Annotated in this window: 57 protein-coding genes (1 of these 57 running past the window's edge); 24 read left to right on the top strand and 33 right to left on the bottom strand. The window is 42.5% G+C overall.

Translation table 11 applies throughout. The features are described from left to right. Positions 1–210, bottom strand: the 5' end (the start) of a protein-coding gene (locus DLM75_RS11525; protein ID WP_118969154.1) for a YceI family protein. It extends 378 nt beyond the left edge of the window; 210 of the gene's 588 nt are visible here — the first part of the coding sequence; the start codon lies at positions 208–210; its stop codon lies beyond the left edge, outside the window. Between the two features lie 282 nt (positions 211–492). Here DLM75_RS11525 and DLM75_RS11520 point away from each other — a divergent pair, with 282 nt between their 5' ends. Then, the gene (locus DLM75_RS11520) at positions 493–1,350 is read left to right on the top strand and encodes a hypothetical protein (protein WP_158586468.1); all 858 of its coding nucleotides are present in this window, start codon (positions 493–495) and stop codon (positions 1,348–1,350) included. A 124-nt stretch (positions 1,351–1,474) separates the two neighbouring features. On the opposite strand, the gene DLM75_RS11515 is transcribed toward DLM75_RS11520, so the two are convergent. After that, positions 1,475–2,098 (bottom strand): TetR/AcrR family transcriptional regulator, encoded by a 624-nt coding sequence (locus DLM75_RS11515; RefSeq protein ID WP_118968670.1) that lies wholly within the window; start codon positions 2,096–2,098, stop codon positions 1,475–1,477. A 136-nt stretch (positions 2,099–2,234) separates the two neighbouring features. On the opposite strand from DLM75_RS11515, the gene DLM75_RS11510 reads away from it, so the two are divergent. Further along, positions 2,235–3,590, top strand: coding sequence for an alpha/beta hydrolase family protein (locus DLM75_RS11510; RefSeq protein ID WP_241547911.1), 1,356 nt, complete (start codon positions 2,235–2,237; stop codon positions 3,588–3,590). Between the two features lie 290 nt (positions 3,591–3,880). Then, a complete protein-coding gene (locus DLM75_RS11500) occupies positions 3,881–4,240 on the top strand; it encodes a hypothetical protein (RefSeq protein WP_147456627.1) in 360 nt (119 codons plus the stop codon). 510 nt (positions 4,241–4,750) lie between these two features. Here DLM75_RS11500 and DLM75_RS11495 read toward each other — a convergent pair. Continuing rightward, a complete protein-coding gene (locus tag DLM75_RS11495) occupies positions 4,751–6,070 on the bottom strand; it encodes a radical SAM protein (protein ID WP_118968667.1) in 1,320 nt (439 codons plus the stop codon). 178 nt (positions 6,071–6,248) lie between these two features. Here DLM75_RS11495 and DLM75_RS11490 point away from each other — a divergent pair, with 178 nt between their 5' ends. Continuing rightward, positions 6,249–7,451 (top strand): PQQ-dependent sugar dehydrogenase, encoded by a 1,203-nt coding sequence (locus tag DLM75_RS11490; protein ID WP_118968666.1) that lies wholly within the window; start codon positions 6,249–6,251, stop codon positions 7,449–7,451. Positions 7,452–7,550: 99 nt separating this feature from the next. Beyond that, positions 7,551–8,729, top strand: coding sequence for a lipoprotein LipL45 (locus DLM75_RS11485; RefSeq protein ID WP_118968665.1), 1,179 nt, complete (start codon positions 7,551–7,553; stop codon positions 8,727–8,729). 279 nt (positions 8,730–9,008) lie between these two features. Here the strand turns inward: DLM75_RS11485 and DLM75_RS11480 are convergent, their stop codons facing one another. Beyond that, positions 9,009–9,305 carry a hypothetical protein gene (locus tag DLM75_RS11480; protein ID WP_118968664.1) on the bottom strand — a complete coding sequence of 99 codons (297 nt, stop codon included), beginning with the start codon at positions 9,303–9,305 and terminating at the stop codon, positions 9,009–9,011. Further along, complete coding sequence (gene lipA / locus DLM75_RS11475) at positions 9,293–10,198, bottom strand: lipoyl synthase (protein ID WP_118968663.1); 906 nt, start codon at positions 10,196–10,198, stop codon at positions 9,293–9,295. Before lipA ends, DLM75_RS11480 begins: the two co-directional genes overlap by 13 nt. 115 nt (positions 10,199–10,313) lie before the next feature. On the opposite strand from lipA, the gene DLM75_RS11470 reads away from it, so the two are divergent. Genes DLM75_RS11470 through DLM75_RS11460 form a run of 3 tightly spaced genes read left to right on the top strand, consistent with a single transcriptional unit; the run spans position 10,314 to position 13,509 of the window. Further along, positions 10,314–11,051, top strand: a complete 738-nt coding sequence (locus DLM75_RS11470) for a pseudouridine synthase (RefSeq protein ID WP_118969151.1) — start codon at positions 10,314–10,316, stop codon at positions 11,049–11,051. Then, complete coding sequence (locus DLM75_RS11465) at positions 11,048–12,466, top strand: MBOAT family O-acyltransferase (RefSeq protein ID WP_118969152.1); 1,419 nt, start codon at positions 11,048–11,050, stop codon at positions 12,464–12,466. The genes DLM75_RS11470 and DLM75_RS11465 overlap by 4 nt, the downstream gene beginning before the upstream one ends. 8 nt (positions 12,467–12,474) lie before the next feature. Beyond that, a complete protein-coding gene (locus DLM75_RS11460; protein WP_118968662.1) occupies positions 12,475–13,509 on the top strand; it encodes a DUF1574 domain-containing protein in 1,035 nt (344 codons plus the stop codon). A 436-nt stretch (positions 13,510–13,945) separates the two neighbouring features. On the opposite strand, the gene fsa is transcribed toward DLM75_RS11460, so the two are convergent. The 6 genes from fsa to purN all read right to left on the bottom strand — a co-directional run bounded on the left by fsa (position 13,946) and on the right by purN (position 18,583). Continuing rightward, positions 13,946–14,590 (bottom strand): fructose-6-phosphate aldolase, encoded by a 645-nt coding sequence (gene fsa / locus DLM75_RS11455; RefSeq protein WP_118968661.1) that lies wholly within the window; start codon positions 14,588–14,590, stop codon positions 13,946–13,948. A gap of 140 nt (positions 14,591–14,730) precedes the next feature. After that, complete coding sequence (locus DLM75_RS11450; RefSeq protein WP_118968660.1) at positions 14,731–14,964, bottom strand: hypothetical protein; 234 nt, start codon at positions 14,962–14,964, stop codon at positions 14,731–14,733. 65 nt (positions 14,965–15,029) lie between these two features. Next, positions 15,030–15,758: a hypothetical protein gene (locus DLM75_RS11445; protein WP_118968659.1), complete on the bottom strand. Its 729-nt coding sequence runs from the start codon at positions 15,756–15,758 to the stop codon at positions 15,030–15,032. Positions 15,759–15,788: 30 nt separating this feature from the next. Continuing rightward, a complete protein-coding gene (locus DLM75_RS11440; protein ID WP_118968658.1) occupies positions 15,789–16,415 on the bottom strand; it encodes a hypothetical protein in 627 nt (208 codons plus the stop codon). Between the two features lies 1 nt (position 16,416). Then, positions 16,417–17,952, bottom strand: a complete 1,536-nt coding sequence (gene purH / locus DLM75_RS11435; protein ID WP_118968657.1) for a bifunctional phosphoribosylaminoimidazolecarboxamide formyltransferase/IMP cyclohydrolase — start codon at positions 17,950–17,952, stop codon at positions 16,417–16,419. Between the two features lie 4 nt (positions 17,953–17,956). Then, entirely contained in the window at positions 17,957–18,583 is a 627-nt protein-coding gene (purN, locus tag DLM75_RS11430) for a phosphoribosylglycinamide formyltransferase (RefSeq protein ID WP_118968656.1), read from the bottom strand. A gap of 313 nt (positions 18,584–18,896) precedes the next feature. Here purN and fliS point away from each other — a divergent pair, with 313 nt between their 5' ends. Genes fliS through DLM75_RS11415 form a run of 3 tightly spaced genes read left to right on the top strand, consistent with a single transcriptional unit; the run spans position 18,897 to position 20,257 of the window. Further along, positions 18,897–19,346 carry a flagellar export chaperone FliS gene (fliS, locus tag DLM75_RS11425; protein ID WP_069607446.1) on the top strand — a complete coding sequence of 150 codons (450 nt, stop codon included), beginning with the start codon at positions 18,897–18,899 and terminating at the stop codon, positions 19,344–19,346. A 3-nt stretch (positions 19,347–19,349) separates the two neighbouring features. Further along, the gene (locus DLM75_RS11420) at positions 19,350–19,775 is read left to right on the top strand and encodes a hypothetical protein (RefSeq protein ID WP_118968655.1); all 426 of its coding nucleotides are present in this window, start codon (positions 19,350–19,352) and stop codon (positions 19,773–19,775) included. Continuing rightward, positions 19,769–20,257 carry a DnaJ domain-containing protein gene (locus DLM75_RS11415; protein WP_118969150.1) on the top strand — a complete coding sequence of 163 codons (489 nt, stop codon included), beginning with the start codon at positions 19,769–19,771 and terminating at the stop codon, positions 20,255–20,257. Before DLM75_RS11420 ends, DLM75_RS11415 begins: the two co-directional genes overlap by 7 nt. On the opposite strand, the gene DLM75_RS11410 is transcribed toward DLM75_RS11415, so the two are convergent. From DLM75_RS11410 to DLM75_RS11400, 3 genes are read right to left on the bottom strand one after another with little or no spacing between them, the layout of a single operon-like run. Beyond that, complete coding sequence (locus tag DLM75_RS11410) at positions 20,244–20,741, bottom strand: LIC11661 family lipoprotein (RefSeq protein ID WP_118968654.1); 498 nt, start codon at positions 20,739–20,741, stop codon at positions 20,244–20,246. The genes DLM75_RS11415 and DLM75_RS11410 overlap by 14 nt on opposite strands. Next, positions 20,738–21,292, bottom strand: coding sequence for an HNH endonuclease (locus DLM75_RS11405; protein WP_118968653.1), 555 nt, complete (start codon positions 21,290–21,292; stop codon positions 20,738–20,740). Before DLM75_RS11405 ends, DLM75_RS11410 begins: the two co-directional genes overlap by 4 nt. Before the next feature lie 45 nt (positions 21,293–21,337). Continuing rightward, complete coding sequence (locus DLM75_RS11400; protein WP_118968652.1) at positions 21,338–21,952, bottom strand: DedA family protein; 615 nt, start codon at positions 21,950–21,952, stop codon at positions 21,338–21,340. A 123-nt stretch (positions 21,953–22,075) separates the two neighbouring features. On the opposite strand from DLM75_RS11400, the gene DLM75_RS11395 reads away from it, so the two are divergent. Next, positions 22,076–23,221, top strand: coding sequence for a deoxyguanosinetriphosphate triphosphohydrolase (locus DLM75_RS11395; protein ID WP_167731756.1), 1,146 nt, complete (start codon positions 22,076–22,078; stop codon positions 23,219–23,221). A 336-nt stretch (positions 23,222–23,557) separates the two neighbouring features. On the opposite strand, the gene DLM75_RS11390 is transcribed toward DLM75_RS11395, so the two are convergent. The 4 genes from DLM75_RS11390 to DLM75_RS11375 all read right to left on the bottom strand — a co-directional run bounded on the left by DLM75_RS11390 (position 23,558) and on the right by DLM75_RS11375 (position 27,714). Next, positions 23,558–24,268 (bottom strand): LA_2272/LA_2273 family lipoprotein, encoded by a 711-nt coding sequence (locus DLM75_RS11390; RefSeq protein WP_118968651.1) that lies wholly within the window; start codon positions 24,266–24,268, stop codon positions 23,558–23,560. Between the two features lie 2 nt (positions 24,269–24,270). After that, entirely contained in the window at positions 24,271–24,978 is a 708-nt protein-coding gene (locus tag DLM75_RS11385; protein WP_118968650.1) for an LA_2272/LA_2273 family lipoprotein, read from the bottom strand. A gap of 338 nt (positions 24,979–25,316) precedes the next feature. Then, positions 25,317–26,447 (bottom strand): cysteine desulfurase family protein, encoded by a 1,131-nt coding sequence (locus tag DLM75_RS11380; RefSeq protein ID WP_118968649.1) that lies wholly within the window; start codon positions 26,445–26,447, stop codon positions 25,317–25,319. Further along, the gene (locus tag DLM75_RS11375; protein ID WP_118968648.1) at positions 26,422–27,714 is read right to left on the bottom strand and encodes a hypothetical protein; all 1,293 of its coding nucleotides are present in this window, start codon (positions 27,712–27,714) and stop codon (positions 26,422–26,424) included. The genes DLM75_RS11380 and DLM75_RS11375 overlap by 26 nt, the downstream gene beginning before the upstream one ends. A gap of 134 nt (positions 27,715–27,848) precedes the next feature. Here DLM75_RS11375 and DLM75_RS11370 point away from each other — a divergent pair, with 134 nt between their 5' ends. The 3 genes from DLM75_RS11370 (at position 27,849) to DLM75_RS11360 (ending at position 31,573) form a co-directional block, all read left to right on the top strand. Continuing rightward, positions 27,849–29,870 (top strand): tetratricopeptide repeat protein, encoded by a 2,022-nt coding sequence (locus tag DLM75_RS11370; RefSeq protein WP_118968647.1) that lies wholly within the window; start codon positions 27,849–27,851, stop codon positions 29,868–29,870. 15 nt (positions 29,871–29,885) lie between these two features. Next, entirely contained in the window at positions 29,886–30,674 is a 789-nt protein-coding gene (locus DLM75_RS11365) for a LolA family protein (protein ID WP_118968646.1), read from the top strand. 131 nt (positions 30,675–30,805) lie between these two features. Next, entirely contained in the window at positions 30,806–31,573 is a 768-nt protein-coding gene (locus DLM75_RS11360; protein ID WP_118968645.1) for an enoyl-CoA hydratase/isomerase family protein, read from the top strand. 498 nt (positions 31,574–32,071) lie between these two features. Here the strand turns inward: DLM75_RS11360 and DLM75_RS11350 are convergent, their stop codons facing one another. Continuing rightward, entirely contained in the window at positions 32,072–33,763 is a 1,692-nt protein-coding gene (locus DLM75_RS11350; protein ID WP_118968643.1) for an FAD-binding oxidoreductase, read from the bottom strand. A gap of 89 nt (positions 33,764–33,852) precedes the next feature. Further along, positions 33,853–35,823, bottom strand: coding sequence for a PP2C family protein-serine/threonine phosphatase (locus DLM75_RS11345; RefSeq protein ID WP_118968642.1), 1,971 nt, complete (start codon positions 35,821–35,823; stop codon positions 33,853–33,855). 147 nt (positions 35,824–35,970) lie between these two features. Between DLM75_RS11345 and DLM75_RS11340 the strand changes: the two genes are divergently transcribed. Then, positions 35,971–37,623, top strand: coding sequence for a glycerol-3-phosphate dehydrogenase/oxidase (locus tag DLM75_RS11340; RefSeq protein WP_118968641.1), 1,653 nt, complete (start codon positions 35,971–35,973; stop codon positions 37,621–37,623). Between the two features lie 2 nt (positions 37,624–37,625). On the opposite strand, the gene DLM75_RS11335 is transcribed toward DLM75_RS11340, so the two are convergent. From DLM75_RS11335 to DLM75_RS11320, 4 genes are all read right to left on the bottom strand, one after another. Continuing rightward, positions 37,626–38,204 carry a TetR/AcrR family transcriptional regulator gene (locus tag DLM75_RS11335; protein WP_118969148.1) on the bottom strand — a complete coding sequence of 193 codons (579 nt, stop codon included), beginning with the start codon at positions 38,202–38,204 and terminating at the stop codon, positions 37,626–37,628. Positions 38,205–38,318: 114 nt separating this feature from the next. Further along, a complete protein-coding gene (locus DLM75_RS11330; protein ID WP_118968640.1) occupies positions 38,319–38,810 on the bottom strand; it encodes an Mpo1 family 2-hydroxy fatty acid dioxygenase in 492 nt (163 codons plus the stop codon). Positions 38,811–38,872: 62 nt separating this feature from the next. Then, positions 38,873–39,796: a patatin-like phospholipase family protein gene (locus DLM75_RS11325; protein WP_118968639.1), complete on the bottom strand. Its 924-nt coding sequence runs from the start codon at positions 39,794–39,796 to the stop codon at positions 38,873–38,875. A 14-nt stretch (positions 39,797–39,810) separates the two neighbouring features. Next, positions 39,811–40,701, bottom strand: a complete 891-nt coding sequence (locus DLM75_RS11320; protein ID WP_118968638.1) for a hypothetical protein — start codon at positions 40,699–40,701, stop codon at positions 39,811–39,813. A 72-nt stretch (positions 40,702–40,773) separates the two neighbouring features. On the opposite strand from DLM75_RS11320, the gene DLM75_RS11315 reads away from it, so the two are divergent. The 4 genes from DLM75_RS11315 (at position 40,774) to DLM75_RS11300 (ending at position 44,554) form a co-directional block, all read left to right on the top strand. Next, entirely contained in the window at positions 40,774–41,277 is a 504-nt protein-coding gene (locus DLM75_RS11315; protein WP_118968637.1) for an NYN domain-containing protein, read from the top strand. Between the two features lie 3 nt (positions 41,278–41,280). Then, on the top strand, positions 41,281–42,768 hold the full coding sequence (locus tag DLM75_RS11310) for an MBOAT family O-acyltransferase (protein WP_118968636.1): 1,488 nt from the start codon (positions 41,281–41,283) through the stop codon (positions 42,766–42,768). A 9-nt stretch (positions 42,769–42,777) separates the two neighbouring features. After that, positions 42,778–43,848 carry a DUF1574 domain-containing protein gene (locus DLM75_RS11305; protein WP_118968635.1) on the top strand — a complete coding sequence of 357 codons (1,071 nt, stop codon included), beginning with the start codon at positions 42,778–42,780 and terminating at the stop codon, positions 43,846–43,848. Between the two features lie 76 nt (positions 43,849–43,924). Continuing rightward, a complete protein-coding gene (locus DLM75_RS11300; protein WP_241547910.1) occupies positions 43,925–44,554 on the top strand; it encodes a glutathione S-transferase family protein in 630 nt (209 codons plus the stop codon). Positions 44,555–44,622: 68 nt separating this feature from the next. Here the strand turns inward: DLM75_RS11300 and DLM75_RS11295 are convergent, their stop codons facing one another. The 4 genes from DLM75_RS11295 to DLM75_RS11280 form a co-directional block, all read right to left on the bottom strand. Beyond that, on the bottom strand, positions 44,623–45,279 hold the full coding sequence (locus DLM75_RS11295) for a suppressor of fused domain protein (protein WP_118968634.1): 657 nt from the start codon (positions 45,277–45,279) through the stop codon (positions 44,623–44,625). A 204-nt stretch (positions 45,280–45,483) separates the two neighbouring features. Next, positions 45,484–46,215 (bottom strand): SIR2 family NAD-dependent protein deacylase, encoded by a 732-nt coding sequence (locus DLM75_RS11290; protein WP_118968633.1) that lies wholly within the window; start codon positions 46,213–46,215, stop codon positions 45,484–45,486. After that, positions 46,212–46,757 (bottom strand): DJ-1 family glyoxalase III, encoded by a 546-nt coding sequence (locus DLM75_RS11285; RefSeq protein ID WP_118968632.1) that lies wholly within the window; start codon positions 46,755–46,757, stop codon positions 46,212–46,214. Before DLM75_RS11285 ends, DLM75_RS11290 begins: the two co-directional genes overlap by 4 nt. Positions 46,758–46,766: 9 nt before the next feature. Further along, complete coding sequence (locus DLM75_RS11280; protein WP_118968631.1) at positions 46,767–47,933, bottom strand: glycosyltransferase; 1,167 nt, start codon at positions 47,931–47,933, stop codon at positions 46,767–46,769. 242 nt (positions 47,934–48,175) lie between these two features. Between DLM75_RS11280 and DLM75_RS11275 the strand changes: the two genes are divergently transcribed. Next, positions 48,176–49,303, top strand: a complete 1,128-nt coding sequence (locus tag DLM75_RS11275) for a CehA/McbA family metallohydrolase domain-containing protein (protein WP_118968630.1) — start codon at positions 48,176–48,178, stop codon at positions 49,301–49,303. An 859-nt stretch (positions 49,304–50,162) separates the two neighbouring features. Continuing rightward, positions 50,163–50,657, top strand: coding sequence for a hypothetical protein (locus DLM75_RS11265; protein ID WP_118968628.1), 495 nt, complete (start codon positions 50,163–50,165; stop codon positions 50,655–50,657). A gap of 666 nt (positions 50,658–51,323) precedes the next feature. Here DLM75_RS11265 and DLM75_RS11255 read toward each other — a convergent pair. After that, complete coding sequence (locus DLM75_RS11255; RefSeq protein WP_118968626.1) at positions 51,324–51,608, bottom strand: hypothetical protein; 285 nt, start codon at positions 51,606–51,608, stop codon at positions 51,324–51,326. 141 nt (positions 51,609–51,749) lie between these two features. Between DLM75_RS11255 and DLM75_RS11250 the strand changes: the two genes are divergently transcribed. Together DLM75_RS11250 and DLM75_RS11245 are read left to right on the top strand one after the other, a co-directional pair. Then, complete coding sequence (locus DLM75_RS11250; protein ID WP_118968625.1) at positions 51,750–52,592, top strand: FecR family protein; 843 nt, start codon at positions 51,750–51,752, stop codon at positions 52,590–52,592. Next, positions 52,589–53,746 carry an Ig-like domain-containing protein gene (locus tag DLM75_RS11245; RefSeq protein ID WP_118968624.1) on the top strand — a complete coding sequence of 386 codons (1,158 nt, stop codon included), beginning with the start codon at positions 52,589–52,591 and terminating at the stop codon, positions 53,744–53,746. Before DLM75_RS11250 ends, DLM75_RS11245 begins: the two co-directional genes overlap by 4 nt. Before the next feature lie 58 nt (positions 53,747–53,804). Here DLM75_RS11245 and DLM75_RS11240 read toward each other — a convergent pair whose 3' ends face one another. The 4 genes from DLM75_RS11240 to DLM75_RS11230 form a co-directional block, all read right to left on the bottom strand. Beyond that, a complete protein-coding gene (locus DLM75_RS11240; protein ID WP_118968623.1) occupies positions 53,805–55,403 on the bottom strand; it encodes a methyl-accepting chemotaxis protein in 1,599 nt (532 codons plus the stop codon). Between the two features lie 147 nt (positions 55,404–55,550). Next, entirely contained in the window at positions 55,551–56,504 is a 954-nt protein-coding gene (locus tag DLM75_RS11235; protein WP_118968622.1) for an ankyrin repeat domain-containing protein, read from the bottom strand. Between the two features lie 53 nt (positions 56,505–56,557). Next, positions 56,558–56,680: a hypothetical protein gene (locus DLM75_RS24820; RefSeq protein ID WP_277738612.1), complete on the bottom strand. Its 123-nt coding sequence runs from the start codon at positions 56,678–56,680 to the stop codon at positions 56,558–56,560. A gap of 8 nt (positions 56,681–56,688) precedes the next feature. Beyond that, positions 56,689–57,318 (bottom strand): hypothetical protein, encoded by a 630-nt coding sequence (locus tag DLM75_RS11230; protein ID WP_118968621.1) that lies wholly within the window; start codon positions 57,316–57,318, stop codon positions 56,689–56,691. Positions 57,319–57,671 lie beyond the last annotated feature (353 nt).

The following is a 57,671-nucleotide window of genomic DNA, read 5'->3' as shown; positions in this document are numbered from 1 at the left end:
GTCCAAACCGGAGAGTGCGCCGGTTTTTTCATCAAAGCTAAACTTACCTTGGAATTCTTTGAAAGAACCCGGAACATTGCTTAGACCGAGATGTTTGATCTTAAAGCCAACGGAAGTGTGCGTGGGATCCAGTTTAAAATTCCCAGCTTGCAATCCAGTCAGTGAGATGAGGATGAAGAGAAACGCAAAAGAAATTCTTCTCAAGTTCATTAATAAGCTCCTTACCCGAATTCGGATACTTACGACAAAGAATCTTTCTTCGTCTTTGGATTTCAATATATTTTCTAAAAATTCTATATAACAGAATAAGGAACAAGATTTTGGCAAAGAAGAGTAATTCCATATCCATTTTTAGTTCAAAAGCTAAGTTGGGTGGACGTGAAAACCGATTCCTTTTTCAAGGCAGAAAGCGCTTGGAAGTCGACTGTTCTTATTTGTCATTCTTAGATTTTCAATTTCTATGTTTTCCTTTGAAAAATTCGGATCGATTTCTTGAATTTTGTCGGTTGTGGATCTAAGGAAAGAACGTTGGGTTATTATACGCAAAACATCATTACCATCTTTGAGTCTGAAACGGATGAAGATATCATCGCTGAGTTGAAAACGTTTTTTCCGCTCGCAAAGGTGAAAGAATTCAATTCTGACTTTCACGGAATCGTCGCTCAAGTGGAAAGAAGCCGATTGATAAGGGATAGCGCGATCGATGATATGCAAGAGTTAGAAGAAGAACTCGCCATTATAGATGAGAGAATGATAGAATTTACGAAACGGTTTCCTGAAAGAATTTTCGTTTCTATCGACGTCAATTGTTTCGGGGGAATTTGTTCTTATGAAGGATTCAGTGCGAGAAACGGAATTATAATTCTTGCACAAGAATCGACCGAAGACGGGCACATCACTCTATTAAAAAGTATTTTTCCAAAGTATGAAAGAATTTATTTCGAACCGTTTACCAGAGATTTTTTTGTCCGAAAGGGAAAAATCGATGGGGTTATTCAGGACTTTTCACTCGGCGGACTTTTTATCGGATTCAATTCCGAATATACTGATACTTCTTTGTACCGAATCGAATCGAGTTCCAATTTTCTTTTTTTTGAAAGAAAGGAAGAATACTATTTGCTCTTCGAGTCAGAGGAAAAAACGGACGATATAAAAGTTTCGGGAGTCATCTATAACGACGATAAGGAGATCTTACGGGAAATCGAAGATCATATCCTGAGCACATTTTCCGTTATGACGCATTCGATCGCTATTTATATGGAAGGGATTTTAGAGCCGAGACGATTTGCAAATAAAGTAGAACATCCAATTAGAAAACGAAAATCCTTTTGGCTAAGATGGATCGGTTGAGGGAAGAAGAGGGACATAGAGTTTGTTTTCTTTTCTTCATAATCCGAATCGGAAATATTTCAATTCGACGCACAACCGCTGAACGCTCGATTCGATTCCCGAGACAAGTCCGGGAGTTCGCTTCCTATTTTCGCAACAGATAAGAACTGATCATCAGTGCCGTCTCTCGAAGAATCGTTTCCGAATCCACGTCAAAGCCTTGGAGAACCATATAACTGATGATATCATCCATCGCTCTTTGTGCGATCAAAAGGCTCGTCGGTTCCGAACGCAATTGCACTTTACTGGCGAAGTATTGAAACAATTTGGAAGCTTCCGTTTGGATTCTTTCCCTCTCGATCTTTTTTACCGCGGCCGCGATCTTTTCATCCGTAAGAGAGAGAATTGCGAGTTCGCGATGAAGTTTCGGATTTTTTAAAGCGGAGTTTTTCATTCGGAGAAGAATTTCATAAAGAATCGCACTGAGATCGGATTCACCTTTGAGAGAATCAATCGTGTCTCCGGCGAGACTGCCGTAGAATTCTTCGCTGTATTTTCGAAGGATCTCGAGCGCGATATCGTTCTTATCTCGATAGTAAGAATAGAAGGTTCCGATCGAAACGCCGGCGGCTTCGACGATATCTCGGATCCCAGTTTCCGCATAACCCCTTTGTTTCACGAGTTTGTAGGCCGCTTCTATGATATTTTCCTTTCGTTCAATAGAACGGCTCTGGACCGGACTTCGGACTTGTTTCTTCTTTGCGTTCATTCTTACGTTTCTACATTTCCTCGGAATCCATTACCCAGTATTTAAAAATATGAACAAAGTTCAAATTTTTTATTTACATGAATGCTAAGAACGAATAAATATGAACAATGTTCATATTTAAGAATCGGAGGGATGTATGAAACAAGGAAAAAAAACGGCAACCGGAAATGAGAATTCGACTCCGAAGAATGGAACCCTTTCCTTCGGGAAAGAGGGTTTGGCGAGAATGTTTACATCGATCGGATTTTTGTTTGTATTAATCGTTTGCGTATTTTTATCGCTCCAATGCGGAACGGTCGGGCAATCTCGTTTTTTCAAAGATCAGGCATATCACTTTCAAACCTTACGCGCGTTAAACGATATTCGAACGGACGGGGCTGATACCGGAGAAGTTTTGGAAACGATTCGTCAGATTCGCGAAGGCGATTCGGAAAATTGGTTTTTATCTTGGGAAAAATTGGCGATGCGAGTGTTGGAAAGAGCCGAAAAAATTCAGGATCCTTTGAGTCGAGGTTACGCTTATCTTCGCGCGCACAACTATATACGGACCGCCGAATTCTTTCTTTCCCCCGAAGACGAAAGAAGGCTTCCATCCTTTCAGAAAGGAGTCAATCTTTTCTACAAAGGATTGGATATTCTCGAAGTTCGTTATGAACGTATCAAAGTTTCCTATGAAGACAAACAACTCAATGCCGTTTATTATCCGGGTCCGATCGGTTCTGAAAAAAAGCCTTTGATCGTCCTTGTAGGAGGTTTTGATTCTACTCTCGAAGAATTGTACTTTGTTTTAGTGAAAAGCGCTTATGATCGAGGTTACAGTGTTCTAACGTATGAAGGACCGGGACAGGGCTCTGTGATAAGAACACAAGACTTAGGTTTTACTCCGGAATGGGAAAAGCCTACGAAGAATGTAATTGATACCTTTCTTTCTAAGCATCCGAAACCGAAAGCGATGATTCTTATGGGAATGAGTCTGGGTGGATATTTCGCGCCGCGGGCCGCCGCGTTTGACGATCGGTTTGAAGGAGTTGTATCGTACGACGTTCTTTACGATTTTGGAGAAGTAGCAGAAAGAACGGTTCCTAACTTTGTTCTCTGGTTAAAGGAGCGTAAGTATGACGGACTGATTGAACTTTTAGTTTCGATCAAATCGTATTTTTCTCCAAGTTTCGATTGGGGAGTTAAGAACGGAAGATGGACGATGAAAACCGCGAACGCGAGAGAAACGTTAGACGCTTTCTCGGCATATTCCTTGGAATCGATCGCCCCCAAAATCAAACAGGATGTTTTGATTCTCGCAGGAACCGAGGATCATTTTATCCCATTAAAACAAGTGGAAGACTTTCGATCAAAGTTAAAGAACGCAAGAAGTGTAACCACCGTGATCTATGATCGCGCGTCGGGCGGCGCAGAACACTGTCAATTTGGAGCGCAGGCTCTTTGGCAGGCAGATTTTTTTGACTGGATGATGAGATTTAAGAATCAGAAATAATGCCGGAGTTTCTTACAACGATTCGGCTTTGGACAAGGCCGAATTATTTTTTTGGAATTTCTTCCTATGAGAACTCCTTGTTGCAACGGAAAAGAAGGGAAAAGGAGAAAACAGGAATCTTGAAAGAGACAAGAAGCTTGGATTCGATTCCTTCTTGGAAATGTACGGCTATTCTTAGAAGGATTGAAACCGGAAATCTTTCCAAAAAGAAGAATCGTAAATCGCGGAAGATTTAGGTAGTTTCCGCAATACGGTGATTCCCTATAGACGAAACTTTTTTTAGGAGTAGAATGGTCTTCGTCATGCGCTCTCATGACAAGGGAGGCGTTCCTTTGAAAGCGAACTTAAAAAAACTTTTTTCAATCTTTGGGATCATTGGTTTTCTCATCTTTTTCGGAATGAGTTGCCAGCCGTATCTGTATCGAAATTACAACGACTGCGGGGGAAACTATTCCGGGAATTGCGATGGATATCGAGGTTACTCTTCCTACGGTTATCAAAATCGCGGGGCTTATCCGAATTATTACCGGAATCCTTCCTATGGAAACTTCGGGACCGGAAACACAGGCGGCGGATTTCGTCACAACCCGATGCACGTTCCATCCGGGAGATTTCACAATCTTGGTCGTCCGAGTCACTGGAAACTGTAGAGGAATCCGGATTTAGATCTGCCGGGAATTTTGGGAGAGTTCCCATGTTTACAAATCCTGACAAAATTTGAATTCAGGAAAAAGTTTCGTTCTTGTCCGTGCTTCCTATACAACGCTATTTACAAGTGGAAAAGAAGTGTAATAAGAACCGTCTTACAAAATGAGCTTTGTAAGAGGTCCTACACTATTAATTCTTGCTTGCAAAATTAGAATTTTGTGATATAGGAAATTCTCCGAATTTTTTCCGCCACCCACCCCTCCACCCGAAATTTGGGTGGGGCACATCGCTTTCACGGTGGAGTGTCGGAGCTCCGACAGATTCTTTCTGAAGATCCAGACAACTTGTGAGCAAGAAGAATCTGCTCTTACAAGAGTTGGTTTCCTAAAAAAGGTTTTGATTGCTTCATATGTCCCTAGGTGAGAGAATTTCGAAAAATTCTTCCTCCTTACAATTCAACGAATTCTAAAAAGTCAGATCATTGTCTTGAAACAATGCGACAAAAAGTTTTTTTAGTTCCTTCCCGCGTAACCGATTACATCCATAAACGCAGAAACCGAAAACACAGCCTTTCCGGGGCCGGGTTCGCCGTATCCGGGGGGAACCGGTAAATTATACTTTTCGAATGTAGCTTTCCAGACGGTTAAGAGTTCACAGAAATATTCGAGAGGAGGGCCGGCCTGGGTTCCTAAGGTCGTGTAGGGTTCGGGACACCAAGCTGTAAAACGAGGCATGATTCCCTTGGACATAAAAAAATCGAGACCTTCTCCTGTGGAAGCGATCGCTTCGGCAACCGTATCAAACCCATACGGTTTCGAAAGTTCCACGCCACCCACAAAGTTGGGAATCACATAGGAAGGACCAAAGACTTCCGCAGAATCCACAACTCTTCGGATCCAATTGTCTCTTCCTATATAAGCTTCTTTTCCCGGGCAAATTTTTTGAAAGAGATTCTTATCCCAGACTTCGTAGTTTGGATGATAGACTTGAATGCCTGCGTCCTTAAATTTTTTACAGTCTTCGATTTCCCAGGCTTGAGAAACGATCTTTCCCATCCATCTTCCTGGAAATCTGGATTCGATCGCTTGTGCATAGTCCAAGTAAAAATCGATCTCGTTTTTCTTTTTTAAAGAAGTGATCACACTTCCGCCGGTGATCGTATAAACTTTTGCGGTTTTGTCTTCCGCGTCGATCCAGGATAAAACTTCTAAGATGTCTTCGATGTCCTTTACACCCGTGTAAGGTCTTCCTGCGTTCTTCTGTTGGCGATAGTTATGATTGATATCGCAATAAGCGCATTCTTCTTCCTTACCAAAATACTGACAGTTTCTAAAAACGGTGAGGTAGATAAGATATCCCCATTCGATCACGGGGGCGATTTCCCCGGGAAGTTTTCCGTTTTGAGTTTTGTGACGATACCAAGCGGGAAGTGGAGGAAATTCCACGTTTCCTAAAAAAGTTTCACCGAGATAGAGGCTTGGTTTTCCATCAGGTGATTTTTTGACTTTATAAGGAGAATTCGGATTGTTCCTCGTAGAAATAACAGTGGGAAGAAGATTGAAATGACCGCCGGAAACCTTAATCTCTTCGGGAGCTTTTACATCCGCTCCTTCACTCAATTCAGAAAGTGGAATATGATCAAAGGAGAATATAAAATAATCTTTTGTCTTGTATTCTCCGTTCCCTTCGAAGGCTTCCTTGAGAAAGTGAATTCCCTGTCTCAGGATATCCTGTTTTACGATGGCTTCCATCGGAATCGATTTGTATTTCCTCTCCATTTCTTCCAGGAGAGGAATCGTAGAACTTTGGCGGATTGAATCTGTAACTTCCATCTTTAATTAGACAATCTTCCCGGAGGAACCGAAATTACACGCAGTTTTTTGGGAAGAAACGCTCCGTTTTTATTCGATTTGAACCAAACGGCGACTGAAAGGAAGAATCCCGAACAAGAAACAAGTCTCGGAGAATATTAAATGTTGACCAAGGAACGGATAACCGTAGGAAAGAAGCATGTTTTTGAAATGTCTTTCTACCGTCTTTCCGTTCGGCATCGTATTCTTTTTGTCTTTTTTAAGTTTCTCCATTTTCGCAAAAGACCGAATCTCCGTTCCGAAAAAAAATTCGAAAGAATCCAAACTTCCCTCCGTTCCCTGGTATTCTTCCGTCGCCGGAGGATTTCAAGAACCAACGGACATCCAATTCTTTCCCGGCGATTCAAACCGAATGATCGTCTTGGAAAAACGAGGAAAGTTGATCGAATTCGATCTCGTCAAAAAACAAAGAACCATTCGCGCCGACTTCACAGGTCAGGTGGAAATCCTTTCGGAAGAGGGACTTCTCGGACTTGCATTTTCTCCGGACTTTGCAACGGATTCTCGATTTTTTGTTCACGTCGTCGTAAAGGAAAACGGGAAAGATCATTCTAAAATTTTAGAATTTGAATGGAAACCAGATTCCATCCAAAGGATCGAAGATGCAAAAAGAACCCTCCTGAAGGTGGAACAACCGTATTCCAATCACAACGGCGGTCAGATCGCTTTCGGACCCGATAAAAAACTCTATATCGGTTTTGGAGACGGTGGAGGTGCAAATGATCCTTATAAGAACGGACAAAAACCGGGAACTTTCTTGGGAAAACTTCTCCGTATTGCCCCGAATCCTAAACCTGTAGGAGCTCCTTACAAGGTTCCGGAAGACAATCCGTTTCTCAATCGCCCCGGATTCTTACCCGAAATCTGGGCCTATGGTCTTCGAAATCCCTGGAGATTCTCCTTTGATTCCCTTTCCGGCGAACTGTATTTAGCCGATGTCGGGCAAAATTCCTTCGAAGAGATCGACTTGATTCAAAAAGGCGGGAACTATGGCTGGAATATCAAAGAAGGATTTCATTGTTTTAAGTCCAATCCTGGGTGTTCGTTACCCGGAATCTCGGACCCAATCCATGAATATCCCCGTGACGACGGACATTCCATCACTGGAGGCTATGTTTACCGAGGCAAAGACCTACCGAAACTAGTGGGTTCTTACGTTTACGGAGACTTTGTTACGGGTAGAATCTGGGTTTTGAGGCAGAAAAGTGGAAAAAAAATCGCCAATGACCTTCTCTTTCAGGTTCCGTTCCAAATCAGCACCTTTGGCCAAGACGGAAATGGCGAAATTTATTTTGCCGATTTTGGGTCAGGAAATATCTTGCGTTTCGTAAAAAAAAATTGAAAGAATTGGAAAAACCGATTATGTTGCCTGTTGAGTAACATAGATAGAGGCTGCCACCACCGCAGTCCTGTTATCAATCCAATCTTAAGGAAAATGGGTATGAAGAAGCTATTAATCGTTTCCTCCATCGCTTTGACCGCCGGAATTCTGGTGTTCAGCGCATGTAAGAAACCTACCGAAAATTCCCAGGCAGCCACTACTGGTAAAGAAAACAGTCCCTCGGCTGTAGTTGTTTTCAGCGTCGGAGAAGCTAAAATTCTTCACACTGACTTAACGGAAGAAAAAGCGACTTTGGGTGCGAGTTTAAAGACTGGCGACAAAGTAACTACAAAAGAAAAATCGAAAGTTGATATTCAATTTGCAGACGGATCCGCGATTCGTATCTCTGAGAATTCCGTAATCGATTTCGACGCGCTTTCGATCAATTCGAAAGGAAACTCCGATACAAGACTCGCTCTTGTTTCCGGAAAAGTTTTTGCAAAAGTGAACAAAGCTTCCAAAGAAGATCAGTTTTCCGTGGTTACTCCGACCGCGATCGCTGGTGTGCGCGGAACTTCCTTCATCGTAGAGAGATCTAAATCCGACAAAGCGACTGTTAAAGTGTTAGACGGTTCTGTTGCAGTGGCACCTCGTGTTGCGGCTCTGGAAGGATTGAGCGACGAAGAAATTTCTAAGAGCGAAGATTTGAAAAAGATTCAACAATCCGTTGCGTCTTCCGAAATCGTTCTTGAGAAAAATCAAGCTTCCGTAATGAAAGCGGACGACAAATCTCTGGAAATCAAAGATACTTCTAAAATCGCGGCGAACGTTGAGAAAAATATCTCAGGCGTCGTAAAGAAATTGGACAATTCTGGAATCTCCAAAAAAGAAGAAGAAGAATTGAGAACGATCGTAACCGTAGACAAAGAAACTTCGGATAAGATGGTTCGCATCAATGAAGAATCTTCCGGAAAAGTGGACGAACAAAAAGCGGCCGCTCTCGAGTCTGAAAGAAAGAAACTTGAAAGTGAAGTAGCGGCTCGTCAAGAAGATGAAGCAAAGAAATTCAAACAAGTTTTGATTTCCGCTCCAAAAGAACTGAAGTCCAGCAAGGATATCGTAAACTACTACGAAAGAATCGAAAAGATCATCATGACTGACGGATCTTCTTTAATCGGTGCAATCGTTGATCAACAAGGATCCACTATGATCGTTCATACCGAACAAGGTATTAAGAAGATCAACCAAGCGGATGTACAAGAAGTGATCTACGACTTCCAAACGAAAGCTAAATTCTGATAACAGAGACTGAACCTGAAATCAGGTGGAAAAAACCCGGGTGTAAAAACTCGGGTTTTTCTTTGTACGGACAATTGTTTACGCAAACTTGATTTTGTCGAAAAAGACCTTCTTGCGGACTTCAAATCCGTCCTGAGCTAAAATCGCAGAAGATTCCGAGTTTTACATAGGTTCTTCAAGATACACTTTGTAGGAAAGGAAGAAAGAATAGATTCTTTTCCGATGATTTGGGATCTTTTCCCTTTCTAAATTTCTTTTTGAGAAAACGGAGGCCAAAAGTTATTCGAACTTTTGGTTCCAGAGAGAAAGAATCGATTCTAAAATTTCTTCCATATCCAAGAGCATCACTTGCTCCTTCCAATGAAGAATCATCTTATTCTTTCCAAATCGATTGATTTCCGCCCAGTGCGCTTCTACCTTCGGAATCAAATTGATCGTTTTTTCTAGGAGATCCTTAACTTCGGATCGACTGACGGGACCTTCTTTTCCTGAAAGAAACTGAATGATCGAATGATATAAGATTTTCTTAATCTCTTCCGGCGGTGGGTGAGGAGTAGGATCTTCTACAGAGTCCATGAGACTTGCTCGTCTGCGTGGTAAGAACTTCTTACCAACGGACCGGAGAACACACCTTTGAATCCGATAGATTTTCCGTAAATTCTCAATTCCTTAAATACATCCGGAGATACGTATTCTTTTACGGGAAGATGGGTTGGGGTGGGTTGAAGATATTGTCCTAATGTGAGCAAGGAAACTCCTACCTGCACGAGATCTCGCATACATTCTTTGACTTCTTCCACGGTTTCTCCCATTCCCAAAATCAATCCGCTCTTCGTGAGGAAGCCGCGTTCTCCGGCGATCCTTAACACTTCCAAGGAGCGATCGTATTTTTTTTGAGGAGCCACTTCAGGAAAAAGTCTTTGGACGGTTTCGACGTTGTGATTGAAGACATCGGGATTGGATTGAAAGATGATTTCTAACGATTCTAACTTTGCTTTGAGATCGGGAACTAAAAATTCGATCTTACATTCGGGAAGACCCTCCCGGATTCTTACCAAGGTTTCCGCAAAATGCGCGGCTCCTCCGTCCTCTAAGTCGTCCCGATTGACCGCTGTGATCACAACGTGCTTGAGTCCGAGTGCGATCGCCGATTCTGCGACTCTTTGCGGTTCTCCTTTGTCGAGAGGTTTCGGTTTTCCAGAGGCCACGTCACAATAGGAACAACGTCTCGTACAAATGTCTCCTCCCAGCATATACGTCGCTGTTTTTCGGGACCAACAGTGATTGAGATTGGGACAAGAGGCGCTTTCACAGACCGTGTTGAGTTTTTTATCTTCGAGGGATTCTCTCACGATCTCGACCGCATTGTTTTGTGGATCGGGAAAGGTAAGTTTTACTTTGAGCCATTCCGGTTTTTCCGGCGCTTCTTGAATCGAATGAGTGCGGGGCTTTTTTTTCAGGGGATTCATCGTAACTTAGACCAGATTGTGCCGAACTTTCACTTCTATCCTGGCTCGGGGAAGACTAAGGTCAACGAAGTTTTAGGTAGAAGATTTTTGGAATCTTTCTGAAATGGATGAATCGATGAAGTCTCAGGACGATTTATCCCCGAAGGAAGGAATCCGTATCAATCGTTATCTCGCCGATTGTGGCCTCGGGTCCCGGAGGAAAGCAGAAGAATGGATCCTCAAAGGAGAAATCGAGATCAACGGAAAAAAAGTGACCGATCTCGCAGAAAGAGTTTTGCCTGAGACAGATGTAGTTTCTTTTCGTGGAAAGGTATTGCGTTCCGATCGGGAACCGAAGCAACTTTTGCTCCTGAATAAACCGGCTGGGTATCTTTGCTCTCATCAGGACCGATTTCACGAAAAAACCGTCTTTTCCCTACTTCCGGAAAAATTTAAGAATTATAAGATCGCAGGCAGACTGGACTTGAATTCTCGCGGACTTCTTCTTCTGACAAATGACGGTGAGCTTGCCCAAAAGATTTCCCATCCTTCCAACGGTTCGGAGAAAGAATATCTGGTTTGGCTGAAATTCGATCCGGGAGAAAAGGAGATTCAGACCGCTTTCCAGAAAGGGATTTTAGATGCAGGAGAAATTCTACGTGCGAAGATGGTTAAACTTGTTCCCGGGAAAGACTGCGTCTATCGTGTGATTCTCGGAGAGGGAAAGAAAAGACAAATCAGAAGAATGTTCCATTCTTTGGGAACGCACGTGTTGGATCTTCAGAGGATTCGAGTTGGATCGATTCAATTAGAAAAACTAAATCTTCCGGAAGGTAAATATCTTCTGAAAGACGCCGTTGGGGTTTGGGAATGAATTTTTTAAGTATAGAATTTCTTTTATTTTTTTTAGTCTTCTACTTGGTCTATTGGAACATTCCGGAAAAGGGAAGAAAGTATCTTCTCGTCGTCGGATCCGCATTCTTTTATTCCGTCTTCAGTCTTAATTTTCTTCTGCATCTCGTTCTGGTCGTTTTCGTCAACTGGCTCTTGTTTCATTTTGCGAAAGAAAAGTCCTGGTATGTAAAAGCGGCTGTAACCCTCAACTTACTCAACTTGGGTTTATTCAAATATTTTTATTTACTCATGGAGTTCGTCGGCTTTGTTCTTTCGATACCGGCTCTTCAGGAAAAAACGCTCCTGGATGAAAAATTGTCATCCGTTTTCGGTTTGACCGGCTTTGAAGTCGTTCTTCCCGCAACGATCAGTTATTACACCTTCCAATTGATTTCATTAGCGGTGGATTCAAGGCGAGATGGTTCTCAAAAGAACGTTACTCTTTCCGGAATGTTTTCCTATATCTTCTTCTTTCCCGTGATGATAGCGGGGCCGATTCTCCGATACGATCAGGTCTGCGACCAATTTGTAGCCCCTTCTATGAACCCGTCCAAACTTACGGAAGGACTCTGGTTGTTTTTGAGAGGAATCGTAAAAAAAGGACTTTTGTCCGCGGCGGTCGTACCTTTGATCACACCCGCCTTTCTTTCTCCGAAGGATTATTCGGGTCTTGCGCTTTTGCTGACTTGTTTTCTTTTTGCGATGAATCTCTACTTCGACTTTTCGGGATTAACGGATATGGCGAGGGGACTAGGAAAACTGATGGGCTTCGATCTCCCGGAAAACTTCAAGGCTCCTTTTTTCTTTCAGAGTTTTGGTGACCTTTGGAGAAGATGGCATCTAACGTTCTCTTATTGGATCCGGGATTATATCTATATTCCTCTCGGGGGTTCTCGAAAGGGAGAATTTAGAACCTCCGTAAATTTTATCATCACCTTTATGTTAGGCGGACTTTGGCACGGGGCAAGTCTGAATTTCTTATTTTGGGGACTTCTCACGGGAATTTATCTTTCTCTGGAGAGACTTTTCGAAGTTCAGAAATGGAGAATTCTTCCGGAGATTCCTTACGTAAAACCGACGCTTCGTTATCTTTTTGTGTTACTCGTTTACTCGATCTCGTGGACTTTCTTTTTTACGCCTGATTTTAATTCCGCGATCTCTTCGATCGGAAGAATTTTGACATTTCAAAAAGGTCAGGGATTGAGCGGATTGGAAAGCGGAATTTATATGTTGATTTTTGTTTTTCTTTTCCATGCATCCGAAGAATGGCCGGAGAAATTTTCCGTTCCGGAAAAATGGCGTGTACGATTGTTGCCGATCTTGGGACTCGTAATCCTATTCATCATGGTCGGAATGAACGCGGGCAACGCAGACTTTTTTTACTCTAAGTTTTGAGCGGTACTATGAAACGAATGTATATCTATTATCCGGTGATCTTTTTAGTTTTCGTATTTTGTTTAGATAAAATTTTTACGATCGAATACTTTCAGAAGAATTTTATTCAAGCGGGCAATACGGTCTATTATACACAACGGAAAGCCTTATTTGAAAAAATGAGGCAAGACAAGGATCTAAAGGATCATTCTCTCGCACTGGCTTTTGGAGATTCCAGGGCCTATCCGTACTCGGTCATCGGGATGGATAAGAAATTTCAAAAAGATTGGCTTCTTTATAATTTTTCCGGCCCGCAGGCGGTTCCGGCATACGGCTATTATTGGTTTGAAAAAATTCTGAAGGAAGGCATCAAACCAAAGTTGGTTTTTTATGTCGTAAGTCCGGAAGGATTTGATGATACAAAAGGAATGTATTACGATCCGTTTTTAAAATTCGGAGCCGATGACGAATTCATTCTGAAGTATTTGGATCAGATCTCAATGGAAGATCGAAAGAAGTTGTTTTTAGATCGTCTTTTTGCGGTTCGACGAATCAATCCCGATCTAAAGTTATTCTATCGAAGAATGCAGGAAGGGAAACTTTCCGAATACAATCCGGCACTAAATACGGATTACATTGTTCTTAATTTATATCGCGGAGAGCAGTTCGCTTATACGACCTTCCTCAACGATCCGGATCGTTTGGAAAAGGACGCGGCTCGAATTCGGAATTTGTATCTTTCGACTTTCACACAAGGACAAACTCAATTCTACTTTGTGGAGGAGTTTCTCAAATTGGCAAAGGAGAATGACGTAAAGGTGTATCTGATTTGGCCGAAAGTATACGAAACGTATCGCAAAAGATATTACGAACTCGGTATGGAAAAAAACTGGTGGCCCAAAATCCAAAGCCTTACCAAAGAATACGGCGCCGTTTCCGTGGATCTAAATACGCAGACTTCTTGCGATTTATTTTATGACGCGTCCCATCAGTCGATCATGTGTTTCTTGGAATCGATGAAACTGATGATGGATGACTATTACGGATTCAAAAAAATACCATAAACCAATTCGAAGATTCTAACTTTCTTTTTGAAGAAAGACGTTTCGAGTGATTGTCTCGTTTTGCATGGGGAGGGTCCTTTTGACACTCTTACAAATTGCGATGTAATAAATCTTGAACCAAGGTTTTCTTTCCGACGGTCACGGTTGCACTCTCGAATTTTGCGGTTCCTTAGGATCAGTATCTAAAGAAACGGATTTCCCATTTCAGTTCTGCCACGTGGCCGAAATCGCCGCATGACTTCTTATGAGTTCTTTGCTTCTATCCAAACTGAGCACTTGGGGAATTTTTGAAAAAGGGATGATGTTGAAATAGAATTCGAAGTCCTGCGTTTCGTTTTGTCCTTTGAAACGATCGTCGCATTCAAAGGAAAGAAAGTTAAAGGAGCCTTCTATTCATTTCAAAGCCCTCAAGATCCGAGGGCTTTGAAAAAAGAAATTACCACTTTAGTTTTTTTGCGTCTTCTAAGAATTTTTCCAAACCGATATCGGTGAGAGGATGTTTGAAAAGTTGCAAGAATGCGGAGTGAGGCATCGTCGCACAATCGGCCCCTCGGAGTGCGGATTCTTTTAAGTGCATTGGCCCACGGATCGAAGCGGCAAGAATTCTTGTGTCATATCCGTAATTGTCATAGATCTCTCTGATTTCGGTAATGAGTTCCATTCCGTCCCAGCTCGTATCGTCGACCCTTCCGATAAAAGGAGAAATAAAAGTGGCGCCGGCTTTCGCGGCCAACAACGCCTGTGGGGCTGAGAAACAAAGGGTTACATTGGTAGGAATGTTTCTTTTGGTAAGTTCCACTACGGTTTTGAGTCCTTCCGGAATCAAAGGAACTTTTACCACTACGTTTTCTGCGATTTCTACGAGTTCGAGCGCTTCCTTCAACATTCCGTCGAACTTTGTGGAAAGTACTTCCGCGCTTACAGGGCCTGGAACGATCGCACAAATTTCTTTGATGACTTCTTTAAAATTTCTTCCGGACTTGGCGATGATGGAAGGATTGGTCGTGACTCCGTCCACAAGACCGTAGGACGCGATCTCTTTGATTTCGTCAATGTTGGCTGTATCCAGGTATAATTCCACTGATAGAACTCCTCAAAAATATGTGCTTAGAGCATGGTTGGAAAGCGAGGCCAAGGTCAATAGAATTTTGGAAGAATCCTATTCTTTTGGAAAGAGGGAAATGATTCGAAAAGGAGGCTTCGAATTGGTTTCGAATCATGTCAATCGACAACTCGAGTGGTTTGTATCGGTTGGTCGATTTCGGTTTTGTTTTCGACCTCGTTTCTTGCGTGCGCTGGAATCCAGTTTGCGACAATGCGGGAAACCGAATGTTTCAAAGCCTGGTTTTTTTCTGAAACGGGAAACCCGATTCTTTTTCCGTACTTTCGGAACGTTCGTTTCCAATCGAACTTAAGATTTTGAATCCTGGAAAAACTTTCTCCAGTGAATCTCATTCTTAAAATTCGGTTCGTATCAAAGTGACGGTAGAAAAAAAACGTGGAACTTTTGATTCGTATGTTTATGGAATCAAATCACGAAGTGTTTTGATTTCTTCGGCGCTGAAGAATTCTTTGTATTCTTTTTCGATTTGGAATTTGATCGAAGAACTGAAATAATCGACTCTTCTCGTAAAAGGCATTTTTTTATAGGATTCTTTCCACTGAACGATATAGCCGCCCTTCGGAGGGGATTGTTTTTCATCCGTTTTTTCCCAAAGGACCGCGCCGCCGATTTTGTTTTCTGCTAAGGCTTCCTTCTTCGGCTTTCCGTACTTCTGTTCCAATTTTTGTTGAACTTCTTTTCCGGGAAGATAACGAAACAAAACTCCAACGGAAAATAAAACTCCCGGAGCGGAATGATTCCCATCATCCATTTCCGATTTGTTTTCCGCAGTCGGTGTAGTCGCGGTTTGACCCTTGGGTCTCGAATCCAAAACGATTTTCGGCGTAGAATAAAAACGATACGAATAAAGAATTCCGTTTCTTCGAATCAGAAGTGTTTTTTCCTTATCTTCAAAAACGATCTCCACCTTCTCGTCGTTCTGCGGGTTTGTGGAAAGAGATAAGAATTTCTCACGAAGGTTCGCGTAACTTTCTCCCCAAGAAGATTCAGCAAAACCTTCCAAAAGGTTGAGAGCCTCTTGTTGGGTATTGTTCGGTTGTCTTCGATTCGGACCTTCGTCCGGCAACTGCGCGAATAGGGACGCAGGAAAGATGATCAACGTGAGGAGAAGAACGAGAATTCTCATATTCTAACTATCGGCAATTTTTTTAGAAACTTATTCAGATTCTTCCTCATAGGAAGTCTTTTTCGGACCGGAGAAATGAATTCCTCCGATCTTCACCTTTCCGTTCCAACGCAAAACGAGCAATACACCGATGATTCCAACGTTCGGAAGTACGAATAAGAATGGGATTTCATGAAAAAGGCCGTACACCGCAAGATTGGACGCTATGACCGAAATCGAACAACCGCTGAGAACCGGAACTTCCTGTTCAAAAAAACGAACCAAAAAGTGATTGGGACTCGTGGACGGAAGGTCTTTCAAAATCAAATCCACCAAAACTCCGTATGTCGTAAAAAGAGTCACCGGAAGTAAAAAAGAAAGAAAGAAATAATTTCCAAATGCGTCCGCGTAATGAGGAGCTCCGATGATTCCTCCCATCAAAGTCCAAAGATACGAAATGAAAGCGGAGATGGAGAATGCGATCGCCCCGTACTGAAGACTTCCCCCGGATTCCAAAAGTTTGAGCAATTCTTCCGGAAGAATTCGGATCCAGTCCACGAGTTCGGGTCTTTCAAAGGAATCTCTTCCGGAAAGAAACAGAAGTTTGAAGTAATAGCTCACAAGAACCAAAACACTCGTAACGAATCCGAAGAAGATGAGATAGAGTAGGAATTCCATATCAGTGTCTGAAGTGCCTCATACCTGTAAAAACCATAATCAATCCGTGTTCGTCCGCGGCCTGGATCACTTCCGGATCTCGCACGGAGCCTCCGGGTTGAATGATCGCCTTGGCTCCCGCTTTTGCGAGTGCATCGATTCCATCTCGAAACGGAAAGAATGCGTCGCTGGCAACATAAGAACCCACGACGGAAAGTCCAACGTTTAACGCTTTGTTGGCGCCTAACTGGACCGAGTCGACTCTCGACATCTGACCCGCTCCGATTCCAAGGGTCGCATTTTCTTCCGTATAAACGATCGCATTGGATTTGATAAATCGAACGCAGGACCAGGCAAACATCAAACCTCGTATGTCTTCCGGAGTCGGTTGTTTTTTACTTACGATTTTTAAATCTTTTTCGGTGATCGTTGTATAATCCCTATCTTGAATCAGAAGTCCGTGATGAATCGGTCTGAGATCCAATTCGTCCAATGCTTCTTTGAAGTCTTCGATCTCGATGAGACGAATGTTCGGCTTCTTGGAAAAAATCTCAAGAGCTTCCGGAGTAAACTTCTGAGCAATCACGCCTTCCACAAAGTTTTCAGTGATTACGGTCGCGAGTTCCCCGTTTACGAGTCCCTTGATTCCGATCACGCCGCCGAACGCAGAGATCGGATCCGTTCTTCTCGCGAGTTGATAGGCTTCCAAAGGATCGTCCGCATACGCGATCCCACAAGGGTTGAGGTGTTTGATGATACAAACGGTGTTTTCCGGAAGAAGACTTGAAATGTGAAACGCCGCGTCGAAGTCCAACATATTGTTAAACGACAACTCCTTTCCTTGTAAAGGGGAGAAATCGCTCTTTGTAAACAGAGGTTCGTAAAAGGCTGCGGCTTGGTGCGGATTTTCTCCGTATCTGAGTTTTTGTTTTTTTAAGAAAGAAAGATTGAGAACGTCCGGGAAAGTGTCTCCGGCTTGTTTGTTAAACCAGGAAGAGATCGCGGTGTCATACATCGCGGTATGAGAGAACGCCTTTCTCATAAACTTCGCAGACACTTCTTCGGAAATTCCTCCGGAAGAAATCAAGGACTGGGCTTCCGCATAGTCGTTCGGATCCGTGAGAACCAACGTATGTTTGTAATTCTTCGCGCCGCTACGAATCATCGAGGGCCCGCCGATATCGATATTTTCGATCGTTTCTTCCAAAAGAACACCCGGCTTGGAAACGGTTTTTAAGAAGGGATATAAATTCACGACGACAAGATCGATCTTCGGAATTTTCAACTCGTCCATCTTTTGTTTGTGTGCCGGATTCGAGATCACTCCTAAAAGTCCTCCGTGAACTTTCGGATGTAAGGTTTTGACTCTCCCGTCTAAGATCTCCGGAAAACCCGTATAGTCGTCGATGGCAATCGCGTTGATTCCTTTTTCTTTGAGAAGTTTGAGCGTTCCGCCTGTGGAAATAATTTCCACTCCGTTTTGATTTAAGAATTGTGCGAACTCGACTAAACCGGATTTATCGCTGACCGAAATCAGGGCTCTTTTGATTTGTATCATTTGTTTATTGAATGCTGACCTTTCTATTTTGGATCTGAAGTCGACCCTCGCAAAAATACTGAACCGCGAGTGGCAGGATTTTATGTTCCTCTTTAAGAATCTCTAGAGTCAAATCTCTTTCCGACATTCCTTCCTTGATTTTCACCACTCCCTGCAAAATCACGGGACCGGAATCGACTCCCTCGTCCACAAAATGAGCCGTACATCCGGCGATTTTGACTCCGTATTCAAAGGCTTGTTTTTGGGCGCTCAGTCCGGGAAACGCGGGTAAAAGAGAAGGATGAATATTGATGATCCGATTCGTAAAGGCACGGATGATTTCGGGTTTAAGAATCTTCATATATCCGGCAGTGACGATGAGATCGGGTTGGAGTTCCAAGAGTCGATCGAGAAGGGCTTTGTGATAGGCCGATTTGTCTGTAAAGGATTTAAAATCCAGAACTTGAGAGGGAAGACCGAATTCTTTTGAAACTTCCAAGGCCTTACATGCAGGATTGTCCGTGAGAAGGGATATTCCCGTTCCCGCGATCTTTCCTTTCTTCAAATTCTCGAGAACGGCCTTCAAATTGGAGCCTCTTCCGGACGCTAAAAATACGATCTTTTTTTTGGGTTTTGTAAACAGACTTGCCAAGGAAATTCTATCCGGGTAAAATCAGAGTTGTTCGTCTTTTCACCCTTTGGTAGGGCATTGACTTTGGGTTCTTCAAAATCCAAAAAAGAATTCCTTGTTACCAAGGTCTTGTCCGAAGAGAGTCAAACCTCTCGGATTTGACCGGTGATCGGACATAGCTCGGCAAAAGGCCTAGTTGGAGTTCGAATTCGAAAATTCGGACGGTTTGAAAGTCTCAAAAATGCACGAAAGTTTTGGGAGAAACCGTAAGAATGTTCTGACCCAGCATTAAGGAGGCAACCGTTTTTGTCGAAGAGTATTTCAGGAGAGATACATGTCACTTGCCAGAAAATCCACAGCGACCGTTGAACAATATAAATCCAACGAAATCTCGACTGTCAGCCAGGGAAAACTCATCGTCATGCTTTATGACGGGGCGATCCGTTTTCTCAATATCGCTCTGGAGAACAACACTCCTAGAAAATACGATGTGGTTAACAATCATATCCTCAAAGCGGGGGAAATCGTAACCGAACTCATGCTTGCTCTCAATTTGGAACAAGGCGGGGAAGTGGCGAACAACCTTTTAGGAATCTACGTTTACATCAAAAAACGTCTGCTCGAAGCGAACATGAAAAAAGATTCCGAGATCATTCAAGAAATTATCAAGTATATGGAAGATCTAAAATCGGCTTGGGAAGAAATCGAGAAAAAAGAAAAGTCCAACGTAGTTTCCGCACCTTTCCAGGGAAGCCGCGGAAGCGGATTGTCCATCCAGGGATAGAATTTGTCTTCAGTCGATCGGAAACAAAACGCACCGAACCTTGTCGTCCTCATTGAAGAAAAAATTCTTCTTTTGGACGAGCTGATTCGAAATCAAAAACGCCAAATCGAAGTTTTCGGCTTTGGAGACGGCGAGGCGGGCGCAAAGATCGAAGACTCCAATCTCAAACTCGTGGACAAACTCTGTTCCATCGATCGTAAGATTGAAAAACTGGAAGAGGGCGTTCCGCAGAATTTAGAGCTCATCGAAATAACGGAAACCCTGTTTCAGAAATTGGAAGAATCCAGACTTCTCCATTCTCAAGTGGAAGAAAGAATGAAGAATATTCTAAAAGAATATCAGAAAGAATTGAACGTAGCTCAGGTTCAAATCCAACTCAAACGTCACCTCCATCTCAGACAAGACTTTTGGAAAACGGGGACCTGTTAGAACGAGCCCTGGAGTTTTTGGGTTTGGACCCGGGGTTTACGGAAGAAGAACTCAAAAGTCGTTTTTATCTCCTCTCGAAAAAATACCATCCCGATACGGGCGAATTTTCAAGCGATTCTCTATTCAAGGAGTTGATCGAATATAGGGACGTTCTCTATTCTTATCTCGAAAAAGAAACATTCCAAAAGGAGAATATAATTTCCCGAGCTTCTCATTCGCATCTTCAAAAAACGGATTATGACCTTTACAAACTCGCACGGGAAAATTACGATTCCGCAATTCACGAGTATTATAAGACGACCGACGGCAATCCCATCTACTTAAAGGGTGAGGAGAATCCGGCGCTACGGAAATTAAGGAATTCCTTGTTAAGCGCAAAGAACGGGTTTGAAAAATTGATTCAGTCGTTTCCGGAAAGTATCTGGATTGCGGACGCAAAAGATACTTTGCAAAAGATAGAGATTTGGTTTAAGGAACCTTGAGGGAGTTGGATGGCATCGAAAATACGAACCCGGAAGTGCTTCCATTCGTAATGCTGATCACAAGAACCTGAGAACGCAACGTTAGATATTGTCCCGAAGTCACGGTCACGTTCATTTTGCAGATTCGATTTGCGTTTTCCCCCGTTGCGGGCGTCGCAAGAGGACCACTGTTCGGGCTGAGTTCAATGGAATACTCCAGAGGTTGGTTCGGTATCAGATTTAAAACTCCGCCGACGCAGTCAATCCCTGCATTCAAATCCGCCGGAAATCGAGATTCGTTTTCCGTGTTTCCCACAAAAAGGCGATAGCCGCTAAAGAGAAGTTCCGGGTTTCCCGCTCTCATTCTGAGTTCGTATCCGGTTGCGATCGGAACGATACTGATCAGAGTCGGAGGTGTGGAAATCAATCTAGTCGTGGAATAGTGAGGACATCCGAAAAGAAAAGAAATTACTGGAAGAAGAAATAGAATAGAAAGACGTTTCAAAAAGAAATATACTCCCGCCAGCCGAACTTCTCCGCCTGCTGATCCGATATTGAGAAGAGTGGAAAGCGTAGCTTGGGTGTCACCCGATTTTCTTCCGGCAAGTTCCACTTCAATTCGGAGAGAAGTTTATTTCCTTTTCGAGTGTTGCAGTGTTTACAAGCGGCCACCAGATTCTCCCAAGAATTAAAATCCTTCGGCTTCTCTTTTTTGGGAACTCCGTCCCAGCGACTTCTCGGAATCACGTGGTCCAGGGTCAGCTTCGAGCTAGGAAATTTTTTTCCACAATAGACACAGTGATAGTTGTCTCTTTGAAAGATATTTTCCCGGGAAACTCGGTCCTTTCTGGGTGGAACTTTGAAATAATCTCTGAGAAGAATGATTCGAGGCGCCGTGAATTTGAGTTTTTCGGAACGAATGAGAAGACTTTCATCGTCCTTGATCAGCTGGGCTTTTTCAAGAATGATAAGGATGAGGGCGTCCTTGACCGACCGGATCCCGATGGGGACGTAACCGGCATTCAGCACAAGCACCGGCTGCGCAAGAATGTCCATAACTGGTCAAACAATAGCCGAATGCAAAAAGATGTAAAGAAATTCTTATAGAGCCGATGATCGTTTCTTTCGAATCCAATATGTGGTTCCAAAGATGAGGATGGCCGCTCCCAAAAGTCCGAAGACCGTTAGTTGACCTTGGTGAACCCAGGAAAGAAGGGTGTCGAAGTTGTGAGCCCCGAAATAACCAAGATAGACCCAGACCGGAACCGAAATGATCGCGGCCATAAAATCGAGCGCGACAAAACGATAAAAGGAGATTCGATCCGAGGTTCCCGCAGTGAGATAAATCGGCATTCGAAGCCCAGGCATAAAACGAGCCATAAACGTGACCCAATTTCCGTATTTTCCGATCTTGTCCTGGACTTTGGCGAACCGCTCCGGTGTTACGATTCTTGAAATCATAGGAATCTGTAAAACTCGAATTCCGTAGATTCTTCCGAGTAAAAAAACGGATGCGTCTCCGATGAGAACTCCCGCCATTCCAACCAAAAACATAAAGTGTGGATCCGCTTTTCCGAGTCCCGCGATGACACCGCCGGAAACCAAGGAAATATCTTCCGGAACCGGAAGTCCGAAACCGCAGAGGATGAGTACTAAAAAAACGGCGATGTATCCGTATTCGGAGAAGATATGAACGAGAAGATTTAAGAATTCCATTCCTACTTGTAACGCCTTGGGTTAGGATTTCAGAGACAGTAAAATCTGGCTCCTTTAAAATAGCAGTAAACAAACAAAAAAAGTAAGGAGACTTTTGAGAAAAGTTCCCGATTTTGGGGATTAGTGTATTATTCCAGAAACGAATTGATTCAAAAAGAAGAAACGGGTCTCGCTCCGTATGCGGTTTCCAGCGCCAAAAACGGAGGAAGAATCTACGAGGAAGAAGAACATTCCTACCGACTTCCGTTCCAGAGAGACCGAGATCGGGTCCTTCACTCCAGCGCCTTCAAACGTCTCCAATACAAAACCCAGGTTTTTATCTTTTCGGTGGGAGAAAATTATAGAAATCGAATGACTCATACTTTGGAAGTGGCGGGTCTTTCTCGTACGATCGCTTCCGCCTTGGGTCTCAATTCTCATCTTTCCGAAACGATCGCGCTCGCTCACGATCTCGGTCATACTCCGTTTGGACACGCAGGTCAAGACGTCCTTTCCGGTTTGATGAAAGACCACGGAGGATTCGAACACAACAAACAGTCCTTACGGATCGTAACGGGCATTGAAAAAAAATATCCCGGCTTTCCCGGTTTGAATCTTTGTAGAGAAACGTTGAAAGGACTTATGAAACACGGAGCGGAATACGAAACTTCCGGAATGCTCTTGTCCAGACAGGAAGACGGACCTTCTCTCGAAGGGATGATCGCAGATCTTTCCGATGAAATCGCATATACGAGTCACGATATCGAAGACGGTTGGGAGATGGGTTATCTCCATCTCGGAGACTTATCCGAAAATCCATTTTGGAACGAGGTCTATCAAGACTGTAAAACACGTTATCCGGAAGCGGCCGAAAAAATCCTCATCCGAACTTCGATTCGAAATCTAACGAACGCGATGGTATCGGATCTCATTCGAAATATATCCTCTCAATTGGAAACGAATCAGGTTCGCTCCAGAGAAGATCTAGGAAAAATTTGGAAACAAGGTGTGAGAATCGCTAATTTTTCCGAAGACGTCGATGCGAAGTTCCGGGAACTCAAATCCTTTTTGTATGAAAGATTGTATCGTCACGAGGATCTCGTAAGAATGAGCGATTACGGAAAAAAAGTGATCGAATCCTTATTTGATTATTTTCTCAAACATCCCGAAAAAATTCCGGAGACATACAAGGAAAGAATCGAGGAAGAATCCTTATATCGTGTGATCAGCGACTACGTCGCGGGAATGACCGACCGATACGCTGAAAAAATCTACCAGTCATTACCTTAGAATTTCCATTTAGAATTTTCTGTTATTGCTCCACTGAAGTCTCTGTTTCCGTTTTAGGAGGCATTTTTACCGTCAGCCTATAGATCAAAACAACCCCGCGATTGACAAACGATAAAGAAATGAGAAAGGAATAAACAGTCTCGGATAAAAACGAGATTCACATTGGGATTGGATTTGAATCCGGAGAGAGAATCAGATCGAGACGATCCATGAAGAGGGAAGGGAAGAAAATTATTTCTTTCCGAGAAAGGTTTAAAAAGGAAAACCTCGCCGGAAAGAAATCAGAATTCTTTTCATATTCAAAAATTTGAATCTGTCATTTTCTCTTTTAGACGGTTATTGGATCGGGGTCGTCTTGGCCTCGGCTTTTTCTTGGACCGGCGTCGATGATTTAATACAATAGTTGATTCCGATCATGATCGGAAATGGTCCGTCCGAACAGAAATTCAAAACTCCGATCTGAAAATTTCCGTCTTCGCCCACGTTGATCGCGCCGATGCTCAAACCCTTTCCGGAGTTGATGAGTCCGAGGTTGACACCATATCCGTAATTAAAACCGCCTACGTTGATGCCCAATCCTTCGTTGTTGATCAGACCGATCGTCGCTCCGCTACTTCCTTTGTTGTAAATGCCCGCCGTAAGATAAACTCCGCTGTTCGAGGCGGCGTTATAAAGTCCGACCTGGAGTCCCGCACCGGTGTTTTCGACTTTATTCACCCCGCCTGCCTGTACTGTGAAACCTCCGTTTTTCGCCTCGTTGTAGAGGGAAAGTTGAGCGCCATATGTTTTTCCGTCGGAAAAATTGACCCCACCGACTTGAACACCGATTAGGCGATCTTTGACCGAGTTGATTATGCCGAGGTTTACTCCGTATAGATTTTTCACTTCTCCATAAAGAAGATTGACCCTTACCAGTTCCGTTTCCGTTTTTACCGGAGCTCTTACAAAGGATTTTTCGCCGCGCAATCCGCCAACTCCACAGTTAAGAGTGAAAGTGAAAGCGAAAGAAAGAATAGAAAAGTATTTTAGAGAGTTCTTATGTTTCATAGTTATTTACAATAGTTGAATCCGATCATGACCGGAAAACGTCCCTTACCGCAAAAATTAAGAAGACCGAATTGCATCGTAGGCGGCTCGGTTTCGTCTTCTCCGGCCGAGTTGAAAAGGCCGATATGAACTCCCGAACCTCCGTTAAAAACTCCGATGCTGACACCGCTACCTTGGATATTCAAAACTCCCAAGTTGACTCCACTCGAATTTTCGTTCAAGGCGCCGAGATTGATTCCTTGTGAGGAAAGATTCGTGACTCCGATCATAAGACCGCTCGTCTTATAATTTCCGACCCCGATCGTAAGGTCATAACCTCGTTTGTCACTTCCTAAGTTGATAATACCGGCTTGGATTCCTTTAGAATCTCCGTTAGTTGAATTTATGAGTCCTGCCTGAATCCCGAATCCTTTGTTCTTTGCCGCGTTGACGACCGCGACTTGAAAACCGTATGTCTTTCCATCGGAAAAGTTAACGATTCCGAGTTGGGCGCCGTAGAGATTCTCTTGAACTTCGTTTAACAATCCTAAGTTGATTCCTGCGAGGGTCTTTACTTCGCCATAAATCAGATTGAGTCGAAAAACTTCGGTCTCCGTCTTCGGTGGTATTTTGGTTGTTATGCGGGGTGTGAGCGCGAGGCCGCAGTTCGATGCGCCAAACCACGAAAAAAGAATGAATAGGTAGGAGAGACGTTTGAATTTGATTTTCATAGTTTACACTGATTGTGTGAGTGGCAATTAGAAGTCGGGAAAATCGATTGTCAATATTTATTCGTATAGAAAATCAATAGTGGTCAGTCAAAAAATTTCTTTTTTCCACTTAGGAGGGACTGGGTCGCAATTTCTTTCGACCCATTTTTCCAAGTCATTCCAATGGCGCAGAATGCTTAATTTTATAAAAAATCAGAGATAGAAAGCGATTCTTCCCAAATGGTCAAAGCGGAATTGAGGTCTTGAATTCTTTTCTTGAAGTACGAAAATAAAATGAATTTCAATTCCGTATCTTTACGATAGCGATGTGTCGAACGGGGACAATGAGGTTGATATTTTTAGAGACCGTTTGTTAAGGCCTGCAACACTTCTCGGATCCGAATACAAAGTGCGTCTACTTCTTCTTCGGTCGTAAACCAACCGGTCGAAATTCGGATCGCGCGCAGGGCTTCCTCTTCCTGAAATCCCATGGATAAAAGGGAAGAGGCAGGATCTCTTGATCTGGATTTACAGGAAGAGCCCGTCGAAACTACAAATCCGGATTCTTCCATTCCCATCATAAAAAAATCGACGTCGTCCGTGGGTAAAAGGCAAAAGGAAGTACTCACTATACGAGGAGATTCTTTCCCGATGATTTGACAGCCGCATTCTTCCAAGGTCGTTTCGATTTTTCTTTGAAAGGTTATTAGAATCTCGCTTTTTTTCTCGATCTCCGGAATTCTTATTTTTAGAATATTCGAAAGAGCTAATATTGCGGGAGAATTTTCCGTTCCTGCTCTGTGATTGTTTTCCTGATTTCCGCCCCGAAAGATCCCAAATTCTTTTTCGGAAACGAGATCGGATCGAATCCAGGTTGCGGAGGCGCCCATTCCGGCTCCGATCTTATGACCGGAAAACGTAAATCCGCTCAAGATAGAAAAAGGAATGTCGATCTTTCCAAAGGATTGCATCAGATCGGAAAACAAAGGTTCGCCGAATTCCGCGGTGATTGAAGCGATTTCTTCAAGAGGTTGGATGACTCCGGATTCGTTTGCTACGTGCAATACAAAGACCGGTGCAGAATTTTCTTCGAGTAAGATTCTTAGATGGGAAAGGTCGATCCTTCCGTTTGAAAGGGTACGAATTTTTCTTATTTCGAAACCCGCGAATTCCAAAGCGGAATACATCGAAGCGTGTTCGAGCGAGGATACGATCGCGGAACCGGAGAATTTTCCGGCGATCGCCTGCGTTAGGAGGTGATTGGCTTCGGTTCCTGTGGAAGAGAAGACGAATTCTTTTGCGGGTTTTCCGGTGTATTCTTCTAAAGTTTTTCTTGCTTCTTCGATTTTTCCCTGTCTTCCTAGCGAAAAGCGCGTCGCACCGGAAGGATTGTAGAAGTCGGAAAGATAGTCGTTTTGTATTGCAACGAGAACGTCCGCAAAAGGCGGATGTGTCGCGTTGTAATCAAAATAATGAATCTTCTTCGACATAGAGTTCGTCCGCTTCTTCGTATCTTCCTTTTTTACGGAGAATGTATCGTAAGAGTTTTTTTCGATCCTCCACGAGGTCGCTTCTTCCGGCGCCGGTCGTTCTATAGGCCTTATCGATAGAATAGAGTTCGGCTTCCAGAGACTGTAACTCTCGTAAGGCGAGATCCAATTCTCCTTTTCTGATCTCGGATCGTACGGTCATCAACCTCGATTCGAAAACGGATCCCTTATCCAAAAGATTCGACTGCGCGGCTTCCCGAAAGTAGAAGATCGCTTTGTTCCAGAAAAGCGGATCTCGTTTTCCGAGTTGATAGTTGAGCATTCCTCTTTTGAAAAGAAGTTCGTCATATTCAACGGTTCCCGGATCTGCGAAAAAAAGGAGTTTCTCTAAGATTCCGTCCGCTTCCAGGGGTGAAATCGAATTGAGTCCGGTTTTGTAAATTCCGAACGCGAGTAGATTGAGGGCTTTTTTAAAATCGTTCGCGTTCACTCGGATGTTGCGATCCGGATCGATCAGAAAAGAATTGGATTTGATCTGAGACCAAACGCGCATTTGATTTTGTTTTTCCGTAAGCACATTCGGAAGATTCGAATCCTGATTGCAGGAGAAAAACGGTCTTTTGGGTTTTGCATTTTCGATTGCGACTCGAACCGATTCTTCCGTGTTGCGAACGTAATCGGCGTAGGCGAGCAATACTTCTTCGGGGCGGCAAACCGCGAGAGCCGTACGTTCGATTTTTTTGGGAACGGAGAAATCGGGTCCCGAAAAGTTCAAGGCTCTCTTATAATAGTCTAACGCTTCTAAGACGACCGGAGAAGTGATTCTCCAATATTCTCCCGGATTGAGTCCGCCCGTAAGCGGATCCCTCGATCTCGTTTTGGATGAAATCTTTTTTTCACCGGAGGATTCTTCTTTCATTCCGGAATTCTTAAATCTCCAGATATGCATCGAATCGGTCCAAGAAGGTTTGTAAAGAACGGAATCTCGTTCACTCAAAGAATAGTAATAAAGACAGGCCTCTCGCATCAGGTCAAGATCCGGAATTCTTTCTCCTTGATCTTGATAAGTGACTTCTTTTTGAAGAATGGAATCTCCCTTTTCGATAAATTCCTCCGCAGTTTTCCGATCGTAACCGGGTGGTTGTACCATCAATGCAACTTTACTCAATAATTTATAGCGGTTGGGAAGAATCCAGGCGATCGCGACGGTCCAAACCAAAAGTAGGAGAAGAATGAATTTTTTATTTTCTCGGATGTATGTTAACAAATTTGACCGCTCCGATCGTTGGGAAAATTGATTCGACTCCTAGACGGATTGTGTGCAGAATGAAATTCCGGACCTATTGACGGGATGGTTCCTGACGTAGGGAACATTCTTCTCAAATCTGTCCCGTTACCTGAATGAATCAAGCAAATAAAAAAAACGTCCTCTCCGGACTTTCCGGTTTCTCTTCTTTTCGCTTTTGGTTTTTCGTTTTCGGTTTTGCGGTTCTTCCGTTTTCCCTTTATTCGGAAGGCGAGTGCGAATATTCCGAATCCAAGGTGGCGCCCGAATTCTTTTTATCCCTGGCTTTTGAAAAACAGACCGAGGCCTCTAAGGTTCCTTCTCAAGAAAAATCAAAGAAGGCTTACGAAGAATCCGTAGGTTTTTATGAGAAATACGTTCGTTGTTCCGAAATTCTCAATCGACCCGTTTCTCCCGTTTCCAGAGTGGGCAAGGCGAACGGCCATTTTGCCTTAGGGCAGTTTGAGGCCGCTGAAAAGGAAGCCGATTTTGCGATCCAAGCTGATCCTCAATTTCGAGACGCTTATCTTCTCAAGGCAAGGGTTTTGATTCGGATGGGAGAATATCAGAAGGCGAGCGATTATTTGGAAGCGAACCTAAGTCGTTTCGCGGATGATTCCGATCTTCTTTATCTTTTAGGTTCCTTAAATCAGGAACTCAAAAATTTTCCCAGAGCGATCCTGTATTTAACTTCTCTCAGTGATTCGATTCGAAACCGAGAAGGAAATCCGAAGTATCGATCGTATGTGGATAAGTCTCTCGGTGAAATGTATTTCGCAAACGGACAAACCAAAAAAGCCTTATACTTTTTGAGTTCGTATCTCCAACAAAATCCATCGGACATTTCTACAAGGCTCACGCTCGCGAAAATCTGGAATCAGCTCGGAAAGTTCGCTTCCGCGAGGAAAGAACTGAATCGGATTCTCAAAGTAAAGAAAAATCTTTCCTCGGTCGAACACCTTCTCGCGGAAATGTATTTTATAGAAAGTCGTTCTTACGCATTCGAATACTTTAATATTCTCAATCAACAATCCAGAATTCCGAGGGGAAGTGTCCTCGAAGGTTTGTATCTCGTTTTACTTGGGAAATACATCGAAGCAAAAAAGATCCTTCTTCCGATCAAGGAAAAATTTCCCGGACGCCTTGCAGTTCGACTCGCGATGTTGGACGTCTATGAAAGAGAAAAAAATCTACCCCAATATTTGAAGGAACTTCGAGAAGTTTCCGAGATCGTTTTCGGGATGCAACAGTTCGAACTCGCGGAAAGAACCGCTCAGAGAGCGAGTGTGATTCCGAACAAAACCTCAGAATGGAATGACGCAGAAATTTACGATTTTTTAGCGTCCTGTCACGAACAATCCGGTTTCGTCTATCGTGCGATTTTAGAATCTCGTAAGGCGGTGGAAAAGGCAGAGAAGAATTCCGATAAACTCAAGTTCCAACTTCATCTTGCTTATTTACTGCGTGCGGATCCTCCGAATAAAAAAGAGGAAGCTGAAACGTTGATCCGGGACGTTTTGAAATCGGAGCCGGAGATGTCTTACGCAAGATATCTTTTGGGAATCGTTCTCGCTTCCAAAGATAAATTCAAAGAAGCGTTGGATGAGTTCAACGCCGCGATCGAAAAAGAACCCGGTAACGGAATCTATTATTTTTATCGTGCGTCCGTACACGAGAAATTAGAAAATCCGGAAGCGATGGAATTCGATCTAAAAAAATCCATGGAGATCGATCCTACGAATCCGATGGGTTACAACTATCTGGGTTATTATCTTTCCGAAAAAGGAATCCGACTGGAAGAATCTTTAGCGCTTGTTCAAAAGGCGGTCGAACTCGCTCCGGATAACGAAGCCTATCAGGATAGTCTTGGGTGGATTTTCTTTAAGATGGGAAATCACGACGAGGCGCTTTTACACCTCCAGCTCGCGTATCAAATTCTCAAGGATAAGGGAGAAGAAGATCCCGTTATTTTAGAACATATCGGAGACGTTTACAAAGAAAAGAACGAGTTCCGAAACGCGATCGCATACTGGGAAAAAAGTCTCAAACTTTTTAAGAAGAAGGAAGACGTCACAAGGCTTCATAAAAAACTGCAGAGCGGAACGAACGAAAATTCCGTGAATAAAAATCCAAAATAAAAAATCGGTATTCTAATGAACCTGAAACTACATTCTATTTATTTCCTATTCTTGGCGATGTTTTACAATTGCACCACGCCGCAGATCGAAGAAATTTCCTTTCCAGACAAAGGGAATTTAAAATTCTTATCCTCCAAAAATCCGGAAGCAGTGCGGATCCTAAAGTCGATCAAAGAATTAGAAAATAAGAATACATCTTACTCCGGTGAATTCTCCATGAGAATCGAAAACTTCGTTCCTAAGAAGGAAAGTTTTTCCGCGGACGGTAAGATCTACTACGACCGTCCTTCCGGCAAAATGTATATCGAACTTTCGGATCCTTTTTTCGGAATGATCGTCTCCCGCGTTTTTACGGATGGGGTTTCGATTCAGATCAAAACCGCAAATTCGAATACACAAACTCTTCCGATGGGGGATATCGTTTTTAAGGATCCAACTGGGAAAAAACAATCCACGATTCCGTTCCCGGTTTTGTATTCCCTTCTTTCCAATAATAGTTCGGGACTCGCGGGTGCGGATCCGATCTTCGTCAATCTTTCGGAACGAGCGATTCTCGTAAAAAAACCGGGGGAAGATATCACATTTTGGATGACCGATTTCGGGATCGGTTCCGTCGAGCTCCTTTCCAAAAAGAGCAATCTCAAGGCGATCACGAAAGTTCAGGGAATCGTTTCCTTTCCGCCAAAGACTACGATCACAAGAATTGTAGAGCCGAAAACGAATCTGGATCAGAACAAGATTGAAATCAAAATGAAAAAGATCGCACTCTCGGAAACGATTCCCGATTCTAAATTTCAGTTTTAAGAGAAAAAGATCGAGTTTACAACATTCCTCGGTTCGTCATTTTGGATCAAGCTTAACGAACGATACGATAACGGATAGAATCGAAATCGTATCATACACTCATTCACAATCGTAGTATTAGGAGCGAAAACATGCTTTCTGAAATTAGAAACAATCATATTCTGGAACTCTATATCGAAACAAACGAGGTCAATTCTTTGAACGGTGATTTTTTTAAGACGATCTCCGCAAAACTCGATTCGATATCGAAGGATCCTTCCATTAAAGCGGTGATTCTTACTTCCAAAAATGAGAAATTTTTTTCCAACGGGTTTAATCCGGAAATTTTCGTGGGAAAGACCTTGGAACAAATTCAAGAAGTGCTTCGTCTTGCGCTGGATACGGCTTCGAAACTTCTTTTTTTTGAAAGGCCGATCGTTTGCGCAATGAACGGTCATTCCATGGGTTTAGGTGCGGTTTACGCGATCTTTTGCGATTATAGAATGATGGTGGAAAAGAAAGGCCGTCTCGGTTTTCCGGAATCGCAGATCGGTATCAATTTTCCATCGGTAGCCGGCTTTATGTTGAAAGAAACAGTCGGAATCACCGCGGCGCGTGATCTTCTTTATTCGGGAAAGGGTCTGAAAGCCGAAGAAGCAAAAGAGATCGGGTTGATCGACGACGTTGCGACTTCCACCGAAGAGATGATGACGAAAGCAAGAAAATACTGCGAACAATTCAAGGATATGGCGATCGAATCGGTGATCGGAATCAAGGTCTCTCTTCGGGATCCGGTTCGGATGTTTGCAGAAAAAAACGCCGAAAGAGATATTACCCTTTTATCGAATGCGGTTTTTTCCCGGAACGGTCAGGAGGGAATGAAATCCATTCTCGAAAGAAGAAGACCAGTGTTTCAGTAAATTCTAATTTAGAAAAAATAAATATAGTTAGCCGGTGAAATTCGCCGGCTTTTTTTTGGGTTAAGAGCCTATCTTTAAAAAATCAAAATCGTTTGATCGCGGAAGAAAGTGGTTTCGATAGATTATCGAAATGAAAATCAATTGAGAGCGGATTTCAAATTCTTTTGGTTTTACGCGCAAACCTCATCCCAAGTCGGAAAGGTTTTTAGAATCAAGAAAGATCCCAATTTGAATTTTTCTAGGAGTTCCTACCGGCGGAGTTACGTTTTTGCGCTTGTGAAAAGGTTCATTTTCTGGTATGGAGAACTTCCCTGATTTTTTCCCGCCACCTCTCCACCTCCACCCAATCAGGGTGGGGCGGTCGCGCTTTCACGGCGAGGTCGTTGTTCCGACAGTTTTTCGGAAGATTCAGTTCCCTTGCCGGTTTAGGATATACGGTTTACAAAAAGGGATTTTATAGTTTGTAGAAACCCCCTTTTTGTAAAAGGATTTCTATTCTTAGTAAAAAACTTTGCCGGGGTTTAAGATTTCTTTCTTATCGATTTCTTTCTTAAACGCTCTCAAACCGAGCAGAGCCGGTTTGGAGGTTGATTTTTCATACCAGGATTTATGATCGAATCCGACCCCGTGGTGGTGCGAAATCGGGGCCCCGTTTTGGATAAAACAATCCGACACGGTTCGTTTCATTCTAAACCACTGATCCTCCGGTTTTTTAGGATCCATCGGGAAGATGATCGTATAATAGAGACAAGCGCCTTCGTGATAACTATGAGAGATATGACACATCGCGATCGAACCAGGAATCGATTTTTCCAAAGCATTCACTCCTTCTTTGTGAAGAAGAAGAACTCTGTCATAGGTCGTGGAAGTTTCCATCGTATCAACGCCAATTCCGTTTTCCATCACGTGATTTCTTAAGAAGGGCATGTTGTATCGGGAATGAATCCATTGTTCACCCAGGTGAGTCCCCGCGTACAATCCTCCAAACAAAGGAATCACTTTTTTGATTTTGGCAAAGTTCTGGGAAACGTCGAGTTTGGTTCCGTCCATCCCGAGTAGTATCACGCACTTATCTTCTCCGATCGACTTGAAATTCAGAACCGCATCCTGGATTTTATTCTTTAACCAGCGGACCGGTGTATTCTTTTTGCCAAGCGTGCCTAACGTTTGATACAAACGGGTTTCGTTCGCGTCTGAAAGTCGAATCATCGAAGTCGGAATTTCTCTATGATTGATTTCTTTGATGAAGTTTAAACCCGATTCAAAATTCGGAAAAACGATTCCGAAATACTTTCTTGTCTCGGGAAGTTTATGAACTTTGATCGTAACCTCAGTGATGACACCAAGAAGTCCTTCGCTTCCCGCGAAGATTTGATTTAAGTCTGGTCCGGTGGAAGACGCGGGGTCTCTCAAGGTTTCCACAACGCCGGATGGAGTTACAACCTTCAAGCAGGTGAGAATTTCTTCTATCTTTCCGTAACGATTCGATTGTTGTCCCGCGCTTCTCGCCGCGATCCAACCTCCAAGAGTAGAATATTCAAAGGACTGTGGAAAGTGTCCCAGAGTGAATCCTTGATCGTTCAAGATTTTTTCCAATTTTGGACCGTAGATTCCAGCCTGAAAGGTAGCGAGGAAACTTTCCTTATCCAGTCGAACGAGTGAATCCATTCGGGTTGTATCCAGGGAAAGAACCGCCTTTTGTCCCTTTCCTTTGATGACTTCCAAACCGCCGACCACGGACGAACCACCTCCAAAGGGAATGACGGTGATTTGATTTTTGGAGCAATATTCTAAAATTTTAACGATTTCCGATTCCTTTGCAGGATAGATGACTCCGTCTACAAAATGTTTGAGTGAATCGAAGGAAAGGCGAAGGACGTCGTAGTAACTTTTTCCAGCGGAATGAAAGATTCTCTCTCTGCGTTCCGTGGAAAAATGTTTGGTTCCGCTGATTTTACTCAGTTCACGAATTTGCGCCGGACTCAATGCTGATTTCGGAAGAGTTACTTCTTCCAAGGCGACGGGAGGAGTTTTACGAATTTCGGTGACATTGAATTCGTCGGAAAGAAACGCAAGAATCTCCTGCATTTGACCTACTCTAAAAAAGTCCTGCCCATAAGCGCCCCAAGCGTTCCATCTCAAGTTATCTCTTGAATAATCTATCTTTGTATTGAGTTCCGTATAAAACATATCTCTCTCATTCTCCGAAGGAAGGATAAAACTGTCCGAAGCACAAGAATCTGGATTCGATCGAATTTCGCAACAGAATTCCGAAAGAATTAGGAACGAAGAAGATCCTTGAATTCTTTGACTCGCTCGTTTTCGGGATCCAATTCACCGGCCCTCTCGATGAGAAAAGAAGCGCGATTTAAATTTCCTTGGAGTCGATATACGTCGGAAAGATGAATTAGATTCTTGATATGGTCCGGAAAACGAAGTCGAAATCGTTCTCCCAACTCCTCCGATTTTTTGAGGAGGGAAAGATCCTTAGTCTGCGAATAACTTCTTTTGGAAAGAAGGGAAGTATAAAGAAGAAGTTCGTGATCCGCCGGATCTAAGTTCAACGCCAGCACTGCTTTTTGAAGCGCCTCCGAGAGATTTCCGGTTTTATCCAAAAGCCTGGCTAAAAGTTTGAGTTCTTCCGAAGAAAAATCATTCTTTCCATCGTTCGCTTCGTAGATCGTAAGAGCTCCTACAAAGTCTTTCGACAGAGCCGCCTTTTTGGCTTTTGAGAATCGATCGAGTTGGATCGGACGAGAAACCGCTTCCGTGAACTCGATCGATAAAAGGCTATAATCGTCCGAAAAATTTCCGACCTTCAAAAGAAGCTCCTCGATTTTGGACAAATCTCCTTTGGCTTCTTCTACTCTGCGCAAGAATTCGGTTTCATCCTCGTTGATTTTTCTTTTACCCTCGAAGTTTTCACCCAGAACTAGGTCGTCTTTTCCGTCGGAACCGCAGAAAATTTTATCCCCCGGTTTCATCTGAAAGAGTTTTACGAATACCTGACCGCTGATTCCTTGTACTCCCAATTTAAAAAAATGCGTTTCAGGGTCTATAAAGGAAGCTTTTCCATCCCGATACAGAACCAACCAGGGATGTTCTATATTCAAATAATATAATGTTCCCGTATTTTCTTCCACAAGACCTAAGACGGCCGAAACGAGCATACTTCCGTCGAAAGTTTCGAATACTTTTTGAAGATCCGTAAAACAATCCTTGAGCCAGCGTTCCGGAGAACGGTTTGCGGAATCCGGGTCCATCCTGGACCGAATGATCACCGAGTTGTAGACTGCTCCCAATACGAGCGCTCCGCCCGCACCCTGAATGGATTTTCCCATCGCATCCCCGTTGATAAATGCCTTGAATTTTTTATCTTGCAGGGTCAGGTCGTAAGCGCTGAGATAATCTCCGCCTAATTCGTATTCTTTTTCACGAAAGGAGAACTTCTTAAACTGGTTCAGCGCGAAGTTGATTCGAATCGGACCGTTTTCGGTCTTTTTGGCAATGAGCGGATCTAAAAGAAGAGAGGTAAGAAAGTAATCTCCGTCTTGTTTTTCCTTTAATCCTTGGATCAGTTCCATGTTCTCGGAGATCTCACGATTCTTTTCTAAAATTTTAAAATGACTGACGAAGTTGGAGAATCGATATCGCTCCACAATAAACCCGCTGAAAAAAGCGAGAAGATAGCTGATCGCAAGATTTTGCATCGAATACGATGCTTGGTTTGTGGAGAGATTCGGATGATACAAAAGAACGGCGATCAAAAAGCTGAAAATCGAAAGAGAATAAAGAAGAATCAACGCCTTTCTTGGGAACGGCATAAAGACCATCGACATAACGACGATCTGAAGTCCAGAAACGTAGTTGGGATCGTCGGCGATTTTTCCGGTAAAAAAAGCGGTTACGTTCAGAAGATACAAAAAAAGAATATAAGCCCATTCTAAACCCTTTCCTCTCAGTTTTGTACCTACAAATTTATCAATTGCGATCGCAATTAAGAAAAAGGAACTGAGTAAGCTCAAACCGATTCTAAAATAAAAGAGTTCCGGAAACTCAGGATGTAGTTTTCGATCGGTGTCTAACGCAAAACCCAACCAAACAAAGGTCCCGATGATCGATCCTGGATAATGAAGTAATCTTGCCTGTCTATGGAGATCTTCCACATATTCCTCTGCAAAACGGATTCTATCTTCCTGTATGTCAAAGAAGAGACGGAAGTATTTTTTCAGAGTATTGGGAAAGGTCATCGTATTCCTAAGGTTATTGGAATTCTAAATTTTTCAATCAGAGTTTTCGGATTTATATACAATGATATCAAATTATAAAATTCTTGATTTTTCTCATTTGAGTTAAAAGCGGTTGACCTTGGCATTTTTAAAAAAATAAATACTGGTATGGCAAAAAAAACAAAGTCAGCTTCTATCAAAACGATTTCTTCCAAACAATCCACGTCTTCGATCTACGATTTACTGATCGTGGGCGGAGGTATTACAGGCGCGAACGTGCTTTGGGATTCTACACTACGAGGTCTGAAGTCGATTCTGTTGGAAAAAAACGATTATGCGTCGGGAACAAGTCAAGCGACTTCCAAACTCATCCATGGCGGGTTGCGTTATCTCAAAAATTTTGAATTGGGTCTCGTTCGGGAATCTCTAAGAGAAAGAGCGACTCTTGCAAGAATCACTCCGAATGCGGTTCAGACGATGGGATTTCTCGTGCCCGTGTATTCGCAATCCGAAAGAATCGTTTTAAAACTCGGAATGGAGATGTACAACGCATTGTCCTTTGATAGAAACCGAAACATCTCGGAAGATCGTTTGATCCCTAAGTATAGTTTTCTTTCAAAGGAGCAAACGATCATGGAATCTCCGAGCCTAGAAAGGCAAAAATTAAAGGGCTCTTATCTTTATTATGATTATCTTAATTTAAATCCGGAACGTCATACTTCCGAGTTCATCTTTTCCTCGAGGGAAAAGGGCGCTGTCGCCAAAAATTATACGGAAGTCATTTCGATTCGTCGAAATTCCGATTCTACCTATCAGGTCGTCGCCAAAGACAAGTTAAACGGAAAAGAAATCGTTTTTCAGGCGAAATCCGTAGTAAACGCCGCGGGACCCTGGGCGGATTTTGTGGAATCTCTCGCCGGAGTTCCTGCTGATAAAAATTTGGTCCGATCGAAAGGAATCCACGTCGTTACGAGAAAAATCTGCGGCGATAAAACGATCGTAACTAAGAAAAAAGATGGAACTCATATTTTTATCATTCCATGGAGAAATAAAACGATTATCGGAACGACCGATACGGAATATCCGGATAACCCGGACGCTTTTCGAGTAACGAAAAAAGATATCGAGGAATTGTTAAGCGAAGTGAATTATTCGTTCGGTTTTACGGATCTCACTCTTCAAGATGTGGACTTCTATTACGGTGGATTGAGACCTTTGGTGGAGGATCCTAGTGAAACCACTTCCACATACAACGCTTCCCGCAAGACTGAAATATTCGATCATAAAGACGCAGGCTTTCCGGGCTTCTTTACCGCGATGGGAGGAAAATATACGACGAGTCGAGCGGTAGGAGAAGCCGTCGTCGATAAGGTAGTGGACTATCTTCCCGGAAACTTTCGAGAATGTGAAACGGAAGTGATTCCTCCCGCGACAGGGGATTATTCCGATCTTCCTTCTTTGATTCAGGATTTGAGTCGAAAATTTCCAAAGCTCAGAGGTGAATTGGTCGAGATCGTCGCCAATCGATACGGATCGCAAGCGTATTCCATTCTTTCTAAGAGCGGTGGTCAGGAAGAATTTTATACTTTGCAGAACGGGGAAAAGTTTTTTGAAAGCGAGTTGAGATTTATCGCGGGAAGGGAAGACATCCGTTTTGCGACCGACTTCTTCTTTCATCGATCCGGCGTCGGGGTACCCGGGCTTCCTGAGGAAAAAGAGTTGAATCGATTGCTTCGTTCCTTAGGAAAACATCTAAAATGGAATTCGACGAGAATTCAGAAAGAAACGAAGGCGGTCCTCGATCGTTTTAAGATTTTTTGAATTTAGAATGTGAAGGAGTTGGAAAGGATCACCGCCATAAAATCTTTGATCACCTCCGAAGTGTCTCCCAGGCTGATCGCATCCCCGTCTACGATCCTCTGAACGACGGTTCCTAAAATGACACTAATCAAAATCCGATTTAAGGTCGGGTTTGTTACTCCCAGGTGTTTCGTGATGATATTGACGTATTCCTTCATCGCATCCGCGATCAGAACCTTTTCCTCTTCGTGGTTTTTGAGTCTCGAAACATCGCAGATGATATACAGAAGATTTTGAAAATAAGATTCCCGCGCTTGGATCATCTGAAACAAAGACTCTACTCTTGTTTCGAGGGTTTGTCCGGGATTACCTTTGGAATAAAGTTGTAATTCTTCTATGTCCTTGTTGAGGACGAACTTCACCAATTCCTTAAATATATCCTCTTTGGTAGCGAAATAGTGATAGAGAGTTCCTGTGGATACGTCCAACTCGGTGGCGATCTCTCTCATCGATACCGCAGAATATCCCCTTCTTGCAAGGATATCCACACACTTGGATAGAATTTCTATTTTGTATTTCTCATGATTGACTATCTTTGGCATCGGAAACCCTCGATCTATATTTTTCCAGAACTCGTATAACTTGATGATGGAACCGCTTCTACCGGTCAAGAAGATTGGGCGGAAACGGTTCCCATGAGACTTCAGCCGTAACGTTTAGTATGCGATTTTCAATTTTTGATATACGAAGCCTAAAAGCCATATTGGGCCGATCATCAAAAATTGAACGTCTTTGAAGAAGGAAGGTTTTTTACCTTCGATCTTGTGACCAATAAACTGTCCGATCCAGGCGAGAACGAAAATGGTCACGGAAAGATCCACGAGTCCGTATGCGTAAGCCCCGATCATTACTGGAAGTACAGTTGCTTGTAAGAGAATGATCAAATAGATCATCAGCGAAGTCAGAACCAACATTCCAAAAGCCAGCGCAGGAGAAAGCCGAATGTAAAACGCAAGAGCTAACACCAGTGAGATGGTCGCGAAGTTCAGATAGGGGATGGAGGCAAAAACGGAAGGAACCGGAATCGACCAAAGAAGACCGATGACGGTAAAGTAAATCAACGGAACGCAGATCCAATGGATATTTTTATTGATCGGATTTCTGTGACTGTCGGCATATTCGCCGAACCAAGTTTCTACGGATTTCATAAAGCAAACACTCCTCTCAGTTAAAAAATTTTAAACGTTCGAAAAAGAATCGCAAGTGTTTTTTATCGAACCTTCTGAATAAAATCCAAAATCTCATCCTTTCGTTCTTCCGCGTCTTGCTTTCCTAATTCGAAAGTCGCTCGCACTCCGATCGGATTCGTATAATCAAAGGCGCTGATCGAAAGAGGGCGAGAGGGTTTAAAAAGAAAGGTATTCTTTAATACGGATTCCGACTTTCCCACGATCGTGTTGTCCTCGTAGTAGATTCCGATTTTTGGCTGAGATGGGGAGAAGTATTCCAGAAGTAAGTTGTTGGTAAGACCTCCGTCCAAAAAGAATTCATCATTCTTTCTTTGAAGCGAAACGACCGGAGGGACCGAAGAAGAATTGAGTAGAATCTGTTCTACCGTTTTCGACTCAACGAGATCTTTTTCAGAATAGACGATGTTCTCCAGATTCCATTCGTCAAAGATCGACTGAACGCGGTTCGGTATTCTTCCTTTTTGTTTATCTCTTTCGTCTTGGATATAAGCCTGCATCGTTCTGGATATCAAACGAGAAACGGAAGTTTTGTTTCCGTTGAGTTTGTGGATCGGTTTTGCCTTAACCGCTCCGATAAAAACTTTCACAGAAGATTCTTTGATCTTTTTAAGATCGAGGCTGTAACGAATCGATCTTCTCGTAATATTCTCATGAGGAAACGGAGACAATCCTTTGAAAAGATTTAGGAAACGAAAATTTTTAGAATTTCTTCTGGCGAGTTCTTCGAAATACGTTATGCTCTCTTCTTCTCTTTCGGAAAGAATACAAAGCGCCATGGCGGCACCGGCGCTAACTCCGGAAATTTCAGAGAGGTTCAAACCCCATTTTCGAAAAGAAAGTCCCGCCCCAAGACCGTAAAAGGCCTTACAACCTCCGCCGGCGATAGCCAAAGAAAAGGAAGTGGAATTCCAAGGAAAAGAAAGGCGGTTAAAGATCGAACTCATGAAGAATAGACGGATTACGATTCGGGTTCGGTCGAAGTCTCAGGAGATTCTTCTTCTTTTTTGAGAATCGTTGGTGTTTCCTGTAACGAGCTTTCGACTTCGAGAGGACGTGTGATTCTTTCGATCGGAAGTTTTTTTACGTGATTCGCCATTTCTTTGAGAATCGCTTCGGTGATCTGCTTCATGATTTCCCCGGTCACTTCATTTTCAAGAACGTCCGTGATCATCGTGCTGATGTCCTCTCCGAGTCGTTTCGAAATTTCACCCATAAAGGGAATGCGGGACAATTCTCCCAATAAGAATTTGGATTGCAGAGATTCGTTTACCTTTGCGTTAAACTGAGTTTGGTGGAGTTCAAACGCGCGTTTGGCGAGTTGACTGTAGTCGAGACGAATCATCACCTCTTCTACTCTTTCCAAAGAATGTAAAAAGACGGCGTCCGCGATCGTATCCACGATGACGTCGCGAAAACGAAACGTGATTTCTCTCGTTACGATATCGCTTAGGTTTTGTCCGGACTGACCCAACTTGTAGAATGCGATCAGGATCTTGATTCCTCTCAAAAGTAAAAAGGGACGAAGAAAGTAAAAGGGAATCACGCCCACGACTTCGTACCAATTCATCGAGAAGTAAGTTCCCGGGTCTTTGGATTTTCTAAATTTTGTGATGAGTTCCACACCCCAAATCACGAGAACAAAAAAGTCAAAACCGATGACGTAGGCATAGAGTTCTTTGGGTAGAAATTCTTTATAAGAATTATAGATCAAAAGAAGAAGGACGTCGAAGGTGGCAAGAGAAAGAAGAAACAGATCTCTCCCGGATCCCGGTAACGCGCGGAGCCAAAGATAAAAATGCCAGACGTTAAATTTGTTGACCCGGACCGGATTACGTTCGGAATCAGCCATTTTACTCATTATCTCCCTGGAAAGGTTGGTTTACAGTATTTACGAGAATGGGATTCTGGTCACTACAATTCCATGTATTCACAAGTGGCGATTGACGGTTTCAATCTGATTTATAAGTTTCCGGAAACGGAAGAATTGATGTATCAAAATCAACTGAATAAAGCCAGAGCGGTAGTTTTGGAGTTGATCGAGTTCTATTCTAAAAAAAAGAAAAACCTGACGTTTCACGTTTTCTTCGACGGCAAAAAAGAAATAGCGAGTGAAGTTTATCAAGAGACGTTTGGAAAACTGCACGTGTATTTTAGTCGAGAAAGAAAAGCGGACGACTTAATCAAAGAGTTTGTTCGTACACAAGCTCGGCCTTCGGATGTACAAGTAGTCAGTTCGGATAAAGAGATTTTTTTTCACGCAAAAAAATGGGGGGCTCATCCGATCTCTTCCGAAGAATTTGCGACCTTGGTTCTCGCGGAAACCACTCCGAAAAAGCCGGAGCCGGACAGCGAAGAATACAAAGACAAAAAACTAAACTCGGACGAACTCGAATATTGGAAAAATTTATTTAGGAAGGGCAGATAAACAGTGCTGTTCAACTCCGTTACTTTTGCGATTTTTTTCGCCTTCGTTTACACGATCTATTGGTTGATTCCAAAAAAGAATCGTCCCGACTTTTTGATTCTTTCCAGCGCCTTTTTTTATATTTGGTTTTCCTGGATTTTTTTCTTTCATTTTGTTTTCGTAATTCTTCTCAACTACATTCTTTATAAGAGAATCAAGCTCGATCGTGAGAATTCCAAAAAGTGGATGATCGCGGCGGTTCTTTTCAACTGTATCAATCTTGGATTTTTCAAATACTTTTATTTCTTTTCCAGAGTTCTTGCGGATCTTACGGGTTATCCGTTCTTTCAAGAGATTCAGGGAATCGTTCATATCATTCTTCCCTTAGCGATCAGCTTTTACAGCTTTCAGATGATCGCCGCGGCCGTGGATGCCAAACGAAATCCTGAAAGCGAACTCATCTCAATCCAAGGATACTTTCTTTTTGTTTTATTTTTTCCGGTTTTGATCGCAGGTCCGATTATGAGAACGGGGGATTTTTTTCCGAACTTAAAGAATCTGGAACCGGATCGAGATAAAATCTATAACGGAAGTTATCTGATGATCAGCGGTCTTATTAAAAAGGTCTTGATAGCGGATCCAGCTTCCGGTTTGATTTCTCCGATCTATTCGAATCCGGAAGTTTACGATTCAACTTCCTTGATTCTTGCCGGAATCGGTTATTCGATTCAGGTCTTCTGTGATTTTTCGGGCCTTACGGACATGGCGAGAGGAGTGGGCGCGTTACTCGGCTTTTATCTTCCCGAAAATTTCAAAGCGCCGTTCTTTTCTCTCAGCGGAAGGGAACTCTGGCAGAGATGGCACATAACGTTGTCTTTTTGGTTACGCGATTACATCTATTTCTCGTTAGGAGGAAGTCGCGCTTCGCAGTGGAGAACTCATCTCAATCTGATTCTTACGATGACGATTGGAGGTTTTTGGCACGGAGCGGATTATACCTTTATCGCTTGGGGATTTTATTGGGGAGTATTGCTCGCTGGAGAACGTTATATGGAGAATACGCTCGGTTGGAAACTCACACCGGAAAAAAGTACAATCCTAAAAGTTCTCAAGGCAACGACCGTTTTTCTTTTATTTTCATTTAGCGCCGTATTGTTTCGAGCGGATAACGCAAAAACGATGGTACAACATGTTTTGGGAATATTCAAGAATTCTCCTACCTCGATCGAATCGGAACTTTCAAGTTCTTCAGGAACGGCTTGGATCGGGGAAGCGGGGCGATTGATCGACGGAAATTCTTTTTTTCTACTCAATCAAATGGAGAATGTGGAAAAATTCTTCTATTTATTCCTGGCGCTTGTCTTATTCAATTGGGTCCAGTATGTTCCCGAATTTTGGAAACGCTTCCGAAAATACGATCCTTGGCTTCTTACCATTGTAGGCGTTGTCACCCTATTCTTGCTCGCTTTGTTTTCGGAAGACTCGGGCGCGTTTATCTATTATAAGTTTTAGGAAAATAGAATGTTTCGAAACCGATTTCTAATCGTTCCTTTTGTCATCTTTCTCATCGCCTTTAGTATCGATAAGATTGTGAGTTCCACGACCTTGGAACCGTATTACTCGCTTACGCTTTCCGATCTTAACTTTCGTCACAAGGAATTTTTGTTTGAAGAATTGAAAGGTTATCTGCAAGAGAAGGAAAGAAAGAAGGTTCTTGTCTATTTTGGAAATTCGAGGGCTCTCCTTTTTAGAAACGATTATATAGAAAAAAAATATCCGAATTGGATTCTGTTCAACTTTTCGGTTCCCGGCGGTTCTCCCGATTATTATCTTTATTGGTTGGAGCGGTTTCAATCCGACGGAGTCAAACCGGATTTTATACTAATGGACGAATCGATCGAGATTTTCAATTCTTCCTCCGTTTTGACTTTGGACGAGGTTCTGTTTTACGGACTCAGCCCGTCGTTTGTTTTCCGTCACGCGGATCGATATTCTTCTTCCGATCTTACCGGGTTTATTGGAAAAAAATTATTCCATACTCTAAAAAATCGGCCTCGCTGGAATGTGATTCGAGCTCGAGTCAAGGACGGAGGAGCGATGGCAAAGGGGTATAGCAAACTCCGGGACGAGATTACGGAGAATCTAAAAAAACAAAGGGGAAGCGCGACCTCCGACTCGAGTCCCAAGATCGTCCTTTCTCCGGAGCTACTCAAAAAAAGATCGAACACGGATTTTAAATCCTATCTCACTCCGTTTACGTTCAATCCAAAAATGATGTCCAATCAAGAGGATGCGATTTCTATCGCGAAAGGATTGGGAGTTCCTTACGCAACGATTTGGGTGCGGGTTTCTCGTCCTTATTTTGAACTCTATAAAACAAAAAAAGTCTTAACGAACGAAAAAGACGAAAGAACTCCGTATGATATAATGATCCCGATTTTGAACCGTTTGCATCAATCGACTGGAACTGCGTTCTGGAATATGAACGAAGATCCGTTGTATCACTGCGACGATTTTAGCGACCCAGGTCATATGTCGCCGAGTTGTTTTAATGACTACGCCGATTTTATCTTTACTCGACTTCCGAAGTAAGAATCTTTCGGAAACGAGGAAAAGAAGAATAAGGATGAAATCAGGAAGATTTTTTTTCTAAGGGAAGGGAGGAGTTTTGGAACTATTTGAATTCGCCGTATCCGGAAATTGTCACAAGGTCAGAATGCTCTTGTCTATGTTGAATTTGGAATATACGAGTCGTTCCCTAAACAGCGCCGAACGAGAACAAAAGTCAGAAGAATTTCTCAAAATAAATCCTTTGGGACAAGTGCCGGTTTTGAAAGACAAAGGTGTGTTTATTCGAGATAGTCATGCCATTCTCGTTTACCTCGCAGTGGAATACGGAAACGGAGAATGGTTTCCTCGGTCCGGAATCGGGAGCGCAAAAGTAGTGGAATGGCTTTCGACGTCTGCAAACGAAGTGACCAGAGGTCCGGCGGCGTTACGCGCTCATTATCGATTTGGAAGATCGATTCCGGTAGAAGAAGCCGTTTACATCACAAATCAACTCTTGTCCCTCCTGGAAGATCATCTAAAAAAACATCCATGGCTCGCCGCAGAAAAAGTGACGATCGCCGATTTAGCAATGTATCCATATATCGCTTTGGCCAGCGAGGGAAAGATAGATGTACGACCTTTCCCGAATGTATGCGATTGGTTGAAACGAATAGAAGACTTGCCGGGATATGTATCGATGCCCGGCATCGAATTGCAAAAAGGGGAATCGAGCAAATCGGATTCCTAATCGGATCGTTTCTACCTAATTTTGTTATCGAAGAGATTCTTCAAGATTCGGAAATCAACCAATAAGAATCAGTCTATGTCCGTTAACAAATTACTTGTATCCTGTTCCAAAGAGGCAATGAGTTTATGAGTGCCTTCCGATTTTATCTTCTCCAAAGTATTTTTGTCGAGTCCATAGAGTTGCAAAAACTGTAATTTCCCGTTCGGAGTGTCAATCGAAGGCAATTCACGATCTTTTAGAAAAAGGAAGCCGGTCAATTTCGTTTCCTCTTCTCCATCGATAGGACCACCGAAGTTGATGCTTTGTCCTGGTCTAAGTTCATGGCCCTGTAAAGCATAAAATGCCAGATCGTTCATTACAGGCATTGGCCACATAGGGGGAACAGCGAGTCGATTCTTCTTTAGTCTCAACGTCAATTCGTAACCTAAGCCGCTCCATTCAGAGTCTTCCCAAGTTTTTTCAAAAAGTTCGCTACAACCATAACTAACGTAAAGCCAGTGGTCCTCAAAATCGAACACCGCCAATTGAAATAGTATTGTTTTACCAGTGCGATCATGGATCGGCATGATTTTAGGAGAAATTACCGAGTCCAGTCTTTGAGTTGGATAGATTCGGTTGGTAATTTCGTCGATTGCCGTCCATCCGGAATTTTCCGATTCATAACCGCTTTCTTGTGATTCGTTTCGGTTTTTTTTTCGTTTAAAAATTTTTGAAAAAATATGCAAGCTTTTCCGTTCCTTTTCTTTCCGGATGAATCTTTGCGTGAAGAATAAATTCATCTTTCAAGTGCGTTTTTTATATAGATTCTAACAAATAGAAATGACTGTTTTTTCACTTTCGGATTCATTACAAAAAAATACAAGGATGAAATGAATGAAGGCCTTGACTTTGTAGAAGAGTAGGAAGGAACGAGAGTCGCTCGTTTGGAATTAAGGCGAGAACATTTCTGCTACGAGTTCGGGAAGAATTTCTCCGGCTTTACCTTGTACGAAAAGATCTACGGAAGATGAAAAAGAGCTTCTCTCCGGATTGATTTCAATAAGAATCGCTCCGCTTTCTTTTGCAATTTCAGCCAAATAAACCGGCATACTCACTGCACCGGATGTACCGATGATCAATAAAAGATCTGTGTTCTGCATTCTCAGAATCGACTCGTTGAGTTTCGATCGATCATAGGATTCTCCAAACCAAACGACACCCGGACGAAAGAGAGAACCGCAGACATTGCACTGTGGAAGGGTCTCGTTCTGATCGACTATCGAAGTTTTGATTTCGTTTGTGCAGGAAGTGCAACGGTTGACGAAAATATTACCGTGGATTTCAACGAGATTTTTGGAGCCGGCTCTCGTATGAAGTCCGTCCACATTCTGTGTGATGAGAAAAAAATTCACATTACGTTGTTCTAATTCTGCGAGAGCGAAGTGTCCTGGATTCGGATCTTTACTTTCAATGACGCTTCTTCTCCAGAGATACCATTCCCAGACCAGTTGTGGATCTTTTTGAAACGCCTGCGGAGTCGCCAATTCTTCCGCGCGAAAGTTTTTCCATAGCCCATCCGTACCTCGAAAGGTTGGGATTCCGCTTTCTGCGGATATTCCAGCCCCTGTGATCGCCGTGATTCTCTGAAAGTTTCTGGAAGCGATCTTAAAAAAATTCTTCATTTAGGCAATTGCAGGGCTTCTTTTACTTCCAACATCGTCTTTTCGTCACGAAGAATTCTTACAAGCTCTAAGGAGAATTCGAAAGCGGATCCCGGGCCGACGCTCGTCACGATCTTGCCGGAAATTTCGAGCCTCGATCCGGTATAACCGGGAGCCTCCGAAACAACACCGGGAAAAGACGTAAAACGGTCCTGGTTTGTGAGAATATTCTGATGTACTAAAATACTGGGAGCGGCGCAAATGGCCGCGATCCATTGCCCGTTCCTTTTCGCTTCGATTAGAAAATCGGAGATTCTTTTATCCGAAGCGAGAGCTTTGGTGCCACCGTTCCCTCCTGGAAGAACGATCATATCAAACGTTTTGAAATCGATATGATCGAGAGACGTGTCCGCCAAAAGGCGAACTCCTCGGGATGCGGTAACGAAGCCTTCCTGGAGCGATGCGCTCGTCACTTCGATCTTCGCTCTTCGGAGGACGTCCACAATGATGACTGCCTCCATTTCTTCCATTCCTTCCGCGAAAGGAACTAACACTTTAGGCATAAAACTCCTTTAGAAACGGGATTCGTCTCTCGAACCTTTCCATGTAACGTTTAGGTTTAAGAAGTAATTTGTAATCATCGCGGCTAAAATAGCAAGCGAATCTGAGAAGAATTTAATGCGAAGTCCGGAAGAATTGAATTCGGATATAAAGATTCTATGATATAGAAATTGAAAAACGCTGATTTGGATCAGAAGTCCAATCAGGCTGACGAGATGAAAAAGAATCAAACCTTGAACGATTCGAATTCCATCGTATCTTTTTTCATAAAATGTGAGATAGTTATTCAGAAAAAAATTGGAAAGAATAGAGATTTCGATTCCGAACAAGACCGAACTGTGGAACGGATTCAGAAACTGAAAAGGGGTCCTCAACTCGGGAAAATGAAGGGATTCCGCGATCAAGAGTCCGAATAGATTTACAATAACGCCGGAGGATCCGACCAAAGAATAGAGAAGAAAAGTAGGGGAGATTCGTTTTCCAAAACGAAGATCCAAAAGCGCGACTAAATAATTTCGGATCACGGAACCGTCCAACTTTGTTTTGCCGAATCGTCTGCTTTGAAAGGTGAAAGGAACTTCCGAAATTCTCGGCTTTATTTCCGACCTATGCAGAAATTCTAATAGAATCTTAAATCCTCTCGGGTTGATGAAATCTGCGGTCTTTTCAAAGTATTCTTTTGAAATCGCAAAAAAACCGCTCATCGGATCGGAAACAGGAATCGGTAAAAAAAAATTCGCGAGTGTGGTCGCGATAAAGCTTAGACTTTTTCGGATCCAGGACCAATTCGAAGTCGATCCACCGTCCGTATATCTCGTTCCGATAGAAATCTCCGATTTTTTTGTGAGAATCGGTTCCACTAAATTTGGAAGAATCGATTCGTCGTGTTGTAAATCCGCGTCCATTACGACAAAAACGTTCCCTTTTGCGATCGACATTCCCGCAAGAACCGCTGAGGAAAGACCCCGTCCTTCCATCCTTCGGAGAACGAAAAGTTCCTTGTGATTCTTTTTTAGATTTTCTGCCACTTCCCAGGTACGGTCCGGACTATTGTCATCCACAAGTAGGATCTCATACGAAAACTTCCGAAGAGCATGGGCAATTTTTGGAAGAAGAACCGGAATATTCTCTTTCTCGTTGTAGGTCGGTAGGATGACGGAAATTTCAGGGACTGTCATTAAAGTTTAGAATTTATAACTTGGGAAATTCTGTAAATCGATTAATTAAGTGCGCACTTACTTGGCCGCAGATCTTAAAAAGTCGCGTCCAAAAGCTCCGAGCGTGGCAAAAAAACGTTCCATTCAAAAATTACAAATCCCTGACATTTTAAAAAAGAAGATAAAAAAGAAGAACGTAAAAAAACCATCCGAAACGGAAAAACTTTTTTCATTCTAAGCGATCCTTTTGAAATGGAATGCAGATGGTTTTCAAAAAAAGAATGGATCCTAAGGTCTGGTTTCGAATTCTTGGATTCCTTTTGTTCCTAGGCGTCGGGCATTTTTTCATTTCTTGGATCTTACGTAGTCCACTGAGGTCCGAAAGGATGATTCCCTTTCAAGGAAATTTCATTCATTCTCCCTATTCAAAAACAGAACAACGGTGGTTGAAAACGGCGATTCATCTTCATTCCGATCGAGACGGATTCTCTCCGTTTCGAAGTAGTCCGAAGGAGATTCAGGACCGTTATCTTGAAAAGAAATACGATCTGATCGCAATCACAGATTATCTCAAAGTAAGCGGAGTGGAATCCGGCGACAAAAAATTTCTTCCCGGTTACGAATGGGGCCGGGATTTTAATCGAAAGCATTTACTTGCGTTAGGCGCGGAGGCGGCGATTTTCGATTACTTCCCGATTTACGCAACGATCGGAAATCTTCAATGGACGATCGAGCAAATGCAAAAGGAAGGATCGTTTGTGGTCGTTTCTCATCCCGTTCTCGAGGGTTCGATCTCCTACCGGGATATTGAACGACTCAGAAACGTAGACGCGGTCGAAGTATTTTCCCCGTTTGGAGATTCTTTCTCGGAATGGATTCGTCTTCTCGATCAAGGATATCCGATTTTAGCGACGAGTGGAGACGACCTTCATTACTTTCCGGGTGAGCTGATTCGTGCTATGAAACTTCCCTTGTATGAAAGGATCTTTCATGAGTTGACTTTTTCCAATCAAAACGAAGGAGATGCATTCACTCGCTATATTCTTTTGAATACCGATTCCACTGAACCGAAAGAAATCATCCAGAATCTTAAGATTGGAAATTACATTTCCGTAATAAAGCTTGTGGAATACATGGATGATCCGAAAATTTCCGACCTAAGATTGGAAGGCGAAAAAATTGTCGCGGAGTTTCCTGAAAAATTCTTAAAACTGGAATTCATCGGGAAAGGTGGAAGAGTTTTAAAAGAAGAATTCCAGGCCATACGCGGGGATTACGTTTTCGATTCGAAAGACGAATATGTAATCCTGAAGGCGACTTTTCCGTCCGGTTATCTGTTCTCCAATCCGTTTTTCCGAGTAATCTCTCCAGAAGAAGGGAAGAAAAAGTAAAATACAAATCTCTGATCGTAAGACAGAAATAAAAACAGGCCAATCGCTCGGCTTCTTCGATTTTCAGGCGATCCTCCTCAATTCTTTGCGTATCGTTTTGAGTCCAACTGAATTTTTTCGATCCACAACTTTGCTCTTTTTTCGCTCCTTTGCTCTCGGGACTGTCCTCGCAACGATTTGATGCAAAACGGTTTTTTCGAGCACTCCTTGTTTTGAAAGTCCTTTGAATCGCTATATTAAAACAAAGAATAGGAAATTAGAGAAGTTGTGACGATGCTGTTCCGTCCAATTTTGATCCAATTGCAATCGAACACAAAGTTTCATGAACAAGAAACAAACAAATTGGATTTCGAAAAATAATTCGTTTAACAACTCTTAAATGAAGGAATCGAAGAAAGATTTCTAAAAAACGCAGTTTTTGAAATTCGAATTGGAATGAATGTTCTTTAAAACGGAATAAACGTTTACCGTTTACCGAATCGGATTTATGGAAAACCAAGATGATTTTTCATTTATACGTAAGTTTCCAAGAAAAAGAAACCCGTGAAACGTATTTGGGAATGAAGTATATTCTAACGTTGTTCTTAACAGGAAAATTTCCTCCGTATCATGCTTTCTTTCTCTCCGTTTAGAGGGTTTAATGATTTTCATTCCCGTTTTATTGACGTTTGAACCGGTGAATAATTGGATTTATAAATGTAAAAAATAAATTATAAAAACTGAATATTATAAAAAAATGAGATTTCAAGTTCCGTAAAAGGAATAACTAACTAAGATAGAAGAAGATAACGTTCGTGATAAACTTGACTCTCTGGAATTCTTAGAACCTAGATGGGAAAAATTCTTCGGAGTATTACAAATGAACTTAGTGAAAAAAATCGGAGTCTGTATCGTTTTGATCGGACTTCTTTCTGCGTGCAAATCCAAGGAAGACGACGATTCTTCTTATTTAGCCTTGGTCCTTTTAGCCGGTGGTTACAACACTTGCTCGTTTTCCCCTGCGGGAACTTCCGTTCCGATTGCTTCGATGACCGCGATTGCAAATGGAACACCTTATTCGCTCTCGTTCACTCAAATTGATAAGGGGTATAGCGCGATCCAAATTCCAGTGGCGACAGCTGGCACGATGGGAACGTTTCAGGTAAGCGCGGGAACTCTCGGAGTAGCGGTCTACAAAGGCGGTTGTCCAATTACAAGGGGAGTCAATCTCGCCGGAGCCGGAACGGATTTTATATTTGTTTCAGGAGCGGCTACGATTACAAATTCGGCTCAGATCCAGTTTAATGTTCCTGGCTCTTACACGATAATCGTGAATACTGCGGATAATGGTAAGGGAACTTTTCAGCTGAATTGATCGGAAACTTCTTGATCTTTTCTTGAGAAGAAGAACCTCTTGTTGTCGTAAAACCGGAGGTTCTTCTTTTTTTTTCCTCAAAGTTAGAATGGAAACTTTAAAGACGTATCTCAATCGTATAAACGGGACTTTTTTTAGAAAATATAGAAGTTTTCTTTGAATCAGAACAAGCCGAGCCAAAGGTCGAAAATCGGAAAAGAGAATACGGATTTGCGCTTAAGTATCCCGACCAAATTTTAATTTTTTTTGAAGAAAATCCGAAGCGCATCCAACTCGTTTCATCAAGCCCGAGAAACGGGAAGATTCGCTCTCTGCCAATACAAGTCTGGAACCTCGTTTTCGTTTTCAGGAATATTAAAAGATCGAGAGAGTGCGTGGTAACTTTCGCCGAACGAGACATATCCACAACTTCCGATAATACATATTATGTCTCATAAAATGGAGTTTACGATTAAACTTACCCATTCATCCTTTACACATCGTACTCAATACATGCTTTACAAAATGAAACGTAAATATTTAAACGCGTGAGAATCTTCGTGGAGATCAAAAAAATTCAATATCGCATTTGGGCGGATTCGGATGACGTTGCGAAAGAAAAAATGATCTTCGATAAGGAGAACTCCCATTCTCGATCAAAACCAAAAATGAGAGACTACAGTTCTTTTAGTAATATTGACCTAAGGTGATGGTAACGATGGTTTTTCCGTTATCTTTTTTGTTGATGCATTCACACTTGATCTGTGCAGATTGACTATAGTAACCCTGGGATGCCGAAAAGCCTGGTGCCGCCTTACAGCTCTTATAGAGTCCCTCATTCACCAAACGTCCGCAAGCTTCTTGGATTGCCGCCGCCGCGTCACTTGCTTGTGAGGAAATCTTTCCCGGAACTAAGAAACCTAATAAAATAAGAGTTAAAAAAAACGCCGTTTGTAACCACTTTTGAAACACTGAAATTCCCCCGCTATATTGAACTGAAAATAGATAAAACTCTCGTCTAAATTTTCAAGATATTATTTCCTGAAATTTCGATTTATCAACAAATCTACGGACTAAATTTTCGCTTAAAATAATATAGGAAATCAAAGAACTATGACTTTTCGGAACACCGGATTCTTCATTTGTGTTTTCTCTCTCTTGTTCGCCTTTCCCCTTTTTACGCAGACTCTGCCGTCGACTTCGGACGACAAAACTCTGGAAGAATACAAGGTCAAAAAAAATGATTCTCTAACAAAGATTGCAAAAGAAGTCCTGAATGATCCGGGAAAGTGGAAAGAATTCTTAAAATACAATCAGATACAAAATCCTTCCTTAATCAAAGAAGGAATGGTTTTGAAAGTTCCCTCCCACCTGAGAAAAATCGTGGAGCCGGAAGCACAACCGATCGCTTCTTTGGAAATATTTTTCGGAGTTGTGGAATACGCGATGAAGACAAAAGAAGACGGTCCTTCGATTTGGAAATCCGTATCCAAAAATCAAATTCTTAGGGAAGGAGAAACGTTGAAAACGGGAAACAAATCCGGTGCTTCTTTAGCATTTTTGGAAAATGAAACGAAAGTGAAAATTTATGAGAAATCCAGCTTCTCCGTATCGAAAAAGGGATCTCCTGAAATCTTTTTAGAAAGAGGTCAACTTCAAGCGGACGTGAAATCGTCGCTCCTAAAAAATAAGAAGAATGCGACCGCGCAAAAACTTGTAATCAATACTCCCGTTGCTGTCGTCGGTGTAAGAGGAACGAAGTTCTATGTAGGAAGCGAAGAAGACCAACGAACCGATGTCGGTTGTTTCGAAGGGGTTGTCAATGTGGAAGGCGCCGGTAAAGGCGTGGATGTCAAAGCAGGTTTTGGAACGTACGTGGAAAAAGGAAAACCACCGGTGGAGCCGTTTCCAATTCCAAATAAGATTCAGATTGATAAGGAATTTCAGTCCAAATGAAATCGATACAAATTCTTTGGATCGGACTCCTTTTTTTATCTATCGGGATCTTGAATGCGCAAGGTGTGAACGAATTCGAACTTTCATGGAAAGCGGATTCTTCTTCCGAATCGTATAACGTAGAATTTTCGGATACTATTGATTTTCGAATCGTTCTTCGAACCTTAAACGTAAAGGATAGACGGATTCGATTTTTCCCGGAAGCTAACGAACGTTATGTGAGAATCGTTGGAATAGGAAGAATGAATTCCAAAGGTGAACCCTCCGATTCCGTATCGATCGATTCCTTGCGTCCCTTCGTCCGACTGGAAAGAAAGGCTCCTCCGTTAACAAAGGCCATCATACTATCTCCAACCCAAAATGAAAAATTGGTCTTAGACAATCCAAGCACAGGTAAAAACGGCGTGAAGGTTTTCTTTCGTGTCAATGAAGGCGAATGGAAAGAATACCAGGGAACCATTTCCGGTCTTCAAGAAGGCAAGAATGACGTGGAGTTTTATTCCGAAACCGCGTCCGGAGTAAAGGAAACAACACGTTTGATGGAAGTCGTTCAAGATACGAGAAAACCGGAGATACGGGCTGAAATAGGAAAAGGATTTCGATTGGAATCGATTCCCGTAACAAGAAAGGATCAGGATCTACAAGTGGAAGTCGTCGATCTCGTTTCCGGCGTAGCGGAAGCGGAATTTCTCTTCTTACAAAATGGAAAAAAAGTTCCGGTCAATCCGACGTTTCAAGAAAAGAATCTATATCGATTTCAAATTCCTCAAAGTTTAGAAGATGGAAGTTTTGGAATTCAAATTCGCGCCAAGGATTTCGCCGGAAATCAGGCGGAGGAAACGATTTTTGGAATCATAGATGCAAGTCCGCCGATTTGTAGAATGAATCCGCGGCCACTTTCTGGAAATTTATTGCCGATTCAATCCGAGATTCAAATTCAATGTGAAGATTTGATTTCGGGGATGAGAACCATAACGTTTCAGCAGAATGGAAATGAATTCAGGAATTATGCGGAAGGGCTTGTTTTAGATCCTGGAACGCACAAATTTGAATTTAGAGCGACGGATAAAGTAGGGAACTCATTGATTCTAAAAACTGAATATACGGTTTTAAGTCCTACTCTCAAATCCAACGTGAAAATTCAGCATAAGTAAAGCATCGGAAAATTCGGGGGAATACTATCGATTCCCCCTCCCCTTTTTTCTCTTGCCTTTAACCATCTGCATTTTGTACGCTCAATACTCTCAACTCGGAAGCTTGCATCTTAATTTTAGAGATTTCCTCTTGCAACATTCCGGAATCGTCGTTGATAGCATTGATTTCCGTTCCGAGATGCCCCATCGTTTGGACCATTTCTTCCTGACCCAACATCTGTTCCTTTGTAGAGCGTAGAATCTCTTCCGAAGTCGTTTTGATTCGATTCACTTCGGAAACGAATTTTTGAATGATCGATTTTTGTTCCAGATAAAAGACATTCATTTTATCGATTCTTTCGACCGTATCCAAAATTTTCATTTTTTGATTTTCGGTCATATCGCCCGTTTCCGTAGACGCGATCCGCGCTTCTTCGATAAATTTGCGCGACTGGTTTACGATTTCAGAAATGGACTTCGCGTTTCCGGAAGTAAACTCTGCGAGTTTGCTTACCTCGTTCGCCACGACTGCAAATCCACGTCCTGCCGCTCCCGCGCGAGCCGCCTCGATCGAGGCGTTGAGCGCCAAAAGATTGGTTTTATCCGCAATCTCGCTCATGATCCGATTGATTTCGTCGACTCTGTTGAAAGAATTCGTGATGTCTACAAGGTAGGATTTCGTTTTTTCGGCGGCGATCATCACGTTTTCCATATCGACTTTATTTTCTTTAGCGAATACGGCGAGCGCCTCGCTCAGGGAAGCGCTGTTTTTTAGAATTTCTCCTAATTTTTCGGAATCGTTTGCGAGTTCTAAGAGGCTTTTGTTTTGAGTTTCGATCGAATGCGCGGTGTTAGTCGAAGACGCGGATAATTCCTCGAGAACAGCATTCACTTCTTCCAGTGCGGCCGCTTGGGATTCCATCTTTTGACCGGTACGATTGATAAAGTCCGCGAACTTTCGAATGGAATTCTCCAAACTTTCGGCGGAGTTTTCCAGTTTCATCCGATCCTCTTTGAGATTGGAAAGAATGATTTGAGAATCTTCGTACAGTCTGGATCCTTCGTCTGTAAGCTTTGCAAATAAGCTCATCAATTGTGCTAAGATCACACTTGCAGTAAAGACAAAGGTTATCTTTACGATCTGAACCGAAAAAATCATATGACCCGGAATTTTTGCGAGTTCCGGATTTTCCGTCAGGACCATTCCTCCCTTCCATGCGACAAAGATGGAAGCCGCAATTCCAAGAGCAGAGAAAACTCCTACCAAAAGAACAAAGCCCCTCTGACCTAAAAATGAAGAATAAATCATTACATAAAAGTAAATAAAGAAGATCAGCATATTCGCTAAAATCCCGGAAGATACGGCCGGCTCGATCGAACAATCTGCTATGAGCGTAAGGGTAAGAATATTGACATCCAAAAGAACCAACGTTTTTTGAAATCGAACTCCTACTTTGCCGGATCGATGAAGAATGAATTCCAAGATACAATAACTCGCCATAAGCGCCGTACCGATAATGTGCGCGATTACTTGTGTAGGATGATTTGTTTTTGAAACGCTGATGAGAGTGAGACTGAAAAGAATCACCAGACCAAGTCGAATCCGATTGATTACGACTGCCCCATCGTTCCAGATCTGATGAATCGAAGATTTTTTGGATTGAGACTCAGTCCCCATGAGAATTCTCCTTTGAAGAAGTTCATCCTAAGGGGGGTGACTAAAAAGAAAAGCAAAAACTTGCAAATTATATATTGATACGCTGAAACCCTTAGTAAAGTAAATTCAAAGGATATAATATGACAGGAGAATGAGGGTAAAGGATTCCTAACGTTTCTTGGAGAGAAGTCTTCTTTGCAGGATCCATTCGTAGAGATTTTGACCAGTTTCCTTCCTGGTAAATTCGGAACTGTGAAAGTATTTTTGGTCCGGGTCGGAGTAGACAAGGTCCGTTTCGAACGTTTCGTTCTCTCGAAGGCTTGCGATGGATCTTTTTGTTTCGCTTTTTGTAACGAGATGAACGTAAGATAACGTTTGATCATCGTTTTCGGGCTTAATCCGAGAAGGGAGTTTTATTTTTTTAAGACCAAGTGATCTTAGATATTGATAGAATTTGCGATCTTTTTGAGAACGGATTCCCACGCTTGAAAACCAAAGTTCAAGTTCATTCTCCCCTGTTAGCGGATTGAAAATCTCGGTCGATGCTCCTTTTTGAATCAAGTATTTTGCGAGTTCATATTTTCTTTCGAGAATCGCGATGAGAAGCGGAGATTGATAGTACGCAAGACCCTGGCCGGAGGGTTGGTCCTGTCTATAGCCGCCGATATTCGGTTTTGCACCGGCGTCTATTAAGATTTCCGCGACTTCCTTGTTCGGGGAGTGACTGAGTGGTGTATGGGTTGCCGTAAAAAAATAGTCCTTTGAAATCAAAACGCCATCTATAATCAATAGTGATTCTTGGGGACATCCTTTCGAGCGGTAATTGGGATCGGCGCCTTTCTGAAGAAGAATTTTTAGGATTTCCGTTTTTTGGTAACGTGATGCGATGGAAAGAGGAGATTCACATTCTTCCCTTTGATTCCAATCGGAATCTTTATCCAGAAATACGATGACTTCTTCCGTTTTGCCTTTTTGTATCAGTTCTCCAACGGTTGCGGAGCAAACATTCAAAGTAAGAATGGGAAAACAAAGATGAAGAAAGAAAACGAGACAATTTTTACACCGAAACGTATTTTGAAATGACGAAAGTAAATTAGAAAATTTGAAACTGATTCTTTGCATAAGAATGGCTCGATGAATTTAACTAAAATTTATCTTCCTTTGCTACGAGGTTTTCATCGACTTAGATCGGCTTTCATGAGACGAGAGAGTTGATCATTCGTGAAAATATTGAACACAACTGCCATTCTACCGAGACCGTTCGGCTTGGTAGAAATTCTCAGGGAAAAAATATTCATTCTTTTTCTTACGGAAAAACCAAACCGGAAAGTAATTTTTCAAATTCTTCTTTTTCGAGATCAAAACGATTTTCAAGTGTATAGGTTGTGAATTGGATCGAACCCTTTGGACTACTGGCAACGAAACTATAGAAAATAAATTTCATTCCGCTAAATAAGGCCGTATATTTTACGAACTTACCGGGTTTGCCGTTGATCTTACAATCCACAACGTCGATCAAACTTGCATTGGGATCGATGGCTCGTGCATTGACAACCAAGAGTTCAGGAAAGGATTCCATGGGAATTTCCAAACCTTCAAAGATGACCATCGCATAACCGGTCCTCTTTTTATTTTCAAATTCAAATTCCGAAACCTTATTGGATTTCTGCCCGGAGCGATTCCACTTTTTTGAATTGAACCAAAGGCTAAATTCGCCCGTTTCGCTTTTGAGTTCCGTGTCCTGCTCTTCCGATCGTGTCAAAGTTACGATGGATCCGCTTTTTGGATTTTTATTCTTCTCAGAATTTTCATTCGCGAATTTCCAAGTAAAATCCGGATTTAAAATTACCTTTTTCCCACTCTTGGTCGTGGCTTCTTCTGAATATAAAGAAAAGATAGTGATCAAAGATACGAACGCGAGAATGTTTTTTTTCATTGTAGGACCTTTCGAATTAGGATCGAATTTTAATTTCTCAAACTACTTTTGAATTCGATTCTGAAAATCGAAAAAGAAGCTAAATTATAAAAAAAAGACAGGTTCGTTTAAAAATAAAAAATGGGCCTTGTGAAATTGATTTTCCGTTTGGCTGGATGCACGATTTTTTTTCACTTTCACGATCAAATTCGAAAGGTCCTTTCCAGCACTTTACCTTGAGAATCTGCTTTGTCGTAGGTCCGACGGTTTTTCCGTAAAAGTCGCGCGCCCCACCCAAGGTACAAACCGGAGACATGGGTAACAAAATAGACCGGGAACATAGGTAACACTCAAAATGCTGGCAAAGGAGGAAA

This window comes from Leptospira stimsonii, assembly GCF_003545885.1.
GTDB lineage: Bacteria > Spirochaetota > Leptospiria > Leptospirales > Leptospiraceae > Leptospira > Leptospira stimsonii.
Note: the sequence above shows the minus strand (reverse complement) of the source record. Positions and strands in the feature narration are given on the sequence as shown.

Excerpts from the sequence above, each read along its gene's own strand:
- DLM75_RS11515 (WP_118968670.1), bottom strand. The coding sequence starts at position 2,098 with ATGAACGCAAAGAAGAAACAAGTCCGAAGTCCGGTCCAGAGCCGTTCT.
- DLM75_RS11510 (WP_241547911.1), top strand. The coding sequence starts at position 2,235 with ATGAAACAAGGAAAAAAAACGGCAACCGGAAATGAGAATTCGACTCCG.
- DLM75_RS11500 (WP_147456627.1), top strand. The coding sequence starts at position 3,881 with ATGGTCTTCGTCATGCGCTCTCATGACAAGGGAGGCGTTCCTTTGAAA.
- DLM75_RS11495 (WP_118968667.1), bottom strand. The coding sequence starts at position 6,070 with ATGGAAGTTACAGATTCAATCCGCCAAAGTTCTACGATTCCTCTCCTG.
- DLM75_RS11490 (WP_118968666.1), top strand. The coding sequence starts at position 6,249 with ATGTTTTTGAAATGTCTTTCTACCGTCTTTCCGTTCGGCATCGTATTC.
- DLM75_RS11485 (WP_118968665.1), top strand. The coding sequence starts at position 7,551 with ATGAAGAAGCTATTAATCGTTTCCTCCATCGCTTTGACCGCCGGAATT.
- DLM75_RS11480 (WP_118968664.1), bottom strand. The coding sequence starts at position 9,305 with ATGGACTCTGTAGAAGATCCTACTCCTCACCCACCGCCGGAAGAGATT.
- lipA (WP_118968663.1), bottom strand. The coding sequence starts at position 10,198 with ATGAATCCCCTGAAAAAAAAGCCCCGCACTCATTCGATTCAAGAAGCG.
- DLM75_RS11470 (WP_118969151.1), top strand. The coding sequence starts at position 10,314 with ATGAAGTCTCAGGACGATTTATCCCCGAAGGAAGGAATCCGTATCAAT.
- DLM75_RS11465 (WP_118969152.1), top strand. The coding sequence starts at position 11,048 with ATGAATTTTTTAAGTATAGAATTTCTTTTATTTTTTTTAGTCTTCTAC.
- DLM75_RS11460 (WP_118968662.1), top strand. The coding sequence starts at position 12,475 with ATGAAACGAATGTATATCTATTATCCGGTGATCTTTTTAGTTTTCGTA.
- DLM75_RS11450 (WP_118968660.1), bottom strand. The coding sequence starts at position 14,964 with ATGAGATTCACTGGAGAAAGTTTTTCCAGGATTCAAAATCTTAAGTTC.
- DLM75_RS11445 (WP_118968659.1), bottom strand. The coding sequence starts at position 15,758 with ATGAGAATTCTCGTTCTTCTCCTCACGTTGATCATCTTTCCTGCGTCC.
- DLM75_RS11440 (WP_118968658.1), bottom strand. The coding sequence starts at position 16,415 with ATGGAATTCCTACTCTATCTCATCTTCTTCGGATTCGTTACGAGTGTT.
- purH (WP_118968657.1), bottom strand. The coding sequence starts at position 17,952 with ATGATACAAATCAAAAGAGCCCTGATTTCGGTCAGCGATAAATCCGGT.
- fliS (WP_069607446.1), top strand. The coding sequence starts at position 18,897 with ATGTCACTTGCCAGAAAATCCACAGCGACCGTTGAACAATATAAATCC.
- DLM75_RS11405 (WP_118968653.1), bottom strand. The coding sequence starts at position 21,292 with ATGGACATTCTTGCGCAGCCGGTGCTTGTGCTGAATGCCGGTTACGTC.
- DLM75_RS11400 (WP_118968652.1), bottom strand. The coding sequence starts at position 21,952 with ATGGAATTCTTAAATCTTCTCGTTCATATCTTCTCCGAATACGGATAC.
- DLM75_RS11390 (WP_118968651.1), bottom strand. The coding sequence starts at position 24,268 with ATGAAACATAAGAACTCTCTAAAATACTTTTCTATTCTTTCTTTCGCT.
- DLM75_RS11385 (WP_118968650.1), bottom strand. The coding sequence starts at position 24,978 with ATGAAAATCAAATTCAAACGTCTCTCCTACCTATTCATTCTTTTTTCG.
- DLM75_RS11380 (WP_118968649.1), bottom strand. The coding sequence starts at position 26,447 with ATGTCGAAGAAGATTCATTATTTTGATTACAACGCGACACATCCGCCT.
- DLM75_RS11370 (WP_118968647.1), top strand. The coding sequence starts at position 27,849 with ATGAATCAAGCAAATAAAAAAAACGTCCTCTCCGGACTTTCCGGTTTC.
- DLM75_RS11365 (WP_118968646.1), top strand. The coding sequence starts at position 29,886 with ATGAACCTGAAACTACATTCTATTTATTTCCTATTCTTGGCGATGTTT.
- DLM75_RS11360 (WP_118968645.1), top strand. The coding sequence starts at position 30,806 with ATGCTTTCTGAAATTAGAAACAATCATATTCTGGAACTCTATATCGAA.
- DLM75_RS11350 (WP_118968643.1), bottom strand. The coding sequence starts at position 33,763 with ATGTTTTATACGGAACTCAATACAAAGATAGATTATTCAAGAGATAAC.
- DLM75_RS11345 (WP_118968642.1), bottom strand. The coding sequence starts at position 35,823 with ATGACCTTTCCCAATACTCTGAAAAAATACTTCCGTCTCTTCTTTGAC.
- DLM75_RS11340 (WP_118968641.1), top strand. The coding sequence starts at position 35,971 with ATGGCAAAAAAAACAAAGTCAGCTTCTATCAAAACGATTTCTTCCAAA.
- DLM75_RS11335 (WP_118969148.1), bottom strand. The coding sequence starts at position 38,204 with ATGCCAAAGATAGTCAATCATGAGAAATACAAAATAGAAATTCTATCC.
- DLM75_RS11330 (WP_118968640.1), bottom strand. The coding sequence starts at position 38,810 with ATGAAATCCGTAGAAACTTGGTTCGGCGAATATGCCGACAGTCACAGA.
- DLM75_RS11325 (WP_118968639.1), bottom strand. The coding sequence starts at position 39,796 with ATGAGTTCGATCTTTAACCGCCTTTCTTTTCCTTGGAATTCCACTTCC.
- DLM75_RS11320 (WP_118968638.1), bottom strand. The coding sequence starts at position 40,701 with ATGGCTGATTCCGAACGTAATCCGGTCCGGGTCAACAAATTTAACGTC.
- DLM75_RS11315 (WP_118968637.1), top strand. The coding sequence starts at position 40,774 with ATGTATTCACAAGTGGCGATTGACGGTTTCAATCTGATTTATAAGTTT.
- DLM75_RS11305 (WP_118968635.1), top strand. The coding sequence starts at position 42,778 with ATGTTTCGAAACCGATTTCTAATCGTTCCTTTTGTCATCTTTCTCATC.
- DLM75_RS11290 (WP_118968633.1), bottom strand. The coding sequence starts at position 46,215 with ATGAAGAATTTTTTTAAGATCGCTTCCAGAAACTTTCAGAGAATCACG.
- DLM75_RS11285 (WP_118968632.1), bottom strand. The coding sequence starts at position 46,757 with ATGCCTAAAGTGTTAGTTCCTTTCGCGGAAGGAATGGAAGAAATGGAG.
- DLM75_RS11280 (WP_118968631.1), bottom strand. The coding sequence starts at position 47,933 with ATGACAGTCCCTGAAATTTCCGTCATCCTACCGACCTACAACGAGAAA.
- DLM75_RS11275 (WP_118968630.1), top strand. The coding sequence starts at position 48,176 with ATGGTTTTCAAAAAAAGAATGGATCCTAAGGTCTGGTTTCGAATTCTT.
- DLM75_RS11265 (WP_118968628.1), top strand. The coding sequence starts at position 50,163 with ATGAACTTAGTGAAAAAAATCGGAGTCTGTATCGTTTTGATCGGACTT.
- DLM75_RS11250 (WP_118968625.1), top strand. The coding sequence starts at position 51,750 with ATGACTTTTCGGAACACCGGATTCTTCATTTGTGTTTTCTCTCTCTTG.
- DLM75_RS11245 (WP_118968624.1), top strand. The coding sequence starts at position 52,589 with ATGAAATCGATACAAATTCTTTGGATCGGACTCCTTTTTTTATCTATC.
- DLM75_RS11240 (WP_118968623.1), bottom strand. The coding sequence starts at position 55,403 with ATGGGGACTGAGTCTCAATCCAAAAAATCTTCGATTCATCAGATCTGG.
- DLM75_RS11235 (WP_118968622.1), bottom strand. The coding sequence starts at position 56,504 with ATGCAAAGAATCAGTTTCAAATTTTCTAATTTACTTTCGTCATTTCAA.
- DLM75_RS24820 (WP_277738612.1), bottom strand. The coding sequence starts at position 56,680 with ATGAATATTTTTTCCCTGAGAATTTCTACCAAGCCGAACGGTCTCGGT.
- DLM75_RS11230 (WP_118968621.1), bottom strand. The coding sequence starts at position 57,318 with ATGAAAAAAAACATTCTCGCGTTCGTATCTTTGATCACTATCTTTTCT.